Below are 56922 nucleotides of genomic sequence, written 5' to 3' on the forward strand. Positions count from 1 at the left end.
GCGGGAAACTCGACAACCGGTTCGGATCGACGCCGACGAGCGTGAGCAACTCCTCCGCCCGCTCCGTCTTCGCCCGCTTCGACATTCCCGGACGATGCGTATCGAAGATGTCGAAGATCTGCGCCTTCACACTGATCACCGGGTTCAACGAGTTCATCGCCCCCTGGAACACCATCGAGATCTTGTCCCACCGGAATGCGCGAAGTCCTTCGCCGTCCAGGCCCACGATGTCGATATCGTGACCATCCCGGTCATGGAACACGATCTCCCCACCCGTCATGAGCGCCGGAGCCTTCAACAACCGATTCATCCCATACGCCAGAGTCGTCTTCCCACACCCCGACTCCCCCGCCAACCCCAGGATCTCCCCCCGATTCAACGTCAACGACACATCCCGCACCGCCTTCACCGGCGGATCCACCTCATACTCGATCGAGACATTCCTCGCCGTCAGCACTGCCGTCTTCCCAGTCATGCGACCGCTCCCTCTCCTCCGACGCCCCGACCAGCGCGGCGCGCGCGGCGCTGCCGTCGTGCGGCCACCGGCGCCAGGCGCAGCTTCGGATTCACGATCTCGTCGATCGCGAAGTTGATCAGCGACAGGGCCGTGCCGATCAGCGCGATGATCGCGCCGGGCGGGACGAACCACCACCACGCTCCGCTGCCCACGGCCTGTCCGGTCTGGGCGTCGTTCAACACGGTGCCGAGCGTGATCGACCCGGTCGGTCCGAGACCGAGATACGACAACCCCGCCTCGCCGAGCACCGCGAAGATCACGCCGAAGATCAGTTGCGCAGCCAGCAGGGGCACGAGATTCGGGAGGATCTCCACGAAGATGACTCGCAGCGGACGCTCGCCGGCCACCACGGATGCCGCGACGTAGTCCCGGGTGCGCAGCGACCGCGCGGTGCCGCGAAGAACCACCGCAGAACCCGCCCAGCCCGTGATGCCGAGCACCAGAGCGACGAGCAGCGAACTGCGTGCCAGGTCACCGAGGCCCTCGGTGTGCTGCACGTACGCCGCGATCACCATCACGAGCGGCAGGCCGGGGATCACGAGCATGATGTTCGTCGCCAGCATCAACGTCTCATCCAGCGCTCCACCGAAGTACCCGGCGAGAACGCCGAACACCAGCGCGAGGAAGAGGGCGACCACACCCGCGACCGCCCCGACGAACAGGGAGCCCCGCGTGCCGGTCGCCACCTGCGCGAGCACGTCGAAGCCGAGCTTGGTCGTACCGAGCGGATGCTCCGGGCTCGGTGGGAGCAGCGGCTCGAAGCTCGCATCCCGTGGGTCGCCGAGCAGCAACGGCCCGATCAGCCCGAACAGCACGATCGCGCCGAGCAGGATGATGCCGGTGAGGAGCTTGCCGGAGAGACGGGGGAAACCGCCGCGCAGGCGTGCCGTCCGCGCGACGGCGACGGCGTGCGTGGACTCGGACGGGGTAACGATCAGGTCAGCCATCGCGGCGCACTCTCGGGTCGATGAAGCCATAGAGGAGGTCGATCAGGAAGTTCGCCGCCAACACGGTGAGGGTGATCACGAGGAACACTCCCTGCATGAGGGCGTAGTCGAGTCCCTGCACGGACTGGATCATCAGCTTGCCGAGGCCCGGATAGCTGAACACCTGCTCGGTGACGATCGACCCGGCCACCACGAATCCGAGCGCGATCCCGAATCCGGCGAGGCTCGGGATCGACGCGTTGCGCGCCGCATAGGCGGTGCGGATGCGCGAGGGCCGTAGCCCCTTGGCCTCGGCGGTGAGCACGTAGTCCTCCGCCATGGTCTGCACCATCATGTTGCGCATTCCGAGCAGCCATCCGCCGACCGAGGAGATCACGATCGTCGCGGCGGGTAACAGCGCGTGCACGAACGCGCTGGCGAAGAACGCCGGCGTCCATTCGGGCCCTGCCGGAAACTCGAACACGTCGTATCCGCCGATGATGGGTAGCAACCCCAACTGCACCGAGAACACCGCGACCAGCACGAGTGCGAGCCAGAAGTACGGGATCGACTGCAGGAACGTGGTGATCGGCACGAGCTGATCGACCCACGTTCCCCGGAGCCAGCCGACCCAGGCGCCGGCGATGATGCCGAGGACGAACGAGATGATGGTGGCTGCGCCGACGAGCGTCACCGTCCACGGCAGAGCCGCGGCGATGAGTTCGCCCACCGGGGCCGGGTATCGGGTCGACGAGACCCCGAGATCACCGTGCAGCAACCGGCCCCAGTAGGCGAGGTACTGATCCCACAGACTCGATCCCTTCTCTGCGCCGAGGATGGAGGTGATCGCCTTGATCGTCTCCTCGGATAGCGGCCGGCCTCCGTTCGCACGCCGGAGCTTGCCCAGCATGATCGCGGCGGGGTCGCCGGGGAGCAACCGCGGCAGCAGGAAGTTGAGGGAGATCGCGGCCCACAGCGTGATGATGTAGAACGCCACGCGGCGCATCCAGAACTTCACGAGCCTCTCCTCTCGATGGATCGATCCATGGGGCGGGCCTCTACTTCTTCACAGGACGCAGGTGCGTGAGCACGACCGCCGAGGCCGTCGACAGGTACGGCAGCGGCGCCGCGTACATGTCACTCTCACTCGGCCACCCGGTGAAGTCCGCGGTGTTGAAGAACGACTGCGAGGCGTTGAGCACCACCGGGATGTACGGCAGGTCGCGGGCGATCTCGGTCTGCACGGCGGCGTAGGCGGTCTTCTTGATGTCCTCGTCCTGCGTGGCGCCGGCCTGCTTCACCGCGTCGTCCACGACGGGATTGCTGTAGCGGGAGTAGTTCTGACCCTTGGTCGGCTCCTCGCCCACCTTCGCGCTCGCGGTGGTCGTGAAGTACTGGTCGTAGTTCGAGAACGGATCGGCCACCAGGGACTGCGTGAGCCCGTAGAGCGCGAGCTGGAACTCCCCGGTCGAGATCGGCGTCCAGTACTCGGCTTCCGAGACCGTGCGCGCGTTGACGCGGATTCCGGCTTTCGCCGCCTGGGCGCTGATGAGCTTGGCCGCGTCGTTGTAGTCGGTCCAGCCATCGGGCGAGAACAGGTCCAGCTCGATCGCCGTGCCGTCCTTGCCATAGAACCCGTCGCTGCCCTTGGTGTAGCCGGCAGCCTCGAGGATTCCCTCCGCCGTCGCCACGTCGGGCTCCTGCGGGCTGACCGCCAGAGCAGGATCGCTCAACCACTTCTCGTCGCGCGGGAGCAGTGCGAAGCTCGGCGATGCCTCACCCGAGAGCCCCGCGAACGCCTTGCTGCTGATGGAGCCGCGATCGATCGCCACGTTGAGTGCCTGACGCACGGCCGGGTCGGTCTGCGCACCGCTGCAGCCCATCGAGGCGTCGGCGCAGGTCATGATCACCGTCGGGTCCTGCTGCTGGTTCATCGTGCTGATCTTGCCGTTGGCGGTCACACCATCCGGGTTCGCGATGAACTGGCCGACCCAGTCGAGCTTGCCGGTCTTCAGCAGGTCCTCGGACGACTGGTTCGAGTCGATGCCGATGTCCTGCACCTCCTTGATCGCCGGGGCGCCATCGCGGAACAGCGGGTTCGCCTCGAGCGTGTAGGCGGCGTCGGTGAACGACTTGAGCGTGTACGGTCCCGAGCCGATGGGCTGGGGGTTCGTCTCGGTCATGTAGTCGTCGATGTCGGACCAGATGTGCTCCGGAATGATCCAGGTGGAGCCGAGGATCAGCGAGGTCGCCGTGAACTTCGCCGACGAGTACGTCACGACGACGGTCGTGTCGTCGGTCGCGTCCGCTGACACCATGTCCGGGTCGAGATTGGATCCGTAGCCGAGGCTGAACGCGACGTCCTCGGCCGTCAGGTCATCCCCGTCGCTCCACTTGAGGTCGGGCTTGATGACGATCGTGAGGACCGTGCCGTCCTCGTTGAACTCGTAGGAGTCGCCGATCATCCCGACCGGAGCATCGGCCGACAGCTGGTTGAAGAAGAACAGCGGCTCGTAGATCGCCCCGAACGTCATGTGGGTGGCGGTGTCCACGGCGAACGGGTTGAAGTTGTTCGTGATCGGGGTCATCGATCCCGACCACATGCGGAGCGGGCGATCACCCCCGGAAGAGCTGCCACCGGGCGTGCAGCCACCCAGCACCAGGGCGAGTGCGGCGGCACCGGCGACGAGAGGAAGGGTCTTCCTCCAGCGGTTGTCATGCATGGAAACCTCGTCTCAAGAGCTTCATTGCGGAAGTCGAGCAGAGCGGACGGCATCCGCTCTGAGCCGAGGTTATAGTAAAGGCTCTTTCCAGTAAAGAGGTTTCTAGTTTTTTAGCTCACGCCCCTCCGAGCCGCGGACGGCGGGGAGCGGACCGTGGCCGGATCAGTACCAGATGTCCAGCGACGGCGTCGGGAACGAGGCGAACGCACGGTCGAGCGCGTCGACGACCGGCGCGGCGGCATCGATTCGCCCGGCTCCGTGCAGGGCGGCGGCGCGCACTCCCCCGGCGTACAGGGACGAGAGCGCCGAGACGTCGAGTGTCACATCGGGAGCGTCGTCATCCACACGATCGACCGTGGCACGGCCGGTGTCGTCGACGCGGAGCAGCCAATCGCCGGCCGCGAACCCCAGCGCATCCTCGACGCGCAGCACCAGGTCGAGCGGCGCGGAGAAACGGCGCGCGGTCAGCGCCTCTGCCACATCGAGGATGCGCAGCCACCCGTGATCGTGCACCTCCTGCGTGACGCCCCGGGTATCGCGCACGAGCCACGGGAGCGGATCATCGAGCGGACGGAGGTCTGCGACGACATCATCGACGAGATCGTGCTGCAGCGCGAAACGCCAGAGGGCCGCGAGCGCCTCGGGCGTATCGGCGACCAGGAGGCGGATGTGGAGCCCGAAGCGGAAGGAACCCTCCTTCTCCACGACGGTGTAGGCGAGCACACCCTGGAGCACGCCCTCGGCGTCGAGGTAGTGCACGCCGCGGACCTTCTCGCGCTCGGTGTCGGCCGAGGCGAGACCGGCGATCCCTTCCCAGCGTGTGCTCCACCCCGGGATGCGTCCCGGTCGAGTGGCACGCGCGCGTTCGTGCACGGCGCCGATATCGGCCGCCAGCCGCTCGCGCTCGACGTACTCGAGTCGTCCTCGCGGCTCCGGGCCGGCCCAGCCCGCACGGCGCGTGTCGACGGTGAGGCGTGCGACGGGAACGGCCGATCCGAAGCCGTAGCGACCGTAGATCGTCGCTTCCGACACGGTGAGTCCGGCCACGGCGACTCCCGCGCTCACGGCCGCCCTCAGCTCTCCTTCGAGTAGGGCACGGGCGATGCCGCGACGACGATGCGTGCCAGCGACCGTCACACCGCTGATCGCCCACATGCCGATCTCGGCGCCGCCCGGGACCGTCAGGGGTGTGACCCAGGAATCGATCGTGGCCACAGGTGCGGACCCGCCGACCGCGGCTCCTTCGAAGACGCCGATGTTCCGACGGGCGCGGAGCGTCGGCAGCGACTCCTCGAGTGCGGCGCTCGAGGGCTCCGCCCCGAGGAAGCCGCGCGACATCGCTCGCTGGAACGCCGTCACCTGTGACGCATCCTGCGTGTCTATCAGGCGGTAGTCGAGGCTCTGCTCCGAGAGCCGGTCGACGGAGGTCTGGTCCGCGGGGATACCGCGTGCATCGATGAGGGCCATGAGCACAGCCTACGGTCGGGTGCGGACACTCGTCCTCCCCCGACGCGCGCTCAGTGCTGCGCTGCCTGCACCTCGCGCAGACGGGCGAACACCTGGTCGCGCAGCTCCTCCGGAGCCGTCTCCTTGCAGGCGCGGGCGATCACGTCGGTCAGCGTGGTGGCGACGAGCGCCTCATCGCGGCACGACGGGCAGTTCTCGAGATGCTCGCGGATCTCGGTGTGCTCGGTCTTGCACACCTCGTTGCGGAGGTACTCCTCCAGATCCTGACGCGCTTTGTCGCAGCCGCAGTCGCTCATTTCTTGCTCCTCGTGTCAGCCGCGGCGATGCCCCGCTCGGCGGCGTAGTCAGCCAACAGCTCCCGCAGCATCCGCCTGCCACGATGCAGGCGGCTCATCACGGTGCCGATGGGCGTCTTCATGATGTCGGCGATCTCCTGGTAGGCGAAGCCCTCGACATCGGCGAGGTACACCGCCAACCGGAAGTCCTCCGGCACCGCCTGCAGCGCATCCTTGACGACGGATGCGGGCATGCGGTCGATCGCCTCGGCCTCGGCCGAGCGGCTGTGCGACGCAGTGGTCGACTCCGCCCCACCCAGCTGCCAGTCCTCGAGCTCGTCGATCGTGCCCTGGAACGGCTCGCGCTGCCGCTTGCGATAGATGTTGATGTAGGTGTTCGTGAGAATCCGGTACAGCCACGCCTTGAGGTTGGTCCCCTGCGAGAACGTGGCCCAGGATCCGTATGCCTTGACGAACGTCTCCTGCACGAGATCGGCGGCGTCCGCCGGGTTGCGCGTCATGCGCATCGCGGCGGCGTAGAGCTGATCCATGAAGGGGATCGCCTGTTCCTCGAACTCGCGCCGAGGGTCGCCGACGGTGTCTGCGGTTACGGTGTCATCCATCACCGGCCAGTCTAGGCCGCTGAGGTCGATCGCCTCGCGCTCCAACATCGCCGGCATTCTCTCTCCTTCAGATCGGGAGCTGCGTCTTTCACGACGAAGGTCCCTGCGTTTACTAAGGTGAGAACCGATGAGCGCCAACAGGTATTCCCCCTCCCGTGTGCAGGGCGCCTATCCCGCGCCCACGACCGACGCACCCGTGCACGCCGAGCTCACGATCCCCGGCTCCAAGTCGCTGACCAACCGCGAGCTGATCATCGCGGCGATCGCCGACGGACCAGGGCGATTGATCGCGCCACTGCACTCCGACGACTCCGCACGCATGGTCGATGCCCTGCGCGCGCTGGGCGTGGGCATCGAGGAGGTCGATGCCGGCAACGAGTTCGGCCCCGACCTCGTCGTCACGCCCGCCAAGCTCACCGGCGGTTCGACCGTGGACTGCGGCCAGGCCGGCACCGTCATGCGGTTCATCGCCCCTCTCGCAGGACTCGCCCAGCACGACGTGCACCTCACGGCGCACGAGACGGCGCTGCATCGCCCAATGGGCGGACTTATCAGTGCGCTGCGCGATCTCGGCGTCGACATCGACGACGAAGGCACGTGGGCGCTCCCCTTCACGATCCGCGGACACGGTCGCATCCGTGGCGGGCGCGTCGAGATCGACGCGTCGGCATCGAGCCAGTTCGTGTCGGGACTCCTGCTCGCGGCCCCTCGCTTCGATGTCGGCCTGCACCTGGTCCACACCGGCGAGCACCTGCCCAGCCTCCCGCACATCGACATGACGATCGAGGCGCTGAGCCGCCGCGGCATCCGCATCGAGCGACCCGCCGTCGGCGAGTGGCTCGTCGAGGCGGGCGTCCCGCGCGCCAAGGAGATCGCGATCGAGCCCGATCTCTCCAACGCCGCCCCGTTCCTCGCCGCGGCTCTCGTCGCGGGCGGGTCGGTGTCCGTCACGGGGTGGCCCGCGCACTCGACGCAACCGGGCGCGCTGCTCCCCGAGATCCTCCAGGCCACCGGTGCGCACGTCGGTCGCCACGGCGGCACGCTCACCGTGCGAGCGGGCACCACGATCCGCGGACTCGATCTCGACCTCTCCGCCGCGAGCGAGCTCACCCCGACCCTCGTCGGGCTGGCCGCATTCGCGGAGTCGCCCACCACGATCCGGGGCATCGGACACATCCGCCTGCACGAGACCGACCGGATCGCCGCGCTGATCGGCAATCTCCGGGCTCTCGGCGGCGAGGCCGAGGAGCTTCCCGACGGTCTCCGCATCATCCCCCGCCCGCTGCACGGCGGGGTGTGGGCCGCGCACCACGATCACCGGATGGCCACGACCGGAGCACTCATCGGCCTGCGCGTCGCCGGCGTCGAGATCGACGACATCGGCACGACCGCGAAGACCCTCCCGGAGTTCACGATGCTCTGGGAGCGGATGCTGCGGGGCTGACGGATGAGCTGGCTCGACGACACCGACGACCTCGACGACGACTTCGACGACTTCGATGAGAGCAGCATCCGCACGCGCCCGAACCCGAAGGCGAACCGCCCGCGCACCAAGCGCCGCCCCGCCCACGAGGACGCACAGGTCGGACGGGTGCTCGGTGTGGACCGCGGCCGATACTCCGTGCTGCTCGGCGAGGACACACCAGAGGAGCGCACGATCACCACGACGCGCGCACGGGAGCTGCGGCGCACGCCGATCGTGACCGGTGATCAGGCCCGGGTGGTCGGCGACACCTCCGGCGACGAAGGCACGCTCGCACGCATCGTCGGTATCGTCGATCGCACCTCGCTGCTGCGTCGCAGCGCGGACGACACCGACCAGGTCGAACGCGTCATCGTCGCGAATGCGGATCAGATGCTCGTGGTCGTGGCGGCGGCCGACCCCGAGCCACGCGCACGCCTCGTCGATCGCTACCTCGTCGCCGCGCTGGACGCCGGAATCCGACCGCTCCTCGTGGTGACCAAGACCGACATCGCCGATCCGACCGAGTTCCTCACCCACTTCGACGGCCTCGACCTGCGGGTGTTCACCAGCGCCCAGGAGGACATGCCGATCGACGAGATCGGCGATGCGCTGGTCGGACACTCCACCGTCTTCGTCGGTCACTCCGGCGTCGGCAAGTCGACTCTCGTGAACGCCCTCGTGCCGACGGCGCAGCGCGCCACCGGACATGTGAATCAGGTCACCGGGCGGGGCCGGCACACATCGTCGTCGACGGTCTCCCTGCGCTACGAGGGAGCCCGCGGGACGGGGTGGGTGATCGATACCCCCGGAGTGCGCTCGTTCGGGCTCGGACATGTCGATCCCGCGAACATCCTGGCGGCGTTCACCGAACTCGCGACGATCGCCGAGGACTGCCCCCGCGGCTGCACCCACCTCGCCGATGCGCCGGACTGCGCCCTCATCGAGGCGGCGGAGAGCGGCGAGCTGGGCGAGACCGGTCGGGCGCGGCTGGACTCGCTGCAACGGCTGCTGCAGACGTTCGCCGACAAAGCGGAGCAGGCCCCCGGCCGTTAGGCTGAGGGTGTGACTCAGCGCCTCGAAACCGGATCAGCTGCCCCCGACTTCTCGCTTCTCGACCAGGACGGGAACACGGTCCGACTCGCAGATCTGCGCGGTCGCAAGACGGTGCTCTACTTCTACCCGGCGGCGATGACGCCGGGATGCACCACCGAGGCCTGCGACTTCCGCGACAGCATCTCCTCGCTCCAGGGCGCCGGATACCAGGTCGTGGGTGTTTCGCGGGACGAGCCGGCGACGCTGGCGAAGTTCCGCGAACGCGACGGGCTCACCTTCCCGCTCCTGAGCGACCCCGACCACTCGGTGCACTCCGCCTACGGCGCCTGGGGCGAGAAGATGAACTACGGCAAGCTCATCGAGGGCGTCATCCGCTCCACCTTCGTCCTCGACGAGGACGGCACGATCGCTCTCGCGCAATACAACGTCAAGGCCACCGGCCACGTGGCACGGCTGCGCAAGCAGCTCGGCATCGACGCCTGAGCATCCGACGACCGCAGGCTCCGCGCTGACCCGCGGCGGTCACTCCGCCTCTCGGCGCTCCCCTTCACGGCGTGCGCTCGAGATGAGCAGCGCGAACCCGATCAGCCCCGGCAGACCGACGCCGAAGGTGAACGTCCACGAGATGGGCTGCAGCGTGAGCGACGCGAGAGCGAGCGCCACGGCGAGCACCTGGAAGACGATTCCCCCGGACCGCGCCCAGGAGCGTCCGACGCGCGTGCCGATCGCGAAGGCGAACAGTGCGGCCGCCCCGATCAGGGTGAGCACGATCAGGGCGAGCGCGGTCGGGAGCGACGCGGCATCACCGGCGCTCAGGCCGACCAGTTCGATCACGGCGAAGACGAGGAGAGCGAGCCCCTCCAGCGCGAGCACCGCCGCCGCGGCGAGGGCCAGTCCGGGTGCGCGCACGGTGTCTCCTGAGGGTTGAAGCGTGAAGAAAACCCTTGATTTCATGGTTTTCATGTAACAGAATAGAGAAAGTCATGTGCTCCCACAGCGGCGTGGGGCGAGCATTCACACTCGCATCACTATTCGCGGGCATCCGTCCGCATCTCAAAAGGGTAGCCGAACCCGAACGGCCGCTCGAATCCGAGAGGTCGCTTCGCGGCATCTCTTGAAAATCCACACCGAGGAGCCCCCATGGACTGGCGCGACAAAGCCGCCTGCCTGACTGTCGACCCCGAGCTTTTCTTCCCCGTGGGGAACACCGGTCCAGCCGTCGATCAGATCGAGAAGGCGAAGACCGTCTGCGCCACCTGCACGGTCACGGAGATCTGCCTGCAGTACGCCCTCGAGACCAGCCAGGACTCGGGCGTCTGGGGCGGCCTCTCCGAAGACGAGCGCCGCGCCCTGAAGCGTCGCGCCGCACGCGCCCGCCGCGCCTCCTGAACAACCGGAAGCGGCCTGAGAGTCTCTCTCAGGCCGCTTCCGTGCGCCCGGGCGTCTGAGCCCGCGCAATCAGCGCTCGAGCCAGCGCAGCGGAATGTCGATGACCACCTCGGTGCCCTCGCCCTCACTGCCGTGCCATTCGATCGTTCCGCCGAGTTCACCCTGGATGAGCGTGCGGATGATCTGTGTGCCGAGGCCCTGACCGATCCGTCCCTCGGGCAGACCGAGACCGGTGTCGTGCACCGTCACGCGCAGGTTCTCCTCCGTGCGCTTGGCGTCGATCGTCACGGCGCCCTCCTGTCCCGCGAGCCCGTGCTCCACCGCGTTCGTGACGACCTCCGTGAGCGCGAGGGCGAGTGGTGTCGCGTACTCGCTCGGCAGCACGCCGAAGCGGCCCGTCGACTGCGTGCGCGCGCGCGTGTTCGGCGCCGAGGCGACCTCGGCGACGAGCTTCAGCACGCGATGGAAGACCTCGTCGAAGTCGACCTTCTGTGTCAGCCCCTGCGCGAGCGTGTCGTGCACCACGGCGATCGCGTCCACACGGCGCATGGCCTGCGTGAGGGCGTCACGGGCCTCATCCGAATGCGTGCGGCGGGCCTGGATGCGCAGGAGCGATGCCACAGTCTGCAGGTTGTTCTTCACCCGATGGTGGATCTCACGGATCGTGGCATCCTTCGTGATGAGTTCCTGCTCCTGATGGCGCAGTTCGGACACGTCGCGGCAGAGCACGATCGCACCGATGCGCGTGCCGTGATCCTTCAACGGGATGGCGCGCAGCGACACCGTGACGCCGCGTGCCTCGATGTCGGTGCGCCAGGGCGCGCGTCCGGTGACGACGACCGGCAGCGACTCGTCGACCTGCCGGGAGGGCGGGACGAGCCGCGTGGTGACCTCGGCGAGCGACTCCCCCTCGAGTTCGTCGTCGAAGCCCATGCGGTTGAAGGCCGACAGCGCGTTGGGGCTGGCGAACGTGGTGATCCCGTCGACATCGATGCGGATCAGACCGTCCGAGGCGCGCGGAGCGCCCCGCCGCGGAGACGTCGGCGCCGACAGATCGGGGAAGCTGCCGTCCGCGATCATGCGGAACAGGTCGTTCGCGCACTCGTCGAACGTGATCTGCTGACGCGAGGGCGTGCGTACCTCCCCGAGATTGGTGTGCCGGGTGACGACGCCGATCACGGTCGCCGGAGCGTCGGCGCCGCGGCGCATGCTCACGATCGGCACGGCGCGCACCCGCGTCGGCGTCTCCTCGAACCAGTCCGGCGAAGAGGAGTCGACGATCTCCGCCGACTCGAAGGCGCCCTGCACCTGGGTGCGCCACTGCGGTCGCACCCGCTCCCCGACGATGTCACGGTAGAACAGGGTCGCCGCGCCGCTCGGCCGCGCGTGGGCGACCGCGATGAAGGAACCGTCGTCGGTCTGGATCCAGATGACGATATCCGCCGAGGCGAGGTCTGCGAGGAGCTGTCCGTCACCGGCGAGGCGGTGGAGCCATTCGACATCGCTGTCGGTCAGAAGGCCCTGGGTCTGGGCGAGATCGCTGAGGGTTGACACCTGACCAGCCTACGGTCAGATGTGTCAGAGGATGGCCAGCGACGTCGCGCGCCAGCGGCGGTCGATCCCGTCCAGGCGGATGGCGACCGCGCGCGTGCGTCCGGGACCCGCCACCACGATGACCGCTTCGATCACGCCGTCGGTCGGCTCTGTGACCCGCAGCGCCCTGATCTCGAATGTCGGACGCGCCGGCGGCACCCCTCGCGCGCTTCGCGCCCGCGCCGACAGATTCGCACGGGTGACCAGGCTGCGGAAGGCGTCCTCGCTGACCCAGCGGGCGAGCTGATCGACCTCGCGGACTCCGGCGAGCACTTCGAGCACACCGTGGGTGAGGCTGCGAAGCAACGGCGCGGGATCCGGGAGCGCGCTGGTCGATGTCGGCTGGGGTGCGAAGTACTCGTGCGGCGTCATGTCCAACTCTCGGTCGAGGGCGGTTGCGAGTCGTCAGTACAGCACCGCCCGCACCGCCTCGGAGCGACGTCGACGGAAGAATGTGGATAACTCGTACGTCGCCTCTGCGGCGTCGCCTACGCTCTGTCGGATGCACTGGGACCGTCTGTTCGAAGACCTCGAGGGGCAGCTGGCGTCGGAATGGGAAGCCGAGCGCGCCATGCTCGATGCCGAGTCCGAGCGGCTCCGCATCTCACGGCTCGACCTGCGGATGCGACTGCGCATGCTCGTCGACGCCGGGTCGGACGCCACGATCGATCTCCTGCATGGGCCGCGGCTCCCGGTCACCCTGCAGACGCTCGGAGCCGACTGGCTCGCCGTCAGCTCACGAGGCACCGGCGACGCCCGAACGGCGATGTCGTCGTTGATCCTTCCCCTCCACGCGATCGCGGGGATCTCCACCGACCACGGCATGATCCTGGCGAGTCTCGACGAGCCCACCGCTGCGGATCCCTCCCTACGAGAGCGGATGACAATCGGCTTCGTGCTGCGTGACCTGGCGCGGCGGCGGATCCCCGTGCAGGTCACCACTCGACCGGGCGACGATCTCCACGGCACGATCGACCGTGCGGCGGCGGATCACCTGGACCTCGCGCTGCACGATCCCGGCGAGGCTCGACTGGCCGGCGCGGTACGCGGATTCCGCATGGTCCCGTTCTCCGCGATCGTCGCGGTGAGGACTTCGGGCGATCAGATGCCGTGAGCCGAGGAGGTTCCCCATACCTCGGGGAAGCTCGCCGTCTGGGACTGCCGCCACAATGCCATCCGACGGGAGATCTCGGATTCCTCGGCGAGGTAGCCGTCGAGGCTGGCCTCTTCCACGCGCCAACGCGGTGGCGACCCGAGGTGTGCCCCGCTGAGCCTTCCCTCGTGCAGGAGGGCGATCACCTCATCGACGCCGATGCTCAGCAGTTCCGCCACCTGCGCCGGAGCGAGAAATCGCGGTGCACGTGCGGAGCGGGCTGTCATGACCCCATTCTCGCCCACCCGCCCGGCCGGGCACGCCGCGGACTCCGGCTGTGGATAACTCGCGTGCCGACGAGGCGATTTCTGTGACGATGGCGCCATGGCTTCCCTCTCCCGTCCTCGGCGCGCCTTCTGGGGCGACGTCCGCTTCCTCGTCGGCATCGCGCTGGTTGCGCTGTCCATCACCGGCGTCTGGCTGATCATCACCGCATCCGATGATGCGACTCCCCTGCTCCGCGCCACCCGGACGATCACCCAAGGTGAGGTGCTCACGTCGGGCGACTTCCAGGTGGTCGAGGTGGGCATGGGCGGGCTGGCCGACGATTACGTCGCTCCCGACGATCTGCACCCCGGCCAGGTCGCGGGCCGCACCCTCCCGAAGGGCGAGATCGTGCCGACCTCCGCCGTGACCGACGCCGACCATCTCCGCAGCACCACGATCGTCATCGACTGCAGCACGGGGATCCCCGAGGGCGTCGAGGCGGGCACCGTCGTCGAAGTCTGGCAGGCGCCGCTCCTCGACGACGGACGGTCGTACGACGCCCCGCGCATCCTCGTCGCCGATGTCACGGTCCACGAGGTACTGGAGCCGGAAGGCATGCTCGCCGAATCCGACTCCCGGCTCGAAGTCGTGATCGACAGCGCCGACGTCGCCGACGTGCTCGCCGCGGTCACGAGCGGCGCCGCGCTCTCGGTGATTCCGGTGGGGGCGGGGTCGTGAGCTCGGTCGTCGTCGCGCTGCCGCAGCCACGCGGGAGCGCGCTGGCTGCAGAGCTCGAGCTCGAAGGGGTCGACGTCGCCGCGATCCTCACCCCGAACCCGTCCATCGATGCACTCCCCGACGGGGTCGAGGCGATCGTCGTCCCCGCCACCCGCGCCGTCCTGACGAGCGCGCTGATCGCGATGTGCGATCGAGCAGGTGTGCGTATCCTCCCCCTCGGCGGAGCCGACAGCCGTGTGATCGGGAGGCTCGGGCTCTGCTCTCCCCTGCATGCGGACGCCGCCGGCTGGGAGGTGGCCGCCGCACTGTCCGCGGAGGCCACGACGGCGTCCGAACCACCGGCGTTCGCTCCCTCTCGTGTGATCGCCGTCTGGGGACCTCACGGCGCTCCTGGGCGGTCCACGGTCGCGATCCAACTGGCGGTGGAGCTCGCCCGTCGGGGACGCAGTGTCGGCGTGATCGACGCCGATACGGTCGCACCGGCACTGGCACTGCTGCTGGGACTGAGCGACGATGCGCCGGGGGTCGCCGCCGCGTGCCGCCGTGCAGAGCGCGGTGCCCTCGACACCGCGGAGCTGACCAGGCTGGCGACGACGCTGCGCACCGGTGGTGGCGACATCGACGTGCTCGCAGGGATCAATCGCCCGAGTCGCTGGCCCGAGCTCGCATCAGATCGCCTCCGGACCACCCTCCGCACCAGTCGTGAATGGGTCGAGGAAACGGTCGTCGACGTCGCTGCCGCCTTCGACGCCGATGACGAGGTCACGTTCGACCTTGCCGGTCCGCGGCGCCACGCGGCCACCTCGACGACTCTGAGCGAGGCCGACCTGATCGTGGCCGTCGCCGCCGCGGATCCCCTCGGCATCAGCAGGTTTCTCCGTGATCACGCAGAGCTGCGGCGTCTCACCGCGCCGACACCGGTGGCCGTCGTCGTCAATCAGGTCAGACCCGGTCCGCTCGGCATCGACGCGCGGGGACAGGTGCGCAGGACGCTCGAACGGTTCGCCGGCATCACCGACGTCACCTTCGTTCCCCACGACCAGCGCGCGGCGGATGCCGCCTTGCTGCACGCACGGCCGATGACCGACGTGGCACCGCGTTCGGCCTTCGTGGCGGGTGTGCGACGGCTCGCCGCCACGCTGTCACCCGCCGAGACCGTCACTGCCGGTAGCTCGCGAGGAAGTTCCCCAGTCGTTCGACGGCTTCGCTCAGCACTCGGGGCTCGGGGAGCGTGACGAGTCGGAAATGATCGGGGGTCGCCCAGTTGAATCCGGTCCCCTGCACCACCAGGATGTGCTCCGACACCAGGAGGTCGTACACGAAACGGGCATCGTCCCTGATCTCGTGCACGTCGGGGTCGAGCCGCGGGAACGCGTAGAGCGCACCTTGGGGCTTGACGCACGAGACCCCGGGAATCGACTCGAGCCCTTCCCAGGCGATGTCCCGCTGCTCGTGCAGGCGTCCGCTCGGAGCGATGAGCGCGTCGATCGACTGCACTCCGGAGAGAGCGGCCTGCACCGCATGCTGCGCCGGCACGTTCGGGCAGAGCCGCGTCGACGCGAGCAGGGTGATGCCTTCGATGAAGCCCTTGGCGTGATCCTGCGGTCCGGTGATGACCATCCATCCCGACCGGTACCCGGCGACGCGGTAGGTCTTGGACAGACCGTTGAACGTCAGACACAGCAGGTCGGGTGCGAGTGTCGCCGTCGGGATGTGCACGGCGCCGTCGAACAGGATGCGGTCGTAGATCTCATCCGACAGCAGCAGCAACTGGTGCTCCCGCGCGATCTGGACGAGGCCTTCGAGGATCTCGCGTGAGTAGACCACGCCCGTGGGGTTGTTCGGGTTGATGATGACCAGGGCTTTGGTGCGCGGCGTGATCTTTGAGCGGATGTCCTCGAGATCGGGCTGCCACTCGTCGTCCTCGTCGCAGAGGTAGTGCACGGGGGTGCCCCCGGCGAGACTCGTCATGGCCGTCCACAGCGGGTAGTCCGGCGCGGGGATGAGCACCTCGTCGCCCTCGTCGAGAAGGGCCTGCATCGTCATGGTGATGAGCTCGGAGACACCGTTGCCGAGGTAGACGTCGTCCGGATCGAAACGCGGGAAGCCGTCGATCTGCTCATAGCGGCTCACGACGGCGCGTCGGGCGGAGATGATGCCCTTGCTGTCGCTGTAGCCGTGGGCCGTGGGCAGCGCCGCGAGCATGTCATGCACGATCTGGTGAGGCGCATCGAAACCGAAGATCGCCGGGTTCCCGGTGTTCAGCTTGAGGATCTTGTGACCCTCCGCCTCCAGCCGCGCCGCCTCGACGAGGGCGTTTCCGCGGATCTCGTACAGGACGTTCTTGAGCTTCGACGACTGGTCGAAGTGGCGCGTGGGGGTCATCGACCAAGCCTACAGGGACGAAAGGAGGGCCAATCCACCCGGACTGGCCCTCCTTCTCGGCGATGCGCTACTTCTTCTTCTTGCTCTGCGCCCGACGCTGCTCACGGTTGCCCGCGGCAGGCGCCGGAGCCTCCGTGCGCTGTCCGAACGCGCCGCGAGGGGCTTCTTCGGGCTCGGCCTGCGGCGCCTGGGCACGTGCTGCCGCTTGGCGCAGACGATCCGTCGCGGCCTGCTGCACCTGGCCGCGATCGTTGCGGACCTCGACCTCGCCGGCGTCGTTCGCGGCGGAGTACTCCAGCCGCTGCTCTCCGCCGCTGGTGGCGAGTCCCTTGGCCTCGACCTCGGCAGCGTCGGAGTCGCCTGCGCGGCGCACCTCGACCTCGAGGTTGTAGAGGTAGCCGACGGACTCCTCCTTGATCTGGCCCATCATCGACTGGAACATCGCGTAGCCCTCGCGCTGGTACTCGATGAGCGGGTCGCGCTGTGCCATCGCACGCAGACCGATGCCGTCCTTGAGGTAGTCCATCTCGTACAGGTGGTCGCGCCAGCGGCGGTCGAGCACCTGAAGCACCACGCGACGCTCGAGCTCACGGGTCGCGGCCTCGCCGAGCGACTCCTCACGCGTCTCGTAGGCGATCTTGGCGTCCGACAGGAGCTCGCGCGTGAGCCCCTCGGCCGTGATCCCGCCCTTGCGGTCGGCGGCCTCGGAAACGACCTCGTCGATCGTGACGCTGACGGGGTAGAGCGTCTTGAGCTCCGTCCAGAGCGCGTCGAAGTCCCAGCTCTCGTTGTGGCCCTCGCCGGTGTGGTCGCGCACTACGCCGCTGATGGCGTCCTCGATGAAGTGCTGCACACGGTCGGCGATGTCGTCGCCCTGGAGGATGTGGCGGCGGTCGGCGTAGATCGCCTCGCGCTGACGGTTCAGGACGTCGTCGTACTTGAGGACGTTCTTGCGCATCTCAGCGTTGCGCGCCTCGACCTGCGACTGGGCGCTGCGGATGGCACGGGAGACGAGACCGGACTCGATCGGCACGTCGTCCGGGAAGTTGGTGCGGGCGAGGATGGCCTCGGCCGCACCCGACTGGAACAGACGCATCAGGTCGTCGGTGAGGCTCAGGTAGAAGCGGCTCTCACCGGGGTCGCCCTGACGTCCGGAGCGACCGCGCAGCTGGTTGTCGATGCGGCGGGACTCGTGGCGCTCGGTGCCGAGCACGTAGAGGCCACCGGCCTCGATGACCTTCTCGGCCTCCTCCGAGACGACGCCCTTCATCGACTCGTAGGTCTCGTCCCAGGCGATCTCGTACTCCTCGGGCGTCTCGACCGGGTCGAGTCCCTTGCCCTTGAGCTCCTGGACCGCGAGGAACTCGGCGTTTCCGCCGAGCATGATGTCGGTGCCTCGTCCGGCCATGTTCGTGGCGACCGTGACGGCCCCCAGTCGACCGGCGCGAGCGACGATCTCCGCCTCGCGCGCATGGTTCTTGGCGTTGAGGACCTCGTGCTTGACGCCCTTCTTCGCGAGCAGACGCGACAGGTACTCGCTCTTCTCGACGCTCACCGTTCCGACCAGCACCGGCTGGCCCGAGGAGTGGCGCTCGGCGATGTCCTCGACGACCTGCGCGAACTTCGCCGTCTCGTTCTTGTAGACGAGGTCGGCCTGGTCCTTGCGGATCATCGGCTTGTTCGTCGGGATCGGGATCACGCCGAGCTTGTACGTCGACATGAACTCCGCCGCCTCGGTCTCGGCCGTACCGGTCATGCCGGCGAGCTTGTCGTAGAGGCGGAAGTAGTTCTGCAGGGTGACGGTGGCGAGGGTCTGGTTCTCGGCCTTGACCGGAACGCCTTCCTTGGCCTCGATCGCCTGGTGGATGCCCTCGTTGTAGCGGCGGCCGACCAGGATGCGACCGGTGTGCTCATCGACGATCATGACCTCGTCGTTCATGACGACGTAGTCGGTGTCCTTCTTGAACAGCGCGAGCGCCTTGATCGAGTTGTTGAGGAACGAGATCAGCGGCGTGTTCGCGGACTCGTACAGGTTGTCGATGCCGAGGTAGTCCTCGACCTTCTCGATACCCGGCTCGAGCACGCCGACGGTGCGCTTCTTCTCGTCGACTTCGTAGTCCTCGCCGACCTCGAGGGTGCGGGCGATCTTCGCGAACTCGGCGAACCAGCGGTTGGCCTCCCCCGACGACGGGCCGGAGATGATGAGCGGGGTGCGGGCCTCGTCGATGAGGATCGAGTCGACCTCGTCGACGATCGCGAAGAAGTGCTCGCGCTGCACGAGGTCTTCCTTGCGCCACGCCATGTTGTCGCGCAGATAGTCGAAGCCGAACTCGTTGTTCGTGCCGTAGGTGATGTCGGCGGCGTACTGCTCGCGGCGCACGGCCGGCGTCTGCCCGGAGACGATGATGCCGGTGGTCATACCGAGAGCGCGGAACACGCGCCCCATGAGCTCTGCCTGGTAGCTCGCGAGGAAGTCGTTGACCGTGATGACGTGGACGCCCTTGCCCGCGATCGCGTTCAGATAGGCGGGAAGCGTCGCGACGAGCGTCTTTCCCTCACCGGTCTTCATCTCGGCGATGTTGCCGAGGTGGAGGGCGGCACCACCCATGATCTGCACGTCGTAGGCGCGCATGCCGAGGGTGCGCTTGGCCGCTTCACGGACCGCCGCGAAAGCCTCCGGCATCAGCTGGTCGAGGGTCTCGCCCTTCTCGAAGCGCGCACGCAGTTCGGCGGTCTCGTTGCGCAGCTCGTCGTCGGTGAGCTTGGAGATGTCCTCTTCCAGCGCTCCCACTGCCTTGACGACCTGATTCAGGCGGCGGATGACCCGCCCCTCGCCAGCGCGCAGCAGCTTCTCAAGAGGATTGGCCACGGATGTCATCTCCCTGTCAGTGGGTAAATCGCCGGTCGTCGGTGAACCCGACGCCAGGCATACTTTGCCATGTTACCGGCCTGTGACCTGCACGTCGCCTGCACGACCAGCCGGACTCCACCCAGGTTCCCATTGCCGGGTATGTATATGCTGGTAACGTTCTAGATTCTACGTCGCCAGGAGATTCATGTCGGTCCGCCAGAGCCTGCTCGCCATCCTCGATCAGGGCCGGTGCTACGGGTATCAGCTCCGCCACGAGTTCGATCGGCGCACCGGCTCGACCTGGCCGTTGAACGTGGGGCAGATCTACAACACACTGGAGCGCCTGGAGCGCGATGGCCTCGTCACGCGGGGCGAAGCCGACGACCAGGGCCACGTCTACTGGGAGATCACGCCGGCCGGATCCGCAGAGGTCGCGCAGTGGCTCGCAGTCCCCGTCGTGCGCAGTCCCTCGACGCGTGACGAACTGGCGGTCAAGCTGGCGATCGCCGCGACCCTCCCCGGCGTCGATGTCGCTGCAGTGATCCAGACCCAGCGGACGGCGTCGCTCGGACAGCTGCAAACCCTGCAGCGCGCGAAGTACGCGGGAGGCGAGGCCGACGGCCCGGAGGAGTTCGCGTGGTCGCTCGTCGTGGACTCCATGATCTTCGCCGCCGAGGCCGAGGTGCGCTGGCTCGACCACACCGAGCAGCGGCTCCTGCTGCGTCCCGAGCGCGCCATGTCCCTGGAGCTCGCCGTGGACCGCCCGAAGCGCGGCCGCCCCGCGAAGGTGCTCGCGCACGAGACGGAAGGCGCGCTCGAACCGTGATCGGGGAGACCGTCATCCGCCTGTCTGGTGTGTCTCGGGAGTATCGGAACGGGCCGTCGTCCGTCTCGGTCCTGTCCGAGGTGGACCTCGACGTCGCCCGCGGCGAACTCGTCGCCGTCATGGGTGCGTCCGGGTCCGGCAAGTCGACACTGCTGGCGATCGCCGGCGGGTTGGCGATGCCCACCTCGGGCGAAGTCACGGTGGACGGCGCACGGCTCACGGATATGAGCGCTTCGGACCTGGCGCGGCTGCGACGACGGTCGGTCGGGTTCGTGTTCCAGGATTTCAACCTCATCCCGTCGCTCACCGCGATCGAGAATGTGACGCTGCCGCTCGAGCTCGAGGGTTTCTCACCTCGGGTGGCGCGCCTCGCGGGCAGGGCCGCGATGGAGGCGGTCGGCGTGGCAGACGTCGAAGGAACGTACCCGGACGACCTGTCCGGTGGTCAGCAGCAGCGCATCGCGATCGCCCGCGCCGTGGTCGGCGACCGCCGACTCATCCTCGCCGATGAGCCCACGGGCGCACTCGACTCGGTCGCCGGAGAGCTCGTGCTGCGCGTGCTGCGCGAGCGTGTCGACGCCGGCGCAGCCGGCATCCTCGTGACGCACGAGGCCCGGCACGCCGCCTTCGCCGACCGGATCGTCTTCCTCCGCGACGGGAGGATCGTCGACGAGACTCGTCGCGACCGAGTCGAAGAGCTACTGGGCGATCCGGCGTCGTGAACCTCCTCTTCCGCTGGCGCACGAGCGCACGACTCGCGCTGCGCCAACTGCGGCGTACGCCACTCGCGGCCGTCCTGATCAGCGCCCTGATCATGCTTCCCGTCGCCGGAATGACCGCTTTCGCGATCGTCGGGTCGAGCATGATCCCGAATAGCGAGGAGCGGGTCGCTGTCGCACTCGGACACATGCAGGCGTGGATCGGCATAGGCGGATCCACGCAGCCGGACATCGTGCAGGGCTCCACCGATCCGGATGGGGACGGCTACCTCCTGACCGCTCCGTCGTCGCCGACCAGTCGAACTCTCGCCGACCCGACGTCCGTGCTGCCGGCCGGAACCGAGACGCTGCGCATCGTGCAATCGGATGTGCGCGTGCAGACCCCGAGCGGCACCACCGGCATGCGTGCGTGGAGCGGGAACACGTGGGATTCCCGGTTCGCCGGCCGCTTCGACAAGATCGAGGGCACGGTGCCGTCCGGCGACCACGAGGCGATGGCGACGCCGGCCGCACTGGACCGACTCCGCATCGGGATCGGCGACACCATCGTCCTTCCGGATACCGGGGGCACCTACACGGTGGTGGGCACGATGTCGGCGGCTCCGCTGGCCGCCGACGTTCCCGCGCTCTTCGTCCCTCCGAGTACCGACCTCCCCGGGAAGGCACGCTGGTACCTCCCCGCGCACGCGCTCGCATGGGACGACATCCAAGCTCTGAATGAACAGGGCGTGGCGGCATACTCGCGCCAGGTCGCCCTCGATCCACCCGCTCAGAGCGAGGCGGGCTCTTTCGGTCTGGAGCCGACCGAATCCGCCGAATCGGCCGCACTCGGGATGGGGTTGGCCGCCGGAGGTCTGTTCTCGGGGTATGTGCTCCTGATGCTCGCGGGCGCCGCGTTCGCCGTTTCGACCCGCCGTCAGCAGAGGTCCCTGGCGGTCGCTTCGAGCATCGGCGCATCGCCGAGAGACGTGCGTCTCGTGGTGCTGCTGCAGGGGACGATGCTGGGCGTCGTCGGCGCCCTCGCCGGCCTCGCCCTCGGCGTGGGCGCAGCCGCGTTGACCATGTCGGTCGCCGACGACGGATCGGCCACTCGATTCTGGGGCTTCCACCTGCCGTGGCACGTTCTCGCGGCGATCCTCCTCCTCACCGTGCTGGTCGGCACCGCATCAGCCACACGCCCGGCACGCACCGTGTCGCGGGACGTGCTCTCCACGTTGCGCGGGGCCCGCCGCACGGAGGCCGCCCGTCCATCCCGGCCCTGGTGGGGATGGTGCGTGCTGCTCCTGGGGGCAGCTCTCACCCTCGGCGCGACCATCGTGGTTCGCAATGCCACCATTTCGGGGGATTTCGCAGACAGTCGCACGCAGACCCTGCTCTCCGGCGCCATCATCGTGGGGCCGGTCCTCATCCAGCTCGGGTTCATCCTGTCCGGTCGATGGATCCTCGCACTCGTGACGCGCGGCGTCGCGCGTGCGGGCACATCCGCACGGATCGCCGCGCGCGACGCGTCCGCCAACTCCCCTCGGATCGTTCCGGCATTCGCCGCGATCGCGGCGACCGTGTTCATCGCGGTCTTCGCGGTCGGTCAAGTCGTGATGCAGAACGAAGACACGATCCGCAGCTGGGGCTACGTCGCTCCCGTGGACAGCCTCGACATGGCGCTCATCCCTGCGATGGACCAGCTGGAGGCACCGGGAGAATCGGACGTCGCCCAGGCATCCGCCGAGGCGCTGGAGGCGGCACAGCAGATCGCGCAGAACGTCGATGCGGTCGACAGCGCGGTCGTCGCCCAGCAGACGCGCTACTGGCCCCCAGCCCAGTCACCGGCGCCTGTGGATTCGGACATCGTCATCGCTCTCATCCCCACGCACCAGCTTCGCGACCCCGACCCCACGCTCCCCGCGATCCGCGGCGCCCAGGACCGAGGCAATCCGATCTCGGTGATCACGGCGGACGATCTCGACACGGCACTCGGCGTGCACCTGACGGCGGGGCAACTCGACGCCTACCGTCACGGGGCCGCGATCGTGACCGATCCCCGATTCGTCACCGACGACACCATCACGCTGGGCGCCTGGAGCCCGCAGGATGCCGCGGACGGGAGCATGCCCGACAACTACACGGCGGACGCGGACGCGTACTACCCGCGCACCGCGCCACAATGGAAGAAGACGATCGCGGCAGTCATGGTCGATGCACCCCTGCAACGCGTCGCCATCGCCCTCTCCCCCTCGAGCGCGGACGATCTCGGGATCGTCGCGCTTCCCACCGACCTGATCGTGTCTTTCGACGGCCCCGCCGATGTCGAGACCCGCGACCGCGTGACCCGACATGCGCAGGACCTCAGCGGGTCGACCTGGACCATCGCACCGAGGTTCGAAGACGGTCCACCGGACGGCACGTTCTGGGTCCTCCCCGTGCTGACCGCTGTGGTCATCCTGGCGCTCGGCACCGCTGGTATCGCGCTGAGCCTCGCGCGGATCGAGCGAAGGCCGGACGACGCGACGCTGAGCGCCGTCGGCGCCGGCAGAGGGCTCCGACGCAGGATCAGCATGTGGCAGGGACTGCTCATCGCTGGACTCGGCACTCTCATCGGCACGCTGTCAGGAGTGCTGCCCTCGATCGGCTTCGGTGCCGAGAGCGGGAACTCATTGTCGGTGTCGAACATTCCCTGGGCGCTGTTCGCCGGGCTCACAGTCGCACTCCCGCTCCTCGTGGCGTTCGTCAGCTGGCTGGTGCCGCCGCGGAGAGTCGAGTCGACACGCCGCACCGCGATCACCTGATGCGCCCAGAGCGAAAGCCCGTGCTCCCGGGGTCGATGCCCAGCCACCGCACCTGCCCGGGAAACTAGGATCGGTTCATGGCTGGATTTTGGGGCAGACGCAAACGCGAACAGGAAGAACTCGCCGCACAGGACGCCGATCTGGCTCGTCGCGCGGAGCAGGCCCTGGTCGGCGCGGACGAGCGGATCCGCACGACGTCGGATGAGCTGGCCTTCGCCGAGGCCGAGCTCGGCGAGTCGCTCACGGCAGATCTGCGCAAAGCGCTCTCGGCCGTGCGCACCCACCTGCGCGAGGCGTTCCAGCTCCACCAGCTGAACCACGACGAGATCCCCGATACCGTCGAGGAACTGCGCACCCGAAACGCGCGCATCCTGCAGCTGTGCGACTGGGCGCAGGACCTGCTCGATGAGAAGACCTCGGTCCTCGCGGAATCCGTCGCCAAGGTGCGCCGTGCGCCGGCGGTCGTCGCCCAGGTACGCGCAGATGCGGCAGCCCTCAGCGCCCGCATCCCGCAGACCAACGAGACGGTCGCGCGACTCTCCGCCCGGTACGCCGACTCCGCCATGCACCAGATCACGGCCAGTGCCGCCGAGGCCGAGCAGCTCATCAGCTTCGCGACGCACAGCGCGGACGTGTCGGAGCGCCGCAGGGCGGCCAAGCAGAACGAAGAGGCGAACGTCGCGCTCGAGACCGCGACCGAGGCGACTCGACGCGCGTCCGCACTGCTCGACGCGGTGGAAGACTTCGAGATCGAGGCCCTGCGCGCGGAGTCCACGCTCGCCGAGGTCGTGGCCGACTCCCGCGGTGACCTGATCGCGGCCCGCACCGCCCCCGCCGTGCCCGCCGTCGCCGAGGCGGTCGCCGCGCTCCAGGCCGCGCTGGCTGCGCTGACGCCTGCCGGCACGCCCAACGACCCGTTCGCCGAGCTCTCTCAGCTGCGCGACGCCAATTCCGCGCTCGACGAGGCGATCGCCAAGGCCCGACACCGCGCCGAGAACCCGCTCCCGAGCATCGCCCAGGTGCAGCACGCCATCGACGACGCGGACCGGCAGCTGGGCGTGGCCCGCGGCCTCATCTCCGGGCACCGTGGGTGGATCGGCGCCGACGCCCGCACCCGGCTCGCGGAGGCGGAGCGACTCCGGGTCGATCTGACCGATCTTCTTCCCGCGGAGGACACCCGCGAGGCGGCACTTCTTCAGGCACGCCGGGTTGCACACCTCGCATCCGAGGCGCTGCAGCTCGCCCAGCGCGACATCGACTCCTCGCGCCCGCAGGACCAGGACTGGGGCGGCGGGGGCGGGTGGGGCGGCGGCCCCCGACGCGGCGGAGGCGGTGGCGACCTCGCTTCCGGCATCCTCGGCGGCCTCGTGATCGGCAGCATCCTCGACGGCATCTTCGACTGACCGCGGCCGACGCGTGACGCCAGAGCGGCCCGACCCCTTCCGGGATCGGGCCGCTCTGGTGTTGGTTTCAGGAGGCCAGTGCCTCCGCCGGCGGAGCCTGAGTGCTCAGGGCGATCACGCCGTAGTCCCACCCCTTGCGTCGGTAGACGACGCTCGGGTGGTCGGTGCGGACGTCGACGAACAGGAAGAAGTCGTGTCCGACCAGTTCCATCCGGTCGACGGCCTCCTCCACGGTCATCCACTCGGCGTCGAAGCTCTTGGTGCGGATCACGACCGGAGAGTACGCCTCCTCCTCGCTCTGCTGCACGGGGACGCTCCCGGTGGCGACAGCGTGGAGCACGTCGACCGACGCCGGCTGCACGTCGATGCCCTCGAGCGCACCGCTCTCCTTCTCGAAGTGTGCGCCGCGGGGGTGCTGTCGACCGTCGACCCGCTTCTCCTTCGCGCGCCGGAGCTGCTCGGACATCTTGTCGACGGCGAGGTCGAGGGCGACGAACTTGTCCCCGTCGGTGGCCTCCGCGCGGACGACGGGGCCCTTCCCCACCAGCGTCAGCTCGACGGTCTCATCGGGGACTCGACCGTTGCGATACACACGATGGGTGACTTTCACATCCAGCCGTTGCGCTCGGGCGGCAAACGTCTGGATCTTGGCGATCTTCTCTTCGACAACGGTTCGGAAGCGATCGGTGATACCCACTCCGACGCCAACGATGCTTGTTTCCATTGCTGCCTCCTTGTCCCGGTCCTCCCGGCCAAGGGCGGACCGTGGTCGCCTTGTGTCCCCCCACCGTAGTCCGCCCGCCGACGGAAGTCACGGGCTCTTCTCCCTGTGTCGCCAGTGCGTTCCCGATGAGGTTCATCCGAATCCGGTTCGATGCGGCGTGGCGGCGAGCGCGACAGCCCCCATGACGCGGAAACCGGCCTGCGTGAGCGCGCGCGCCGCTTCGTCGATAGTCGCCCCGGTGGTCACGACGTCGTCGACGATCACCGCCTCGGCGCCGTCTCCGGCCCTGCGCGCACGCATGGCGTCGCGCACGTTCTCGGCACGGGCGCGGGCACCGAGGCCGCGCTGGTCGACGAGTCCGCCCGCGAGGGCGAGCACGCGCTGAGGTTCGAGGCCCGTCCGGCGGATCAGCAGGTCCGGAACCCGGTAGCCGCGACGCCGGAACGCGCGCCTCGAGGTGGGGACCGGGATGATCCAGGTCGCCGCGGTCGCCATCGGCACCAGTACCGGAGCAAGCGCCGCAGCCAACGGACCGGCGAGCATGGTCTCACCCTCTCCCTTGAGGCGACGGATGCACCGTGCGCTCACTCCTTCGAAAGACAGGGCTGCCCGATACGGCAGCCCCCGCGGAGTCACGCCGTCCTGCCTCCGCGGCGCCAGTTCCGCGCGGCAGCGTGTGCAGAGCAGGCTTCCCGGCTCGTCGCACCCTGCGCACGTGGCAGCGAGCAGGAGCGCCATCATCTCGGCGCCGATGAGCTTCAGATCACGTGTTGTCCGCACACAGCGATTGTTCCGTCGCGTCACCGTCCGAGCAGGCGACGCTCATCGAATCCGTGGGGACGCGAGACCGACCGACCGCGGTGCAGGGAAGATCACTCCCCCGCACGGGTCGCGAGCACGGCGACGCCCGAGGCGACCTCGCGCCACGCCGAACCCGCGTGCGCGAACAGCTCCCCGTTCGCCCCGAGGAGGCGAACACCGGGGATGGTTCTCGCGCCCGCGGCGGAGATCGAGTCGCTCGGCGCGGCCTCGGCCGTGCCGGGTCCGCCGACCGTCTGCGTCAGGACGCTCGGGCTCGTCGGATCGGACAGGACCACCAGCTTGTCGACACCCACCCAGGACAGCCCGATCGCCGGCGCGGCGAGCTGCGTCAGCTGCTTGATGTCGCCCAGCTCGATCGGAACGTTGGCGGCGTCACGGACCACGGCGGCCACGACCACCCAGGTCTGCTTGCCCACGGTCACGACAGCAGCGACTCTGGCACCGTCTGCGGCGACGCGAAGATCGGAGATCGCGGACGCCGTGGGCCAGGCGTTGCTGATCTGGTGCGGCGCTGCATCGCTTCCCGAGGCCTGGAGTGCGGAAGGATCCCCTCCCGGCACGGACCACGTGTAGCCGTAGGGATCGAGGGACGGCTCGATGAGACCGGGCCTCGCATCCAGCTCGCTGAGGCTGCGTTCACCGACCAGGTACACATGCTGATCGGCCAGCTTCACGGCGGCATGCGAATCGTCGCCGGCGACGTCGATCGAGACGATGGGCTGGGGGATTCCGGCGATCGCGGTGCTGATGCCCGCGATCGGCGAGATCTCGTCGCCGACGATGCGACCGAACGCGCCGTCCTGCAGCACCAGGGTGCCGACGCTCGAAGACGGTTCGACGACATCCACGACGCCGGCGTCGAGGGCGCGACCGTCGACGGTGAAACGCACCTGCGTCACGGCGATGCCCGCCGCCTTGAGCGTCGCCTGCAGCTGGGTGCGCATACGCGACAGCGTGATCTCGTCCAACCCGAGCGCCGGACGTGTGAGCGCGACCTCCGCCACCTGACCGACGATCGGGACCGCATCCTGCGCCAGCTGCACGTCGGTGGGGAACGCGGTCTGCACCGCAGGATCGAGCCACTCGCTGGGGGCTCCGCCGATCAGCATCTGCGTCACGGTCGTCGCGGGACTCTGCCTGCGCGGGAACCACCGCACATCCGGCACCAGCCGCGTCCAGCTGAGGTCGAAGTACTGCAGCTGGTACCCCTCGAACACGCTCGTGAACCGGGGCTCGTCGATCACGATCCCGTCCGGCGCCTGCGTGATCCGCCACTCGCCGTTTCCCATGCGCTGCACGGTGAACGGGACGGGCGAGGCCCCGAGTGCCTCCGCGTAGGCACCGGTCTCGTCGACGCTCGCGACCAGATCGAGGAGCACCTGCACCTCGGCGGTGTCCGCCGTGTCGACCTCCTCGCTCGGCACCGACGACGTGATGGTCCGGGAATCGGTTCCGACGTCGATCGACACTCCGACCGCAGGACGCCAGCTCCGCTGCAGCGGCGGCGCCAGGAACTCGCGCGCGGTGTCCCAGTTGTCCGAAGTCGTGATCCCGGCCTCCAGGAAGCCCTCCACGATCTCCTCCGGCCCCGCACCGGCGACCGGCCCGGAAGCGACCGGGAGGAAACTCACATCCTGCGGGGACTCGCCGAGCTTCAATCCGACGGCGACACCGCCACTGGTCGGCAGGCCGGCGCAGGCGGGAAGGAGAAGTGCGGCGAGCGCCAGCGCGACACCGCGCAGCAGGGTGGTCGAACGCGTGCGACTCATGATCGGTCCTCCTCGCCGAGCACCTCGGCCTGCAGGTCGGCCAGCGAGATGGGCTGCGTCGCGTCTCCGAGCTCTGCGAACGGCTCCTGGGGTTCGACCGGAATCGGACTCGGACCGTCCAGCTCGCCATCGTGACGGGGAATCGTGAGCACGAAGTTCGACCCGACGCCGAGCTCCGACCAGACGGCGAGCGTGCCGCCGTGAAGCGTGGCATCCCCCAACGCGATCGAGAGCCCGAGGCCCGTCCCGCCGATGGTGCGCTGACGCGAAGGGTCCGCACGCCAGAACCGGTCGAACACCCGCTCCGCGTCCGCCGGTTCCATGCCGAGTCCGAAGTCGCGCACGCCCGCCGCGACCGCGTGCTGATTGCTGTCGACGGTGATGACGACGGGGCGTCCCTCGCCGTGCTCGATCGCATTGCCGATCAGGTTGCGCAGCACGCGCCGCACCCGCCGCGGATCCAGGTCCACGGGCGAGTATCCCCCGGGTGCGACGAGACGGAGCTCCGTGCCACGGCCGTCGGCGAGCGGCTGCATCTGCTCGATGATGTCCTCTGCGAGGTGGGCGAGACTCGTCGCCTCCAGTTCGAGCTGCACGGAACCCGCGTCGTAGCGACTGATCTCGAGCAGATCGGACAGCAGCGTCTCGAACCGCTGCACCTGGGTGTGCAGGAGCTCGGCCGTGCGGGCGGTCGTCGGATCGAACTCCGCCCGTTGATCGTTGAGCATGTCCGCCGCGAGTCGGATGGTCGTCAGCGGTGTCCGCAGCTCGTGCGACACATCCGACACGAACCGCTGCTGCACCATGGACAGCTCGCCGAGCTCCTTGATCTGCGACTCGATGCTGTCGGCCATCGCGTTGAACGAGCGCCCGAGAACGGCGAGCTCGTCCTCGCCGTGCACCTCCAGCCGCACTTCGAGGTCTCCCGCCGCGAGCCGCGCGCTCGTCTCGGCCGCCTGCACGATCGGGGTCGACACCGTGCGCAGCACGATCCACGAGATCGCGGCGACGATGGCCACGAGACCTATGCCGGCGATCCACAGCGTGCGCTGCACGAACAGGAGGGTCTGATCAGCGTCGCCCAGGTCATAGGCGAAGTAGATCTCGAACGGACCGGCCTCGGGAACCTGGAGCTGCTGCCCCACGACGATGCCGGGCACCACGCCACCGTCTTCCACGGGGAGCGCGACGGACTGCCAGGCCTGTCGGTCATCGAGCTCGACGACACGGGCGCGAAGCTCCGGGCTCAGCAGATTCGCCGTCAGCCCACCGGCGGTGAACCCGTTGAGACGGACACCGTCCGAGGACGAATCGATCTTGAACCCGGCGAGCTGATCGGTGCTCGACGTGCGCGCCAACGTATCCCTGATGCCGTTCCAGAGCGTGGTGAGCGCTGCCGGGTCGTCCCCCACCTCGGCCACGTCCAGGATGCGCTGCGCCTGATCGACGGCGCGCTGCGCGTCTTCGAGCGCGACCGTCTTGCGGGAGAGGAACAGATCGTTCTGGATCGCGAGCGCCATCGTCACGCACGTGATGAGGATCGCGAGCGATGTCGCGACGAGGGTGATCGTGAGCGTGCGGAACCGCAGCGAACGGCGCCACAGCGAAGAGAGCATGGCAGGCCAGCCACGCCAGTCGCGCAGGACAGCGACCGTCGCAGTGGTCGCTGTCGTCGCGGCCATCGTGCTCCTAGCCCACGCTCCCGGCGCGGTAGCCCACGCCACGCACCGTCATGACGATCTTCGGGTTGTCCGGATCCAGCTCGACCTTCGCGCGCAGGCGCTGCACGTGCACGTTGACCAGGCGCGTGTCCGCCTTGTAGTGGTAGCCCCAGACCTGCTCGAGGAGCATCTCGCGCGAGAACACCTGCTGCGGCTTCGAGGCGAGTGCGACCAGCAGCTGGAACTCCAGAGGGGTGAGCGCGATCGGCGCCGTGCCCCGACGCACCTCATGCGCATCGACATCGACGGTCAGATCGCCCACCCGCAGCTGCTCGCTGGTGGCCTGCGGGGTCGGACGGAGCCTCGTCCGGATGCGCGCGACGAGCTCCTTCGGGTTGAACGGCTTGACCATGTAGTCGTCCGCACCGACTTCGAGCCCGCGGACCACATCGGCGGTGTCGCTGCGCGCGGTGAGCATGATGATCGGAACGCCGGACTCGGCGCGGATACGGGTGCAGATCTCGATGCCGTCCATGCCGGGGAGCATGAGATCGAGCAGCACGAGATCCGGCCGCTGCGTGCGCCATTCATCGACGGCCCGCGCACCGTCTGCGCAGAACACCGGCTCGAAGCCCTCCGTGCGCAGCACGATCCCGATCATCTCGGCGAGCGCGGTGTCGTCGTCGACCACGAGAATGCGTGAGGTCATAACAGTTACCTTATGGCACCGAGTCCCGCCGACCCCAGGTCTGCGCTCCACGTGCCGGATATGACACGATGGGAGCGCGCGAGGAGGGGAGTGCCCGTGAGTGGCCAGACATGGACGCCTGCACCGAAGAAGGGGATCATCCCTCTTCATCCGTTGACGTTCGGGATGCTGCTGGGCAAGGCCTTCGCCGCCCTCCGACACAACCCGAAGGTGTTGTTCGGCTTCGCCGTCGGCATCCAGTTCGTCGTCGTGATCATCACGGCGCTCCTGATGGGCCTCGTGTTCTTCACGACGTTCTCACGCGTGATGACGCTCTCGCCGTCATCGCCGGACTATGAGGCCGTGGTGGCCGGGACGTTCGCGATCAACCTGATCGCCGGGCTCGTCGTCGGACTCGCCTCCGTCGCCTTCACCGCGATGATGCAGGGCGTCGTCGCGGCCGAGGTCGGCTACGCCGCGGTCGGCGTGAAGGCGTCTTTGCGGATGCTGTGGCGGCGGATGGCCCCCGCGTTCTGGCGCCTCGTCGGCTTCTCCGCCCTCGCCCTCGTGGCGGTGTTCGTGCTGTTCGCGATCGTCGGGGTGATCCTCGTCGGCCTCGTCGCGGGCGGGGGCGGCAGCGGCGAGCTCATCGGCGTCGCCGTGCTCGTCGTGTTCCTGTTCGGCCTGGGCTGCATCCCGCTCGGACTCTGGCTCGTCACGAAGCTGCTCCTCGTCCCCTCGATCCTCGTCCTCGAGCACGCCCGTCTGCGCGACGCCATCGTGCGCTCCTGGCGCCTGACACGGGGGCGCTTCTGGGTGGCGCTGGGTGTGACCGTGCTGATCTACGTGATGATGTGGGTCGCCGCGCAGGTCGTGAGCGTCCCCTTCGCCCTCTTCAGCTCGCTGCTGTTCCCGGTGATCGCTCCCACCGGATCCGACGACCCGGCCGCGATCATCGGTTTCCTCGTGACGACGCTGGCCTCGCAGATCGTGCTGCTGGTCATCCAGGCGATCACCCTCGTCGTGCAGAGCACCGGCTCCGCTCTCATCTACCTCGACTGCCGCATGCGCTACGAAGGACTGGATCAGACACTCATCGCCTATGTGGAGCGTCGCGACCTCGGCTGGACGGACGAGCAGCAGGACGACCCGTTCCGCGTCGACCCCGCTCGCGCCGTCACATCCGCGCCCCCGCCCCGGCAGGTACCCGAGTACGTGATGGCGACGCAGGGCTACGCCTACCCGCAGTACGGTGCGCCGTCGCCCGCCGGGCAGCAGTATCCCCCGCAGCAGCCGTACCAGGGACAGGCATACCCGCAGGCCTATCCGGCGCAGCCGTATCCGCCCCAGCCGTACCCCGGGCAGGCATACCCCGCGCAGCCGTATCCCGCGCATGCCGCTCCCGTGCAGGGCGCCGCCTCTCCGCAACCGGCACCGTCGACGGCTCAGCCCACCGCGGCGTTCCCGCCGCCTCCGCCCCCAGCCACGACATCTCGGGCCGTGCCCCCGTCTGCTCCTGCTCCCGACGGCGGATGGTCTGCCCCCGGCGCCGATGACCCGGCATGATCCGACGGTTCGACGATCTGTTCGTCCCTGACGGGGACGAGGCCCGCCGCTGGGCCGAGGAGGAGCTCGCGAAGCCCCGATATGCCGAAGCGAAGCCGACGTGGTTCGACCTCCTGGCCCGTGACATCGCACGATTCCTCGGAGACCTCTTCTCGGCCCAGAACGGCGGAAACGTCGGCCCGATCGCCCTCATCGTCGTCAGCGCGATCATCGTGGCGGCACTCGTGGTGGCACTCATCGTCTGGGGACGGCCACGTCGCTCGCGCGCGATCCGGCGGGCCGGGGCCGGCCTGCTCGGGGCGACCGACGATCGCAGCGCCGCCCAGCTGCGGTCCGACGCCGACCGCGCGGCTCGCGACGGCGATTGGGACACGGCGACCGTGTTGCGGTACCGCGCCCTCGCGCGGAGCCTGCTGGAGCGCGACCTGATCGACCCCGCCCCCGGCGCCACTGCACAGTCGATCGCCCGCGAGGCGAGCACGGTGTTCCCGGACGAGGCGGCGTCGACGCGCCGTGCCGCGACCGCGTTCGACGACGTCCGCTACCTCGGTCATGCAGCGACGGAGGGCAGCTACCGGGAGCTCGCGGACACCGATGAGCGACTGCGGACGCGTCATCCCGAGGCGGTGCCGGCGTGACCCTGATCGACGAAGGGACTCCCCTCCCCTCCACGGCCGAGCGCCCCCCGAGCCGCCTCAAGCCCGTGATCGGCTGGCTGGTCGTCGTCGCGCTCGTCATCGGGCTCGCCTTCGTGGCCATGGCCGTCGCCGCGAACGCACCCGGCCAGTACCGCGCCCTGGATCCCGAGGCCCCGAACAGCGCCGGCACGCTCGCGCTCGCGGAGATCCTGCGAGACCAGGGCGTCGACGTCATGATCGAGCGGTCGCGGGACGAGGCACGCGCGGCGATCGACGATCGCACCACGCTCGTCATGCCGAATCCGGCCACGTTGACGGATGACGCGCTGGAGGCATTGATGGAGCCTGCCTCGCGTATCGTCTTCCTGTCCACGAGCACGCATCTGCTCGGCGTCCTCGGGATCGGCGCGAACGCCTCGATCCCGCTGTCGACGGTCGGTCCGGAATGCGCGGTCCCCGAGTTCGCCGACGTGGGAGAGATCCAGCCCGACCGGCTGTTCACCCCCGCGGACGGGGTCGAGGCGTGCTTCGGCAGCGCCGATGGTGCCGCCGTCCTCGTCGACGACGACCGGAACGGCGCGCACGTCTCGGTCGTCGAGGGAGCGCGGCTGTTCAGCAACGAGTACCTCGCCGAGAACGGCAACGCGGCCCTCGCGCTCGCTCTGCTCGGACAGACGGACCGCGTGGTCTGGTACGTGCCCTCGTTGGCCGACTCCGATATCGAAGCGCAGCCCGTGGACACCCTCGGCAGCCTCACTCCTCCGTGGGTCACGCCCGCGATCCTCCTGCTGCTGCTGGCGGGCATCGCGACCGCGATCTGGCGCGGCCAGCGCTTCGGTCCGCTCGTCGCCGAGACGCTCCCGGTGACCGTGCGCACCTCCGAGACCATGCACGGCCGAGCGCGCCTGACGGCGAAGGCCGCGGATGCTCCACACGCCGGGCTGGCGCTCCGCGAGAGCGCTCAACGTCGCCTCGCCCGCCGGCTCGGTCTCGCCGTGCATGCCGGGGCGGACGAGGTCGCCGACGCCGCCTCCGATCGCCTGCGCATCCCCCGCGGCACCCTGCAGACGCTGTTGTCCGGGCCGCTGCCCGCCGACGATGCCGCCCTGATCGACCTCGCCCGGCGCCTCGACGAGCTCGAGGTCGCCGTGGACGAGAGCGTCCGCACCGCGAAGGGCGATCGATGACCGCCCACACAGAACCGTCCACCATCCCAGAGAAGCCGAGGGAATCACGTGACCGTTGAGAACCATCCCACCGACGACGCGGCGCTTCGTCAGGCCATGCACCGCGTGCGCACCGAGGTCGACAAGGCGGTCGTCGGCCAGGCCGGCACCGTCACCGGACTCCTGGTGGCGCTGCTCGCGCGGGGGCATGTACTGCTGGAAGGCGTGCCCGGGGTCGCGAAGACCCTGGTGGTCCGCTCGTTCGCCCGAGCACTCGGCCTCGACACGAAGCGCGTGCAGTTCACACCGGACCTGATGCCCGGCGATGTCACCGGGTCGCTCGTGTACGACGCACGCACGGGCGAATTCGACTTCCGCGCGGGCCCGGTGTTCACGAACATCCTCCTCGCGGACGAGATCAACCGCACACCTCCGAAGACGCAGGCGGCACTGCTCGAGGCGATGGAGGAGCGCCAGGTCTCCGCCGACGGGGTGAGCCGTCCGCTCCCCGACCCCTTCCTCGTCGCTGCGACCCAGAACCCGATCGAGCACGAGGGCACGTATTCGCTGCCCGAGGCGCAGCTCGACCGCTTCCTCATGAAGCTCGTCGTCGGGATGCCCGAGCGCGATGCCGAAGTGTCAGTGCTGCGTCGCCACGCCGAGGGTTTCTCGCCGCGCGAGCTGACGGGCGTCGAGGCCGTGGTCACCGTGGACGAGATCCGCGCGGCCCAGCAGGCGGCGGCCGCGGTCAAGGTGACCGACGACGTGCTCGGGTACGTCGTCGACCTCGCGCGCGCGACCCGCCAATCCCCCTCGGTCGAACTCGGTGCGAGCCCGCGCGCCTCGACCGGTCTGCTCGCCGCGGCGAAGGCCTGGGCGTGGCTCAACGCGTCGACGGCGGTCACGCCCGACCACGTGCAGACGATGCTGGTGCCCGTGTGGCGTCACCGCCTCCAGCTCCGTCCGGACGCGCAGATGGAGGGCGTCTCGGCCGATGCCGTGCTCACCTCGGTCGTGCAGCAGACCAGGGTGCCGATCTAGGTGTTCGTCACCGGTCGCCTCGCCGTCGCCCTCGCCCTCGGCGTCATCCCGCTCGTGCTCGCCGGGCTCGCGGGCTATCCGGCGTACCCGGTGCTCGGCGCGTGGATCGGGCTGTGCCTGCTGCTGGTGGCTGTCGACATCGCTCTCGCCGCCAGTCCCCGCACGGTGACGGTGAGCCGCAGGGTGCCGACGCGAGCACGCCTGGGCGAGCAGGTGCCGGTGAGCGTCGCCGTGCACAACCACGGCGGCAGGACGTTGCGCGCCGTGCTCCGCGACGCGTGGCAGCCCACCGCGGGCGCCCCCGCGGAGCGGCGGGAACTCGAAGTCTCCCCCGGCGAGCGCGGCCGCGTGTCCATTCCACTCCTCCCCCGCCGTCGCGGGGAGCTGGTGAGCGAGTTCGTGATGATCCGCTCACGCGGCCCGCTCGGCATCGCCGGCAGACAGGCACGCCATTCCGTCCGTGGAGCGATCCGCGTGCTCCCCGCGTTCTCGTCCCGCAAGCACCTCCCGTCGCGCCTGGCTCGGCTGCGCGAGCTGGACGGAAACACCAGCATCCAGGTGCGCGGCCAGGGCACCGAATTCGATTCGCTCCGCGAGTACGTCCGCGGCGACGACGTGCGCTCGATCGACTGGCGCGCGACGGCGCGCGCCGGCACGACGATGCTGCGGACGTGGCGGCCGGAGCGCGACCGTCACGTGGTCATCATCATCGACACCGGACGCACGTCAGCGGCGCGGGTCGGCGACGGCACGCGCGTCGACGCCTCCCTCGAAGCAGCACTCCTGCTCGCCGCTCTCGCCTCGCGCGCCGGCGATCACGTGCACCTCCTGATGTACGACCGCGTGGTGCGTGGCCGCGTCACCGGAGTGGATGGTGCCGCGCTGCTGCCCGCGCTGACGGATGCCATGGCTCCGGTGCACGGGCGGCTGGTCGACACGGATTGGAGCGGGGCGTTCGCGGCCGTGCGCACGCTCACCACGCGGCCCTCGCTGATCGTCGCGCTGACCGCGCAGGACGCCGCCGAGTCCGCTCGCGGATTCCTCGGCGCCTTCCCGAACGCCTCCCGTGCGACCACCGTGCTGGTCGGTTCCGTCACCGACGACGGGATCACCGCACTCGCACGACGGCGCGGCTCGCGGGAAGAGGTGTACCTCGCGGCGGCGGCCGAGCGGACCCTGCGCGATGCGGAGACCGTCGCCGATGCGATCCGCCGCGCAGGTGGCGAGGCGATCGCCGCCGACCCGGAAGCGCTTCCCCCTCGCATCGCCGACCGCTACCTCGAGCTGAAGGCCGCCGGTCGGCTCTGAGCCCGCCCCGCGGGTCCGGTCAGCGAGCGATCACGCGCACGTCCGTCAGCCGGCGACGAGTCGCGGCGTGCCGGCCTCGTACTCCACGAGGTCACCGGTCTCGCCTTGGCGGCGTGCGCGCCCGCCGACCACGAGCATGTAGATCAGGAACACCGCCAGCGCGGCGGCGCCGATGCCGATCTTCACCGGCCAGGGCAACGCCCAGCCGGTCACGAAGCCCTCGACCAGTCCGGCGAGGAACAGCGCGAACACGAGCCCGATCGCGACCGTCGCCAAAGCTCTGCCCTCTTCCGCCAGCGCCTCGCCACGCGAGCGGTGCCCTGGCGCGACCCACGCCCAGAAGACGTGCAGGCCGGCGGCCGCAGCGACGAAGATGCACGTCATCTCGAGCATGCCGTGCGGGAGGATGTAGAGCACCATGACGTCGGCCTTGTCGTGCGCCGCCATGACGGCACCGGCCGTGCCGAGTCCCATCGCGTTCTGCACGAGCATGTAGACCGGCCAGATGCCGGTGACGCCGAACAGCACGCACTGCATGGCGATCCAGGCGTTGTTGGTCCACACCATGCCCATGAAGTCGGCGGCCGAGTTCTCGGTGTAGTACCCCGTGAAGCTCTCGTCCGCATACTGCTGGAGCGCGGCCGGTGAGCCGAGCGTCGCCACGAGCGCCGGGTCACTCGCGATCCAGGCGGCCGTGCCGACCGCTACGGCGATGAACGAGACCGCGATCACCAGAGTCGTCCAGCGCAGACGGTAGAGCGCAGCCGGGAGCTGCAGGCGGAAGAACCGCCCGATCTGGGTGAGGATGCTGTCGGAGGCGCCGGTGAGACGGAGCCGCGCACGGACCAGGATCGTGGACAGATACGCACCCTGCGGAGAGTCGCCGACAGAGGTCTTCAGATCGGCGAGGTCGGCCGATGCGGCACGGTAGCGGACGATCAGCTCGTCCACGCCGTCGCCGTCGAGCCGGGCGCGGCTGAGCTGGTCCAACCGCTCCCATTCGGCGCGGCGTGCATCAGTCAGCGCATCGGCATCCACCTGATTTACTGTACTCATGTCCGTCCCGATCGACGTCTCCGACGAGGTGCTCTCCGGAGAAGCCGTCGCGCTCGATGTGCAGCCGGTCGGCTTCCTGCTCCGGGCACTCGGCGCCGCGATCGACATGCTGCTCGGATACGCGGTCTTCCTCCTCTGGTTGTTCCTCTCGCTCTGGCTCACGGGTGCAGGCGTGCTCAACGACGCGACCAGCCGCATCCTCCTGGTCGCCTCGCTCGTGGTCAGCTTCGTCGTGCTGCCGATCGCCGTGGAGGTCGCGCTGAAGGGGCGCAGTCTCGGCAAGCTCGCCGTCGGAGGGCGGATCGTGCGCGTGGACGGCGGTGCGACCGGGTTCCGACATGCATTCATCCGCGCGCTCTTGGGTGTGCTCGAGATCTACATGACCTTCGGCGGACTCGCCGTGCTCGTCGGCGCGTTCAACGCACGGTCGCAGCGGCTCGGAGACCTGGTCGCGGGCACCTACAGTCAGCGTGTGCGCACCCCTGCGCTCGTGTCGCATGAGCCGATGCTCCCTCCGGCGCTCGCGGGGTGGGCGCAGATCGCCGATGTGGCGCGCCTGCCCGACCGACTCGCGCGCCGCATCGCGCAGTTCCTGCAGACCGCGCCGCTGATGGTGCCGGCCGCACGGGCGCGCGTCGCCCACGACCTGCTGACGGAGGCTTCGCCGTTCGTCTCCCCGCTGCCTCCAGTGCCCGCGGAGCAGGTGCTGGTCGGCATCTCGGTGCTCCGCCGGGAGCGCGAGCGCCGGGCGCTGGAGAGCGCCGACCGTCGGGCCGAACGACTCACCGGTCGGCGACTCGGTCTCTGACTCGGCCCCGACGGGCGCGCGGGTCAGTAGCGGTAGTGGTCGAGCTTGTACGGCCCGTCGACCGGAACGCCGATGTAACTCGCCTGCGCGTCGCTGAGCGTCGTGAGCTGCACGCCCAATGCGTCGAGGTGGAGACGCGCGACTTTCTCGTCCAGCACTTTGGGGAGCACGTGCACCCCCGTCGGGTATGCCTCGATGTTCGTGAACAGTTCGAGCTGCGCTAGCACCTGATTGGTGAACGACGCGCTCATCACGAACGAAGGGTGACCCGTGGCGTTGCCGAGGTTCATCAGGCGCCCCTCGCTGAGCACCAGGACGCTGCGTCCGCTCGGCAGCCGCCACTCGTGCACCTGGGGCTTGATCTCGACCTTCTCCGCACCGTCCAGTGCCTCGAGGCCGGCCATGTCGATCTCGTTGTCGAAGTGGCCCACGTTCGCGACGATCGCGAGGTGCTTCAGTGCCAGCAGGTGCTCGGTCGTGACCACATCGCGATTGCCCGTTCCGGTCACGACGATGTCGACCTCGCCCGCGACGTCGAGCAGGCGCGCCACCTGGAACCCGTCCATCGCGGCCTGCAGCGCGCAGATCGGGTCGACCTCGCTCACGATCACCCGCGCGCCCTGACCACGCAGCGCCTCCGCCGCCCCCTTGCCGACATCGCCGTAGCCGCAGACGAAGGCGACCTTGCCGCCGATCAGCACGTCGGTGGCGCGGTTGAGGCCGTCGGGAAGCGAGTGGCGGATGCCGTACTTGTTGTCGAACTTGCTCTTGGTGACGGAGTCGTTCACGTTGATCGCGGGGAAGAGCAGTTCTCCCGCGGCGGCGAGCTCGTAGAGGCGATGCACGCCCGTCGTGGTCTCCTCTGTGACGCCGATCAGACCCGCGGCGACCTTCGTCCAGCGATCGGGCGCTGCGGCGAGTGAGGAACGCAGCAGCTTGAGGATGATCGTGTACTCGTGCGCATCCTCCGCGGTCGCGGCGGGGACGGCCCCGGCCCTCTCGAACTCCACCCCCTTGTGCACGAGCAGCGTCGCATCGCCGCCGTCGTCGAGGATGAGGTTCGGCCCGTCGAAACCCGACGACGACCAGTCGAAGATGCGGTCGGTGCACGCCCAGTACTCGTCGAGCGTCTCGCCCTTCCACGCGAACACGGGGACACCTGCGGGGGCATCGACCGTGCCGGTGGGGCCAACGACGACCGCAGCGGCGGCCTCGTCTTGCGTGGAGAAGATGTTGCAGCTGGCCCACCGCACCTGTGCGCCGAGCGCGACGAGCGTCTCGATCAGCACCGCGGTCTGCACGGTCATGTGCAGCGAACCCGCGATCCTCGCACCCCTGAGCGGCTGAGCGGGGCCGAACTCCGCCCGCAGCGCCATGAGCCCCGGCATCTCGTTCTCCGCGAGCCGCAGCTGGTGACGGCCGGCTTCGGCGAGAGACAGGTCGGCGACGCGGTACTCGAGCTCAGACATGCCCACATTGTTCCACCCTGTCGCGGCCTGTGGGCATGTCAGAAGCGGATCGCGTCGATCACCTTCACCCGCAGCGCGACGAGAGCCGGGATGAAGCCGGACACGGCCCCGACGATCACCGAGGCGACGAGTCCGACGAGTGCGGCCCGCATCGGGAACGGCGGGATGTCCTGGATCCCGTAGAACAACGAGGTGACGACCCACTCGGACCGCAGCACGGCCACGACGATCGCGATGCCGATGACGCCCGCGACGGTGGTGGCGACCAGACTCTCCAGGAACACGGAGAAGAACACCCGACCGGAACTCGCACCGAACGCGCGTCGGACGCCGATCTCGCGGACCCGCTGGCGCATCGCGACGAGCTGGATGTTGATCAGACTGAGCGCGCCGAGAGCGAGGATCATCGCAGCGATACCGCCCGTGATCATCTCGAACGTGGCCTGCGCGTCCAGCGCCCCCGGCTGCGCGGCCCAGTCCGAGCGACTCACCGACACCGTCTGCCCCTCCGGCAGCCCGGCGCGCAGGTCCATCGCCAGCACCGGAGCGATCTGGTCGACCTGCCCGGTGCCCATCCAGATCTCGTACTGCGTCCAGGCGTCCTGCGGCAGGGCATCGACGCGAGAACGGTAGGCGTCGTAGAGCAGGTCGACGCGCAGTTCCTCGTCGCCCATCCCCTGTCGCGGCGTGATGCCGATCACCTGGTAGGTGCCCCCGGCGGGACCGCTGAGCGTGAGCGTCGGATGCTGCTGCAGGGGCACACGACCGGTGCGCTCCCAGAGCGCTTCACTAATCACCGCCGGTGGCGCCATCGCCTCCCCGTCGGTATCCACGAACCAACGTCCCTCGAGCAGCTGCGCGCGGTGGATCTCCGCGTAGGCGGGGTCCATCAGTCGTGCCGACAGCGGCGTGATCCCCTCCGGGAGCTGCACGTCCAGCATCAGCCCCTGGGCGATGCGCGCCGTGTGGCTGAAGCCGAAGCGCTCCGACACGCGGCCGAACCGTTCGTCGAACTCGTCGGCGTCGACCGGCGTGCCGTCGTCGCTGCTGACGGACACGACGACAGTGGCTGCACGTCCACCCCAGCGGTCGGACTGCTCGGCCTGGTACTGACGCTGATACTCGGAGATCGCGACCACCGCGGTCAGCGCACCGACCGAGACGGCGATGCCGATCAGGCTGAGCAGCACACGCAGCTTGTGCACCCGGATCTCCGCCCACGCGTCGGAGAGCGCGCCGAGGAACCCCGTCACGGGATGACCTCCGTCGGTGTGGGACCTGCGGGTGACGATGGGACAAGCGACGACGGGACCGAGGCCGCGAGGGTCGACGCCTCGAACGCGCGGCTGAGGTCCGCGGCCTCGAGGCGTCCGGCATCCAGGCGGTAGTGTCGGCGCGCGCGAGCCGCGACGTGCAGGTCGTGCGTGATCGTGACCAGGGCGGCCTCCGTCTCGGTCGCCACTTCGTCGAGGAGCGACATGACGGAGGCCCCCGTGTCGATGTCGAGGGCACCGGTCGGCTCGTCCGCGAGGATCAGCACGGGCTTGCGCACGAGGGCGCGGGCGATCGCCACCCGCTGCTGCTCGCCGCCCGAGAGCTTGTCGGCGATCTGGTCCACGCGGTGACCGAGGCCGACGCGCTCCAGCATGTCCGCCGCGATCTGACGACGGTTCCAGAACATCCGGCCCCTGGCGTGACCGAGCGGCATCATCACGTTGTCGATCGCCGTGCGACCGGGCAGGAGGTTGAACTGCTGGAAGACGAAGCCGACGTTGTCGCCCCGCAGCCGGTCCAGCCGCCCGGACCGCATCCGCCGCACCTCGCGCCCTTCGAACGAGACCGTTCCCGATGTCGGTGCGTCCAGCATCCCGAGGATGTTGAGCAGAGTCGACTTGCCCGACCCGGATCGGCCGACGATCGAGACATGATCACCGGCTCCCACCTCGAGGGTGATGCCGCGGAGGATCTCGAGCCGGGAGTCGTCGGCCAGGAGGACGCTCTTGGAGACATCCTCGAGAGCGACGAGGCTCACCAGCTCATCCCGCTGTCACACTGCTCCACGCCCGGCGACACCTCGTAGCAGAACTCCTCGACGGGGGCGACGAATCCGGGGACGAATTGACGGATGCTCTCGCCCTCGGCGAGACCGTCGACGACCTCGACCATCACACCGTCGTTGACGCCGAGCGTCACGGCGCGCTCCTCCGGGTCGGAGCCGTCACCGGCGTCGACCCACACGTTGCCGGTACCCGCGCCGCCCTTGACGGCGGTGACCGGGATCACGAGCGCGTCGTCGACCTGACCGAGGGCGAGGTCCATGGTGGCGGGGAGTCCGGCGAACACGGTCTGGTCGGCCGGGATCGCGCAGCGCACGCTCGCCGTGCCTTCGGTGCTGACCTGCACGCCCACGCCGGTGCAGGCGAACGGCGCCGGCCCCCCGGAGATGGTCACGGTCGCCTCGGTCGGCGCGTTCACCAGCCGATAGAGCTGCACCGGATCGACTGTGGCGAGCAGGTGATACCGCGCGGGCGTCAACTTGTAGGTCTCGGTGCCGACGGTGGTCGGCTGCCCCTTGACGAGGGCGAGCTCGGACACGTCGCCGGCTTCGGGCGCCACGACGTCGATGTCCTTGCGCGGCTCCTCCTGGCGCACCGTGAACAGCTTCTGTCCCGCGGCCACGGCCGCCCCCTCGCCCACGTGCACGGCGATGACGGTGCCGTTGAGTTCGCTGCGCACGGCGTAGCTGTCGTCACGCGCGACGTTCCCGCTCAGCGACAGTGCGTTCACGATCGATCCGCGCTCCACCGCGACCACCGGATCGGTGACCCCGGCCTCCGGCATCACCATGCTCTCCGCACGGTCGGGGAAGAAGGCGATCTTCACGAGCGCAGCGGCGCACGCACCGAAGATCAGGACGAGAAGCAGGGGGAAGATCCAGCGACGCCAGACGATCACGAGTGCCTTTCCGGCCGCGCCGCCCTGGCACGCCTGCGGTCAGCGTATACAGACACCGAGATATCGACACGCGAGAGGCACCGCGTGTCGAGCAAAGCCGATCAGGCGCGCAGAGCCTCGTGGCGGACGACGAGCCAGCCCGCAGGAACCGAGAGTCGATCCGCATGCGGTGAGCACAGATCGTGTGCCTGGGGGTCGTTGGCCGCACCGAGCGGACCGAGGGCAGCCATCTGGTCGCCGTAGTCGTAGGTGAGCGTGGCGACGGCTTCTCGCGCGCAGCCGACCTTCGAGCAGAGTCTTCCGTCCATCCCCGCCAGCGTACGACCGGCGATGGCCGGCGGCTCGGATGCCGCGCCGCAGACACGGGCACCGCCTAGACTTTCGTCATGCCTCGTCGCCGTGCCGCTCATGCCTCCGCCGCTCCTCGGCGCGGGGCCCGGCACGGACGACACGGTCGGCTCGGTCGCAGCGAGGTCGTGCGCCCGCCGCTCGCCCCCCTCGACGGGCGACTCGACAGATTCGACCTGACCGTGGGCACCGCGGTGGAGTTCCTCCGCGGCACCTGGCCGGAGCTGCAGGACGTGAGGTTCGAGATCGGTGCGATCCCGGGCTTCGACGCGACCGACGACGTTCCGCGCTGGTACCTGGACCGGGAGAACCAGCGCATCGTGCTGTTCCGCCTCCCGATCGAGCGCCTCCTGCCCCCGGGCCACGACGACGCCGCGCACCGGAAGATGGCGATCGAGAGCGCGGTCTTCCGAGCCGCCGCCGAATACGTGGGCCGCGAGCCCTGGGACCTCGGGCACGACCACTGAACCGAGCGACCTGCTCGCCGCCCGTCAGGGATAGACCGTGATGGCCTTCTCCGTTGCGGCACTGGCCTGCACCGGCATCACGGCGAGCGCTCCGGGTGAGGTCATCGTCACCGCCGCGTGCACGGGAGCCGTCGTGCTCAACCGATAGGTCGCCCTGGCCTCGACCGCGATGCTGCGGGTCTCCCCCGCCGCGATCACGAGCTCCTGCGGCTGTCGCCCGTCGACCGCTTCGATGGTCACGGTCGCCTCCGCGTTCGAGGTGTTCGCCACCTGCAACCGTGCATCCGGTCCCGCCGGTACGGCGAACAACGCCTCGGTGGCGATCTCCGGCGCGGGCGTCACCCACGCGAAGTCGGAGTCGAGTCCGAAACCGTCCTGCTGTCGCGCTGCGGCGACGACCGGGGCGTCCGCCTCGACCTCGACCGTGTACTGGCCGGGGGCCAGGCCGGTCAGCGACACCTGAGTGGGCAGCGCGGCGGTGAGCGGAACCGTGAACTCGTCGGCGGTCGCGGTCTCGCCTTCCGCGTACACGCGCACCTTGGCGGTGGCGTCGGCTCCCGGTGAGAGCAGTCGCAGCACGGTCATCTCGGCATCGCCACCGGAGGGGGCGAACGCCTGCACCCCGGTGAGGACGGAGTTCTGCTGCGGACCCGCGATGCTGTCCTGCAGGTCGATGCCCGCGGGATCGAGCACCCGCACGAGAGAGGACTGGAGCGATGCGCGGACCGGCGCGCCGACCGCATTCACCTTGACGACAGGGGCGTCATGACCGCTGGCGACCGACGTGAGAGGGAGCGCGATCTGGGTCTGGCTCGGGACGACGACGGTTCGCGTGCTCCGGGTGGTGCCGTAGACCGACAGCGTCACGGTCGACGGCACGTGCGCGGCGTTGGTGAGGATCACCAGATCCTCGGTTCCGGTGTCGATGCTGCCGCCGACGAGCCAGGACTCCAGGCGAGGCGCACCACAGGGAAGCGCCGCGAAGCCCGCGAGGTCATCCGCGGCGACCGTGACGGACTCCGCTCCGGCGATCAGCGGGGCCGAGCGTCCGTCGACCGCGCCGGTGAGCACCGGCACCTGACCGGCACCCTCGAGGTCCGGTGCCGCCAGTCCCTGCGAGGAGGGGTCTCCGGATACTCCCCCGATGGTCCGGTTCGGCGAAGCCGCCGACTGCATGTCGAGCGGGGCGGACGAGTCGCGTCCGAGCGCACGCAGGTCACCGTTGCAGACGAGGATGCTGTCGCCGGGAAGGGGGGTGACCTCCACCTGCGCGGGCTCGTGTGCGATGACCGGCCAGGGCGCATGCACGGCGGTCACGACGCCGAGCACGCAGGCGGCCGCGACAGCGACGCCGGTGACGACGCGGGCGCTGGTCGCCACGACGCGGAACGTGCGTGTGCCACTCATCGGTTCTCCTCCGCGGTCGGCCGCGCGAAACGGTCTTCGTCGGTCCCCGGGGACTCCTCGTCTGACGACTCCGCGATCGGCGCCAGCGGCTCGTCCGTCAGCGCCGCCTGATCCTGGGGTTCTTCGATCGTGCCGACAGGTTGGTCGGCGAGCGGCTCGCGGTCTTCGGCGTGCCGCGGGAGGACGAGCGGCTCCTCGGGCACCCGGCCGACGATGCGCGACTGCGCGCGTGCAGCCCGACGAGAAGCGCGTGTGGGGATCGACAGCAGGAGCGCGGCGAGCACGGCGAGCAGCTGCAGCGTGACCACGAGGCGAGCGGTCCCCTGTTGGGCCGGGGTGAGCGTCGGGGGTTCCGCCGCGGCGGTCTCCAAGCGCCAGAGAACGCCGCGGTCGGTGTCTCCGGCGTGCGTCAGGCCCGCGCGCTGGTCGATCGAGGTGATCGCCTCGGTGCGGAGCGTGCGTGCCCGGTCGCCCTCTCCCCCGGCGACCTGCGCGACCAGCACGTAGCCGATGCCTTCGGCGGCGAGCTCACCCGGCGCGTCGAAGTCGCGCGAGGAGAGCAGATCGACGGCGAGCCCGGTGATGTCGGCTCCCTGCGGCTCGACGGCCGTCGAGATCATGGTCGATTGCGATCCGAGCGTCTCGCTGGCGCCCCACGCCACCTCCACCGCGAGCCCGCCGTCGTTCTGAGGGGTGAGCACGAGGGTCGCGACGGGGCGGTCGCCTGCGGCCTGAGCGGCGACGTACGCGGGAAGGGTGGAGACGGGGCCGTCCGTGAGCACGGAGCGTCCGCCGTGGAGCGCCGTGAGTGCCGGAACCGCGCAGACGGCCAGAGCCACTGCGGCGACCGTCGCCGCGACGGCACGCATGCGCGGGAGCGTGATGGCCGTGTCGAGGGTGACCAGCGCCGCACCGACGAGACCGATCCACGCCAGGCTGAGTCCGGCGCCCGGCCAGATCGCGACCGGCGTTCCCTGCGTGAAGCTGACCGAGATGCCGACAGCGAGGAAGGCGGTCGCGAAACCCGAGAGCGCGACCACGAGCAGCGTGATGCCGGCCCGCCATCGCGGGGCCACCGCAGCGCCCAGGGCGAGCAGGGCGATCGGAGCGCACAGGAGCCCCACCCACGGCGCGATGCCCACCGGCACGAACGCGAGCCAGCCGGCGAGATCGGCGGTGGGGAAACCCGTCGCGAGCGCCAGTCTTCCCGACGCGTCCGCCGCGGCTTGCGGCCCGGCCCAGATCATCCCGGGATCGCCCAGGAGCGCCAAGGGCGTGCCGTGCGTGAGCTGCCAGTACACGAGCGGCGCGAACAGGGCGATCGTCGGCACCGGCAGCCACAGCAGGCGGCCGGCCCCGCGGAACTGCGCGGTACCGAGCACGATGCCGAGCGCGATCACCCAGAGCAGCGCAAGCGCGGGTGCGAGCGAAGGAGCGCAGGCCGCCACCGCGGCGAGCAGCAGCGACGCGCTTCCGGCGGCCCCCCACGACCGGTGCGCGACGACCGCGCTGTGGAAGAGCCAGGGCAGCAGCAGGTGCACCAGTACGGCGGCCGGACGCCCCTCGACGAGAGCCGTGAGGAAAGTCGGCGCGAGCGCCCAGACGACTCCGGCGAAGATCCGCAGTCCGTTCCGATCGGTCACGCGCGTCGCGGCGAACCATCCGCCCAGAACCGCGAGCGGGAGGGCCAGCAGCCACAGGAGCACCATCGCGAACGACGGCCCCGCGGGCCACAGCGAGCCGAGCACGGCGACAACGGCGGCGAACGGATCGGCCGGGCCGACGAGTTCGACGGCGACGCCGCGGATTCCCCAGGCCGCGTCGCTCCAGAGAGCCGCGACCGTCTGCCGGAGCGGGAGCAGCGCTCCCCCGCCCAGTGCCGGCCACGCCAACAGCGATGTGAACGAGGCGATGCTCACGACCAGAGCTCCGAGGACGGCCCACGCGCCTCCTCCCGAGAAGAAGTGCAGCTCGCTGACCGCGCCGCCCTCGCTGCCGTGTCCGTCGTCCAACCGCTGTCGCAGGTCGGATGCGGTGACGCGCAGCGGCGCGATGCTCGCCCAGCTGGAGTTGCGGAAGGCGCGGATGCGGGCGCGGGATCGCGCGATTGCGCCGAAGCGGAACATCTCGGCGAGGGCAGCACCCCATTCGGGGAGCACGGCCTCCGGGCGTTTGCCGATGAGGTGCGTCACCGAACGCCAGAGGGCGAGTGGAAGGAGCGTGAGCCAGTGCAGCGGGACGACGCCCGCGGGCGCGTATGCCATCCGCCGGTGCAGCTGCGCGAGGCGAGTGACGTAGGCGCGCCGTGACCTCCCGGTCGGCAGCGCTGCGGGGCCACCGGGCGCCGCGGAGATGCGCGCGCTCGGGGCGAGCACGACGCGGCCACCGCCCAGACGAGCGCGCACGCCGAGGTCGAGGCCTTCGTCGGCGCCGGCGAGCGCCGGGTCCGGCCGCAGGTGCTCGCGGACCTCGCCGCGGATGAGGATGCCGCGCACATCGGAACCGAGTGCATCGTCGTTGCGATCGTGCTGCCCCTGGTCGAGTTCGCCTGCGGCGAGTTCGACCGAACGCCCGAGCTTGGTCATGCTGACGCCGAGGGAGACGATCTCGCGGTCGTTGTCGGTGGCGACGAGCTTCGGGGCGATGATCGCCGCGGAGGGTGAGCGCTCCAGGGTGCCCCGCAGACGCTCCAGGGCACGCGGGTGCGGGGCCGTGTCCTGGGCGAGCAGCCAGATCGCGGTGCCGTCGAGCACACGCGGGCGGGCGAGCTCGACCGCTTCGGCGAACGACGTCGTGCCGCGCGCTTCGATGATTCCCTCGACGGACTGCGCGACGGTCTCGCTCTCACGGACCGATGACGCATCGCCGCACATCACGAGCGTCACCGCCGCGGGGGGCGCGGTCTGCGCGCGGATCGCGTCGAGAGTGCGGAGGAGCTGCGCGCGGGAAGACGATCCGGGGCGCGCGACGATGATGGCGTGAACTCGGGCTGGCATGACGTCGTCAGCCTATGCGCGCGATGGTCCGCGCTGGAGCAGTGGGCGCGGCGCGCCCGCGAAGCCGTACGGCTCGGTGCGCTCAGCTCGCGCGGCGCTTGAGCTTGCGGCGCTCGCGCTCGGAGAGTCCGCCCCAGATGCCGAAGCGCTCATCGTTGTTGAGCGCGTACTCGAGGCATTCCCCGCGGACGTCGCAGGACGTGCAGATGCGCTTGGCGTCCCGCGTGGACCCGCCCTTCTCGGGGAAGAAGGCTTCCGGGTCCGTCTGAGAGCAGAGCGCGTCGCTCTGCCAGGAGAGAGCACTGTCGTCCTCGGTGTCGGGTCGCCGGACTCCGGGAACGCCGAGGTTGACCGGGTCGACGAACCAGTTCTCTGGCACATCGGAACGGTATCCCGTCATCTCGCCCTCCAAACCCTTCAAATCCGCCCCCCTGGCGGGCCGTGCTCATGACTAATTACACCCGTGTCATTCGCTCCGGTCAAGTCGCGGATCGTAAACCCTCAAGCGACTCTTTAAGGTTCTTGGAGACGTCTCGGCGTGTCGCGAGGCGTATCGACAGACCGCAGGTCAGCGACCGGGACCGGCGAGGAATGCCTCTCCGGAACCCGAGATCGTGAGGGCCGTCTCGTCGGCATCGGCGAAAGCGACCGTTCCCACCGCGAGGGCGACCTCCTCGCCTGCGGTCGAGGTGACGGTCACACCCCCAGCGGTCGCCAGCACCATCGTCGGCCCGGAGAGTTCCCGTGTGACGGGCGCGCCGCCGACCGTGATCCGTTCCAGGGCGAAGTCCGGTACCGGTACCGGGTAGTGCGTGATCGCGCCGTCGCTCGCGGGACGCAGGATCGGCACCTCTCCCGGCGCGGTGTCCAGGATCGCGAGCAGTTCAGGCACGTCGATGCGCTTGGGGGTGAGGCCGCCGCGCAGCACGTTGTCGCTCGCCGCCATGATCTCCACCCCCAGTCCTGCGAGGTACGCGTGGAGCAGCCCGGCGCGCAGGAACACGCCCTCTCCGCGCCGCAGCACAACGTGGTTCATCAGCAGCGCGACCACGACACCAGGGTCGCCCGGGTTGTTCTCCGCGACGCCGGTGATGGCTCGCAGCGTCGCTCCCCATTCGCCCGTGTCGGGGCGTGCCGCTGCCGCTGTCACCGCGGCGATGACGTCGTCGACCTCGGCCTGCGCCTGCCCTCCGAGCAGCCAGCCGATCACGTCTCGCAGCGCGTCGCCGTCCGCACCCAGTCGCGCCCTCAGCTGCACCACGCCGTCCGTGTCCTCCACGGTCTCGAGCAGCGAGAGCGTGTCGGCGACCGGCCGCAGTCCGCTCAGCGACTCGAAGCGATCGCTGAGGGCGACGATCAGCTCAGGCTTGTGGTTGTCATCGCGGTAGTTGCGCTGCGGGTCGTCGGCGGCGAGTCCACTCTCGCGGGCCCAGCCTGCCTGCGCCTGCGCGATCGTCGGATGCACCTGGATCGAGAGCGGCCGACCCGCGGCGAGCAGTTTGAGCAGGTAAGGGAGCGTGCCGCCGGTGACCTGGTCGAGAGTGCCCCCGCCTGCGACGTCGGCGGGGTCGCCGGGGTGGTCGCCGAACCAGACCTCGGCCTCCGGCGCGCCGGACGGCGAGCGCCCCTCGAGGCCGGCGAGGAGGGAGTCCGATCCCCAGGCGTAGTCGCGGGGCGTGTTGGTGAGGGTGAGCAGCATGCCCCCAGCGTAGAGCCGGGCTCGGCCATTCAGCGACGCGCGACGCACGGCGCGGTAGCCTGAACGCGATGGCCCAGTACACGAAGCATCCGGTCGCCGCTCCGCCCACCGCGCCGGAGCGCGAATCGACGGGGCATCTGATGCTGCGCGGGTACGTCATCCTCGTGCTGTTCGTCACCTTCGCCCACACGGCCGTGTACAACCTCCTGGGGCAGGACGGTGCCGCGATCACACTGGCCGTGTTCACGCTCGCGACGCTCGGCATGGGCATCCCGATGCTCGCCCGCAACCGCCCGCAGCCCTTCCGCTGGCGGCGCCTGCCCTGGACCGCGCTCGGCTACACGACCCTCGCGCTCGTCTCTGTGGCGTGGTCGCAGTGGCGCGGGCCGACGCTCATCACCTGGGTGCTGCTCGCGGCCGTCACGGTGAACGGCCTCTTCATCGCCCATGTGCTGACCTGGAACGAGATCGTCCGGGCGCTGTCGTCGGCCTTCAAATGGATCCTCGGTCTCTCGCTGGCGCTCGAACTGTGGGTCTCGCTCGTGCTGCACGGCCCGCTGCTGCCGAACTTCGTCACGCTGCCCGACGGGAAGATCGACCCGCAGTGGTACTGGGTGCGCGACAACCTGTTCGACGGGGGCCGCATCCAGGGCATCGTCGGCAACGCGAACCTCCTGGCGATCATCTCGCTGTTCGCGCTCATCACGTTCGGCGTGCTGTTCGCCGCGCGCTCGCGCTGGCGCACGACCCTCGCACTGTGGATGCTGCTCGCCGCATACTTCCTGCTGCGCACCGCGTCGGCCACCGCGTTCGTGTGCGCCGCCGCCGTCGCCGTCGTGCTGGTCGTCGCCCTGCTGATGCGACGTGCCCGCACCCCCGGCACCCGCACCCGCATCTACGTGATCGCGATCGGCGGCACCGCGGTCGTCGCTCTCGCCGTGTGGCTGCTCCGCGCCCCGCTGCTCGCACTTCTCGGCCGCACCTCCGACCTCACCGGCCGTTCGGACAAGATCTGGAGCAAGGTGCTGGAGCGAGCCGGTGAGCACCCGATCTTCGGCAACGGGTTCTCCAGTCCGTGGATCCCCACGGATCCGGCGTTCGACCACTGGATCGTCGACCACGGCATCACCGTCTTCCACGCCCACAACATGTGGCTGGACGTGCTGCTGCAGCTCGGCGTCGTCGGCGTGATCCTGATGGCGGTCGCGTACGGCACGCTGTTGTGGCGCTCGTGGTTCTTCGCCGTGGACCGGCCACGGTGGGATCTCGACGCCGCACGCCCGTACTCGCCGTTGACTCTGCTGCCCAGCCTGTTCACGATCGTCCTGCTCGTGCAGGGCTTCTCGGAATCGACGCCCATCATGCTGTGGGGCTGGATGCTCGTGGTGCTGCTGTCGTTCAAGCTCAAGTCCGTACCGCTGGTCGGCGTCGGTGAACGCGACCTTCTTTTCGAACGCGGCGCGCGCCAGCGGCGGGTGCCGTGACCTCGCCTCGCCTCCCGGCACGGCTGCTCGGTTCCGTCGAGCTGGCGCGCGCCTTCACGATCACCGCCCTCACCGCCGTCTTCGGCTCGTTCGCGATCGAGCGGATGACCTCGACCGTCACGCTCGCCACCATCATCGCGGTGCTGTGCCTGCTGGGCGCAGCGATCCTGTGGGTGCGCCGCGACGAGCTCTCCCTGCTGCGCATCGCCCCCTCCACCGTGCTGGCGTTCCTCGCCTGGGCGCTGGCCAGCGTGTTCTGGACCACGGATCGCTCAGACACCCTGTTCGGCTGGATGGCGCTGTTCGGGTACGCGTTCCTGGCGATCACGATCGGCCACATCCGTGACACGCTGCAGACCGTGCGGGCGATCGGGGACACGCTGCGCGCGCTCCTCGCCGTGTCACTCGGGGTGGAGATCCTCTCCGGCATCCTGCTGGACATCCCGTTCACGTTCCTCGGCATTCAGGGTGACCTCGCCGTCGGCGGTCCGATCCAAGGGCTGTTCGGAAGCCGCAACATGCTCGGTTTCGTCGCGGTGATCGCGCTCATCACGTTCGTGATCGAGTGGCGCACCGCGTCGGTGCACACCCCGCTCGCCGTGGTCTCGATCGGCCTGGCGACAGCCATGTCGTTCCTGTCCGCGTCGCCGACGGTGATCGTCCTCGCCGCCGCCGTCGGCATCGTGACGATCGCGCTCACGATCGTGCGACATACGGAGCCCGAGCGGCGGAATCTCGTGCAATGGCTCCTCGGGATCGTGGTGGCGCTGGCACTCACGGCGGCGTTTGCGCTGCGCCATCAGATCATCGCGTTGCTCGACGCCGGGTCGGACTTCTCGATCCGCGGCTCGCTGTGGAACACGATCCTCGATTTCGTCGCTCTGAAGCCGGTGCAGGGCTGGGGGTGGTTCGGTGGCTGGGCACGCGGCGAGTACCCCTTCACCTACATCAACTTCCAACTCGACGACCACCACCAGAGCGCTCTGAACGCATTCTTCGACGTGCTGCTCCAGCTCGGAACGGCCGGTCTGGTCCTTTTCCTGCTGCTCGGTGGCGTCGCGCTCATCCGCTCCTGGCTCGTGGCCAGTGTGCGCCGCTCCGTCGTCTACGCATGGACGCCCATCATCCTGGTGACGCTCGCCGTCGACTCGATGTTCGAGAGCTTCACGCTCGTCGGGGCGGGCTGGTTCATGCTCGTGCTGTGCGCGCTGCGCGCCGGGCAATCGCGCTCGTGGCGGGAGAACATCGATGCCGCGCACACCGGAGCGATCCCGACGCTGCGGCCGCAGGAGTAGCCGACCGCGCGCCTCAGCGCAGCGTGGGGAGCTTCTCTGCCCACGCGATCGCGTCGCGTACGCCGTCGTCCACGGAACGTTCCGTCCGCCATCCCAGCTCGGTCGCCGCGCGGTCGACCAGGGCGTAGGCACCCGCCTGGTCGCCGGGGCGACGGTCGGAGTCGATCACGGTCAGCGTCGCACCGGTCACCCGCTCGAAGGCGGCCACCAGTTCGCGGACCGTCACGCCGTCCCCCGTTCCGATGTTGATCACCCGATACGGTTCGCGGTGCGTGGCGACCTCGTCGAACCGCTGCACGGCGGCGACGTGCGCGAGCGCGAGATCCCAGACGTGGATGTAGTCGCGCAGGCCGGATCCGTCTCGGGTGGGCCAGTCGGTACCCGTGACCGAGAACGCCTCTCCCGCAGCGTGCGCCTGCATGATCTTGCCGAGAGCGTGCGTGGGCATCGGCTTCTGCAATCCCGTCCGCAGCTGCGGATCGGCGCCGATCGGATTGAAGTAACGGAGGGCGATCGCGCGGAGCTCACCACCCGCCGCCGCATCGTGCAGGATCTGTTCGACCATCGCCTTCGACGTCGCGTAGGGGCTCGACGGCGCGAGCGGGCTGTCCTCGTCCACGCCCTCGCCCGCCTCGCCCGCGTAGACGGCAGCCGAAGAGCTGAACACGATCCGAGAGATGCCCGCGGCGCGCAGGCGCTGCAGCAGGGTGATCGTCTTGCCGACGTTCGTGTCGTAGTAGCCGAGCGGATCGATGACGCTCTCCGAGACCACGATGCGCGCGGCGCAGTGCACCACCGCATCGATGTCCGGGTGGTCGGCGATCAGCCGGTCGAGGATCGCCGCGTCCGCGATGTCGCCGACATAGAGCTCGCGTCCCGCGCCGAACGCCCGGAGTCCCGTGGAGAGGTCGTCGAGGAGCACGACCTCGATCCCGGCCTCGATACACGCGGTAGCGACGGTGGACCCGATGTACCCGGCGCCGCCGGTGATCAATACCTTCATCGGGGTCAGTCTAACCGCCGCACCTCCGCGCCCCTGGTGAGCCTCTCCGCTGATCCCGAGGCGGCGGACGGTAGGCTACTCACTGCTCGTCATGTCCCGCTTCGTCTCCGATGAAGGCCCGCGGCGACGATGCCCACGATCCCCAGAACTGGCAATTGATCTCCGAGGAGAAGGTATGACCGCGGCGCCCGCTGCATTCGATCCGAAGGCGGCGACGATCGTCGTCGTCACCTTCAACCGGTCTCATCTGCTCACCGGCTTGCTCAACAGCATCACCGCGATGGACCCGAAGCCCGGACGTGTCGTGATCATCGACAACGCCTCCTCCGATGACACGACCGAGGTCGTCGAGTCGTTCCGTGACAGCATCGGCACCGAGATCGTCTACCGCCGGCTGGAGACGAACACGGGCGGCTCCGGCGGCTTCAGCGAGGGCATGCGCACCGCGTACGAGCTCGGCGCGGAGTGGATCTGGATGATGGACGACGACGTCGAGGTGCTCCCCGAGGGACTCGCGAAGATGGGCAAGTGGGCCCCGCGCTTCCGGAGCATCCAGGGCCGCCGCTACGACTACGACGGCAGCGAGTTCTACTGGCAGTACCGCATCGCGGAGCGCATGGGAATCCCGATCCCGTTCGCGCCTTCCGGCTTCGACGCGTCCGGGTTCAAGGAGATGAACAGCGGCTGCTTCGAGGGCATGTTCATCCACCGTTCGATCGTGCAGCAGATCGGCCTGCCCGATCCGCGCTTCTTCATCTACTGGGACGACCAGATGTACGGCTGGCTCGCGTCGCGCAAGACGACCGCCGTCATCGTGGACGAGTTCGTGCTGCGACGCACTCGCGAGATCAAACAGTGGGACATGGGCGTGCGTCACATGAACGCCTCCAGCAACGCCTACCGCTTCTACATCATGCGCAACCGCGCGTACATCAAGCACTACTACCGCGAGCACGACAACTACAACCCGGTCCTGTTCGGCCTGGGCACGACGATGACGTTCGCCAAGGAGCTCATCCGGCTCGTGTTCGTCGAGCGCACTATGCGCGGGACGAGCAACCTGTTCCGAGGCCTCAAGGAAGGCGGCAAGATCCGCCGCGACCGTTCCTGGCAGCCGATGGCACCGCTGGAGGCGAACTGATGAGCGAGCAGCAGCCCGAACTGCGCTGGGCGCCCATGGAGCCGAAGCCGAAGCGCACCGGTCGCGTCTGGCTCATCATCGGGCTCGTGGTCGCTGCCCTGGCCGTCATCGGGGCGCTTCTCTTCTTCCTCCTGCCGCGCAGCGACGCACCCGAAACGGGCGCGAACGGCACGCCTAGCCCGTCGACGAGTGCCTCTCCCGCGCCCACGACCACGCCCGATCTGCCCTCCACTCCGGCGACCACGCCCCCCGCGCCCGCCGATCCCACGCTCGACGCCTTCCGCGCGCAGGTGGGCGGGTGGCTCACCGACGCCCCGCGCGGCCTTGACCTCATCGCCTCCGTGGGCTCGGATGATGCGCTGCAGGTCGTCGACACCCTGGAGCAGGATGCACGACGCCTCTCTGATGCGCAGCCGCCCGCATCGATCGACACGAAGTGGCGCGAGGGTGTGGACGCCTACGCGCAGCGACTCACGGAGCTGCGCTCGGCGATCCTGGCGGAGACCAAGACCGCCGGTGCCGTCGACGCTGCTCGGAGCGCCGTGCAGAGCCTGCAGGGAATCGTCGGGCTCTGAGCCGAACGATGGCGCGCGGACGATGCGCCCTCAGGCGTTGTAGTCGGCGTTGTACCGGTCGAGGACATCGGCGATCGGTGCGTCGAGCACGAGCCCACCCCGATCGAGGTACAGGCCCCGCGTGCAGAACCGTCGGAGGTCGCGCTCGTTGTGGCTCACGAAGAACAGCGTGCGTCCCTCGGCGAGCAGCTCATCGATGCGCGTGTAGCACTTCTCGCGGAACGCCTTGTCCCCCACGGCGAGCACCTCGTCGACCAACAGGATCGGCTCATCGAGCTGCGACACGACGGAGAAGGCGAGACGCACCTTCATCCCGTTGGAGAGGTGCTTGTAGGGCGTGTCCTCGAACCCGGCGAGTTCGGCGAACTCGATGATGCCGTCGTAGCGTCGCGAGACCTCGTCGCGGGACATTCCGTGCAGGCCCGCGGTCAGCCGGACGTTCTCTCGCACGGTGAGGTCGCCGACGAACCCACCGGTGATCTCGATGAGCGGGGCGACGCCGCCGTTGACCGACACCGTGCCCTCGTCCGGCAGCAGCACCTTGGCGACCAGGCGGAGCAGAGTCGACTTCCCCTGGCCGTTGCGCCCGACGACGCCGATCGACTCTCCCTGCTGGACGGAGAACGACACGTTGCGGAGCGCCCAGAACTCCCCCGGCCGAGAACGCCGAGACGCCCCCGCGAAGAGATCCTTGAAGCTCCGGCTCCCCCGCCTGTTCCGGCGGAAGTGCACGCCCAGACCCTGCACATCGATTGCCGCGGTCATCACAGCTCCTTCAGCACGGGTCGCTCCAGGCTCCGGAACGTCCACACGCCCAGTCCGAGGATCACGAGGCTCATCACGACGCTGATCGTCAACGTGAACGGGTTCCACTGATCCGGGAAGAACGGCATGCGGTACAGCATCATGATGCCCGCGAGCGGGTTGAATGCCCCGAGGGTCTGGAAGATCCCGGGCAGGTCCGTGACGTTGTAGATGATCGGCGTCGCGTAGAACATCGCCCGCAGGATGAGCGCCGTCGTGCGCTCGAGGTCGACGAACAGGACGCAGAGCGGGGCGATCAGCAGACCCAGACCGACCAGCAGGATCGTCTGCAGGATCATCGCCACCGGCATCCACAGGATGCCCCACCCGACGTGCACCGTCCTGCCCGGATCGAGCTCCACGAACAGGTTGACCACGATGAACAGCACGAGCACCGGGAGGGAGAACAGGTATTCCATCCCCTTGCTCAGCACGATGCGGTTCACCCAGATCGAGCGTGGGATCGCGGTCGACCGGACGAGCCTGGCGTCCTTCTTGAAAGCACGGGTGAAGTCCGAGACCGAGGAGTTGAACCAGACCCACGGCAGCAGCGCACTGATGAGGAAGATGATGTACGGCTCCTCGCCGACATCGCGATTGAAGACCTGCGTGAAGACGAACCAGTAGATCCCACTCATCACGAGCGGATCGAGCACCGACCACAGATAGCCGAGGAGGCTGGTCGAGTATCGGACTTTCAGGTCACGAGCCGACAGCAGCCACAACGAATGCAGATATCGCCGGGGCGTCCCGGGCGCCCCGACAGCAGCGTGACTCACGAGTCGAGTCTACGAGAGAGTCCCGTTCTGCTCGGACAGCGCGCGGACCATAGACTCGTACTTCAACCGACAGGACCTTCATGACCTCCACACCAGGCGTTCCCCTAAATGACCTCTCCCGCGGTTTGACGCGCGATCGAGCGGCGATGCTCGACGC

54 protein-coding genes (1 of these 54 only partly in view) are annotated in these 56922 nt (G+C 69.1%); 23 read left to right on the plus strand and 31 right to left on the minus strand.

The annotated features are described in order from the left end of the window. From WFM69_RS14300 to WFM69_RS14330, 7 genes are all read right to left on the minus strand, one after another. On the minus strand, positions 1 to 475 hold a 475-nt coding region (locus WFM69_RS14300), incomplete at its 3' end, for an ATP-binding cassette domain-containing protein (protein ID WP_337005785.1). Beyond that, a complete protein-coding gene (locus WFM69_RS14305; RefSeq protein WP_337005787.1) occupies positions 472 to 1464 on the minus strand; it encodes an ABC transporter permease in 993 nt (330 codons plus the stop codon). The genes WFM69_RS14305 and WFM69_RS14300, both read right to left, overlap by 4 nt. Next, positions 1457 to 2461 (minus strand): ABC transporter permease, encoded by a 1005-nt coding sequence (locus tag WFM69_RS14310; protein WP_337005789.1) that lies wholly within the window; start codon positions 2459 to 2461, stop codon positions 1457 to 1459. Before WFM69_RS14310 ends, WFM69_RS14305 begins: the two co-directional genes overlap by 8 nt. A 40-nt stretch (positions 2462 to 2501) precedes the next feature. Then, complete coding sequence (locus tag WFM69_RS14315; RefSeq protein WP_337005791.1) at positions 2502 to 4166, minus strand: ABC transporter substrate-binding protein; 1665 nt, start codon at positions 4164 to 4166, stop codon at positions 2502 to 2504. A 162-nt stretch (positions 4167 to 4328) separates the two neighbouring features. Further along, on the minus strand, positions 4329 to 5633 hold the full coding sequence (locus WFM69_RS14320; RefSeq protein WP_337005793.1) for a GNAT family N-acetyltransferase: 1305 nt from the start codon (positions 5631 to 5633) through the stop codon (positions 4329 to 4331). Between the two features lie 50 nt (positions 5634 to 5683). Next, positions 5684 to 5929, minus strand: coding sequence for a zf-HC2 domain-containing protein (locus WFM69_RS14325; RefSeq protein WP_337005795.1), 246 nt, complete (start codon positions 5927 to 5929; stop codon positions 5684 to 5686). After that, positions 5926 to 6588 (minus strand): sigma-70 family RNA polymerase sigma factor, encoded by a 663-nt coding sequence (locus tag WFM69_RS14330; protein ID WP_442928386.1) that lies wholly within the window; start codon positions 6586 to 6588, stop codon positions 5926 to 5928. Before WFM69_RS14330 ends, WFM69_RS14325 begins: the two co-directional genes overlap by 4 nt. Before the next feature lie 70 nt (positions 6589 to 6658). Between WFM69_RS14330 and aroA the strand changes: the two genes are divergently transcribed. Genes aroA through bcp form a run of 3 tightly spaced genes read left to right on the plus strand, consistent with a single transcriptional unit; the run spans position 6659 to position 9532 of the window. After that, positions 6659 to 7975 carry a 3-phosphoshikimate 1-carboxyvinyltransferase gene (gene aroA / locus WFM69_RS14335; protein WP_337005799.1) on the plus strand — a complete coding sequence of 439 codons (1317 nt, stop codon included), beginning with the start codon at positions 6659 to 6661 and terminating at the stop codon, positions 7973 to 7975. A 3-nt stretch (positions 7976 to 7978) separates the two neighbouring features. Continuing rightward, positions 7979 to 9049, plus strand: a complete 1071-nt coding sequence (gene rsgA, locus WFM69_RS14340; RefSeq protein ID WP_337005801.1) for a ribosome small subunit-dependent GTPase A — start codon at positions 7979 to 7981, stop codon at positions 9047 to 9049. A gap of 9 nt (positions 9050 to 9058) precedes the next feature. Continuing rightward, positions 9059 to 9532 (plus strand): thioredoxin-dependent thiol peroxidase, encoded by a 474-nt coding sequence (gene bcp / locus WFM69_RS14345; RefSeq protein ID WP_337005803.1) that lies wholly within the window; start codon positions 9059 to 9061, stop codon positions 9530 to 9532. 39 nt (positions 9533 to 9571) lie between these two features. Here the strand turns inward: bcp and WFM69_RS14350 are convergent, their stop codons facing one another. Further along, positions 9572 to 9958 carry a hypothetical protein gene (locus tag WFM69_RS14350; protein ID WP_337005805.1) on the minus strand — a complete coding sequence of 129 codons (387 nt, stop codon included), beginning with the start codon at positions 9956 to 9958 and terminating at the stop codon, positions 9572 to 9574. Between the two features lie 231 nt (positions 9959 to 10189). On the opposite strand from WFM69_RS14350, the gene WFM69_RS14355 reads away from it, so the two are divergent. After that, the gene (locus tag WFM69_RS14355; protein ID WP_017203224.1) at positions 10190 to 10438 is read left to right on the plus strand and encodes a WhiB family transcriptional regulator; all 249 of its coding nucleotides are present in this window, start codon (positions 10190 to 10192) and stop codon (positions 10436 to 10438) included. A gap of 69 nt (positions 10439 to 10507) precedes the next feature. Here WFM69_RS14355 and WFM69_RS14360 read toward each other — a convergent pair whose 3' ends face one another. Continuing rightward, complete coding sequence (locus tag WFM69_RS14360) at positions 10508 to 11992, minus strand: sensor histidine kinase (protein ID WP_337005807.1); 1485 nt, start codon at positions 11990 to 11992, stop codon at positions 10508 to 10510. 24 nt (positions 11993 to 12016) lie between these two features. Beyond that, the gene (locus WFM69_RS14365; protein WP_337005809.1) at positions 12017 to 12403 is read right to left on the minus strand and encodes an Rv3235 family protein; all 387 of its coding nucleotides are present in this window, start codon (positions 12401 to 12403) and stop codon (positions 12017 to 12019) included. 130 nt (positions 12404 to 12533) lie between these two features. On the opposite strand from WFM69_RS14365, the gene WFM69_RS14370 reads away from it, so the two are divergent. Next, positions 12534 to 13145 (plus strand): hypothetical protein, encoded by a 612-nt coding sequence (locus tag WFM69_RS14370; protein WP_337005812.1) that lies wholly within the window; start codon positions 12534 to 12536, stop codon positions 13143 to 13145. Here WFM69_RS14370 and WFM69_RS14375 read toward each other — a convergent pair. Then, entirely contained in the window at positions 13133 to 13411 is a 279-nt protein-coding gene (locus WFM69_RS14375) for a helix-turn-helix domain-containing protein (RefSeq protein ID WP_337005814.1), read from the minus strand. The two genes, WFM69_RS14370 and WFM69_RS14375, sit on opposite strands and share 13 nt — an antisense overlap. Before the next feature lie 97 nt (positions 13412 to 13508). On the opposite strand from WFM69_RS14375, the gene WFM69_RS14380 reads away from it, so the two are divergent. Together WFM69_RS14380 and WFM69_RS14385 are read left to right on the plus strand one after the other, a co-directional pair. After that, positions 13509 to 14129, plus strand: coding sequence for an SAF domain-containing protein (locus tag WFM69_RS14380; protein ID WP_337005816.1), 621 nt, complete (start codon positions 13509 to 13511; stop codon positions 14127 to 14129). After that, positions 14126 to 15364 (plus strand): AAA family ATPase, encoded by a 1239-nt coding sequence (locus tag WFM69_RS14385; RefSeq protein ID WP_337005817.1) that lies wholly within the window; start codon positions 14126 to 14128, stop codon positions 15362 to 15364. Before WFM69_RS14380 ends, WFM69_RS14385 begins: the two co-directional genes overlap by 4 nt. Here the strand turns inward: WFM69_RS14385 and WFM69_RS14390 are convergent. Together WFM69_RS14390 and secA are read right to left on the minus strand one after the other, a co-directional pair. Then, complete coding sequence (locus WFM69_RS14390) at positions 15288 to 16514, minus strand: pyridoxal phosphate-dependent aminotransferase (protein ID WP_337005819.1); 1227 nt, start codon at positions 16512 to 16514, stop codon at positions 15288 to 15290. The genes WFM69_RS14385 and WFM69_RS14390 overlap by 77 nt on opposite strands. 67 nt (positions 16515 to 16581) lie before the next feature. After that, positions 16582 to 19383 (minus strand): preprotein translocase subunit SecA, encoded by a 2802-nt coding sequence (gene secA, locus WFM69_RS14395; protein ID WP_337005821.1) that lies wholly within the window; start codon positions 19381 to 19383, stop codon positions 16582 to 16584. 187 nt (positions 19384 to 19570) lie between these two features. On the opposite strand from secA, the gene WFM69_RS14400 reads away from it, so the two are divergent. From WFM69_RS14400 to WFM69_RS14415, 4 genes are all read left to right on the plus strand, one after another. Further along, the gene (locus WFM69_RS14400; RefSeq protein ID WP_337005823.1) at positions 19571 to 20191 is read left to right on the plus strand and encodes a PadR family transcriptional regulator; all 621 of its coding nucleotides are present in this window, start codon (positions 19571 to 19573) and stop codon (positions 20189 to 20191) included. After that, complete coding sequence (locus WFM69_RS14405) at positions 20191 to 20913, plus strand: ABC transporter ATP-binding protein (protein ID WP_337006044.1); 723 nt, start codon at positions 20191 to 20193, stop codon at positions 20911 to 20913. The genes WFM69_RS14400 and WFM69_RS14405 overlap by 1 nt, the downstream gene beginning before the upstream one ends. Next, a complete protein-coding gene (locus WFM69_RS14410; RefSeq protein ID WP_337005825.1) occupies positions 20910 to 23693 on the plus strand; it encodes an ABC transporter permease in 2784 nt (927 codons plus the stop codon). Before WFM69_RS14405 ends, WFM69_RS14410 begins: the two co-directional genes overlap by 4 nt. A 77-nt stretch (positions 23694 to 23770) precedes the next feature. Continuing rightward, entirely contained in the window at positions 23771 to 25096 is a 1326-nt protein-coding gene (locus WFM69_RS14415; RefSeq protein WP_337005827.1) for a hypothetical protein, read from the plus strand. Positions 25097 to 25163: 67 nt separating this feature from the next. On the opposite strand, the gene hpf is transcribed toward WFM69_RS14415, so the two are convergent. The 5 genes from hpf to mtrA form a co-directional block, all read right to left on the minus strand. Then, a complete protein-coding gene (hpf, locus tag WFM69_RS14420) occupies positions 25164 to 25820 on the minus strand; it encodes a ribosome hibernation-promoting factor, HPF/YfiA family (RefSeq protein ID WP_337005829.1) in 657 nt (218 codons plus the stop codon). A gap of 132 nt (positions 25821 to 25952) precedes the next feature. Continuing rightward, positions 25953 to 26600 (minus strand): ComF family protein, encoded by a 648-nt coding sequence (locus WFM69_RS14425; protein WP_337005831.1) that lies wholly within the window; start codon positions 26598 to 26600, stop codon positions 25953 to 25955. 92 nt (positions 26601 to 26692) lie between these two features. Then, on the minus strand, positions 26693 to 28411 hold the full coding sequence (locus WFM69_RS14430) for an LpqB family beta-propeller domain-containing protein (RefSeq protein WP_337005833.1): 1719 nt from the start codon (positions 28409 to 28411) through the stop codon (positions 26693 to 26695). Beyond that, a complete protein-coding gene (gene mtrB / locus WFM69_RS14435) occupies positions 28408 to 30093 on the minus strand; it encodes an MtrAB system histidine kinase MtrB (RefSeq protein ID WP_337005835.1) in 1686 nt (561 codons plus the stop codon). The genes WFM69_RS14430 and mtrB overlap by 4 nt, the downstream gene beginning before the upstream one ends. A gap of 7 nt (positions 30094 to 30100) precedes the next feature. Further along, complete coding sequence (gene mtrA, locus WFM69_RS14440; protein WP_017831103.1) at positions 30101 to 30781, minus strand: MtrAB system response regulator MtrA; 681 nt, start codon at positions 30779 to 30781, stop codon at positions 30101 to 30103. Between the two features lie 96 nt (positions 30782 to 30877). On the opposite strand from mtrA, the gene WFM69_RS14445 reads away from it, so the two are divergent. The 5 genes from WFM69_RS14445 (at position 30878) to WFM69_RS14465 (ending at position 36479) form a co-directional block, all read left to right on the plus strand. Further along, complete coding sequence (locus WFM69_RS14445; RefSeq protein ID WP_337005837.1) at positions 30878 to 32326, plus strand: hypothetical protein; 1449 nt, start codon at positions 30878 to 30880, stop codon at positions 32324 to 32326. Further along, the gene (locus WFM69_RS14450) at positions 32323 to 32964 is read left to right on the plus strand and encodes a DUF4129 domain-containing protein (RefSeq protein ID WP_337005839.1); all 642 of its coding nucleotides are present in this window, start codon (positions 32323 to 32325) and stop codon (positions 32962 to 32964) included. Before WFM69_RS14445 ends, WFM69_RS14450 begins: the two co-directional genes overlap by 4 nt. After that, positions 32961 to 34151, plus strand: coding sequence for a DUF4350 domain-containing protein (locus WFM69_RS14455; protein ID WP_337005841.1), 1191 nt, complete (start codon positions 32961 to 32963; stop codon positions 34149 to 34151). Before WFM69_RS14450 ends, WFM69_RS14455 begins: the two co-directional genes overlap by 4 nt. A 96-nt stretch (positions 34152 to 34247) precedes the next feature. Further along, positions 34248 to 35171 carry an AAA family ATPase gene (locus WFM69_RS14460; protein ID WP_337006045.1) on the plus strand — a complete coding sequence of 308 codons (924 nt, stop codon included), beginning with the start codon at positions 34248 to 34250 and terminating at the stop codon, positions 35169 to 35171. Then, positions 35172 to 36479 carry a DUF58 domain-containing protein gene (locus tag WFM69_RS14465; RefSeq protein WP_337005843.1) on the plus strand — a complete coding sequence of 436 codons (1308 nt, stop codon included), beginning with the start codon at positions 35172 to 35174 and terminating at the stop codon, positions 36477 to 36479. Positions 36480 to 36524: 45 nt separating this feature from the next. On the opposite strand, the gene WFM69_RS14470 is transcribed toward WFM69_RS14465, so the two are convergent. Next, a complete protein-coding gene (locus tag WFM69_RS14470; RefSeq protein ID WP_337006047.1) occupies positions 36525 to 37517 on the minus strand; it encodes a stage II sporulation protein M in 993 nt (330 codons plus the stop codon). Positions 37518 to 37533: 16 nt separating this feature from the next. On the opposite strand from WFM69_RS14470, the gene WFM69_RS14475 reads away from it, so the two are divergent. After that, complete coding sequence (locus tag WFM69_RS14475) at positions 37534 to 38343, plus strand: RDD family protein (RefSeq protein ID WP_337005845.1); 810 nt, start codon at positions 37534 to 37536, stop codon at positions 38341 to 38343. A gap of 23 nt (positions 38344 to 38366) precedes the next feature. Here the strand turns inward: WFM69_RS14475 and ahcY are convergent, their stop codons facing one another. From ahcY to WFM69_RS14500, 5 genes are all read right to left on the minus strand, one after another. Next, on the minus strand, positions 38367 to 39812 hold the full coding sequence (gene ahcY, locus WFM69_RS14480) for an adenosylhomocysteinase (protein WP_337005847.1): 1446 nt from the start codon (positions 39810 to 39812) through the stop codon (positions 38367 to 38369). Positions 39813 to 39850: 38 nt separating this feature from the next. Next, positions 39851 to 41065, minus strand: coding sequence for an ABC transporter permease (locus WFM69_RS14485; protein ID WP_337005849.1), 1215 nt, complete (start codon positions 41063 to 41065; stop codon positions 39851 to 39853). Further along, positions 41062 to 41844 carry an ABC transporter ATP-binding protein gene (locus WFM69_RS14490; RefSeq protein WP_337005851.1) on the minus strand — a complete coding sequence of 261 codons (783 nt, stop codon included), beginning with the start codon at positions 41842 to 41844 and terminating at the stop codon, positions 41062 to 41064. Before WFM69_RS14490 ends, WFM69_RS14485 begins: the two co-directional genes overlap by 4 nt. Beyond that, positions 41841 to 42767 carry an efflux RND transporter periplasmic adaptor subunit gene (locus tag WFM69_RS14495; protein ID WP_337005853.1) on the minus strand — a complete coding sequence of 309 codons (927 nt, stop codon included), beginning with the start codon at positions 42765 to 42767 and terminating at the stop codon, positions 41841 to 41843. The genes WFM69_RS14490 and WFM69_RS14495 overlap by 4 nt, the downstream gene beginning before the upstream one ends. A gap of 101 nt (positions 42768 to 42868) precedes the next feature. Further along, positions 42869 to 43075 carry a DUF3499 family protein gene (locus WFM69_RS14500; RefSeq protein ID WP_021199833.1) on the minus strand — a complete coding sequence of 69 codons (207 nt, stop codon included), beginning with the start codon at positions 43073 to 43075 and terminating at the stop codon, positions 42869 to 42871. A gap of 78 nt (positions 43076 to 43153) precedes the next feature. On the opposite strand from WFM69_RS14500, the gene WFM69_RS14505 reads away from it, so the two are divergent. Further along, entirely contained in the window at positions 43154 to 43582 is a 429-nt protein-coding gene (locus WFM69_RS14505) for a hypothetical protein (protein WP_337005855.1), read from the plus strand. 24 nt (positions 43583 to 43606) lie between these two features. Here WFM69_RS14505 and WFM69_RS14510 read toward each other — a convergent pair whose 3' ends face one another. From WFM69_RS14510 to manA, 4 genes are all read right to left on the minus strand, one after another. Continuing rightward, the gene (locus tag WFM69_RS14510) at positions 43607 to 44989 is read right to left on the minus strand and encodes a DUF5719 family protein (protein ID WP_337005857.1); all 1383 of its coding nucleotides are present in this window, start codon (positions 44987 to 44989) and stop codon (positions 43607 to 43609) included. After that, complete coding sequence (locus WFM69_RS14515) at positions 44986 to 47985, minus strand: glycosyltransferase (RefSeq protein WP_337005859.1); 3000 nt, start codon at positions 47983 to 47985, stop codon at positions 44986 to 44988. Before WFM69_RS14515 ends, WFM69_RS14510 begins: the two co-directional genes overlap by 4 nt. An 82-nt stretch (positions 47986 to 48067) precedes the next feature. Continuing rightward, positions 48068 to 48385 (minus strand): WhiB family transcriptional regulator, encoded by a 318-nt coding sequence (locus tag WFM69_RS14520; RefSeq protein ID WP_337005861.1) that lies wholly within the window; start codon positions 48383 to 48385, stop codon positions 48068 to 48070. A 168-nt stretch (positions 48386 to 48553) separates the two neighbouring features. After that, the gene (gene manA / locus WFM69_RS14525; RefSeq protein ID WP_337005863.1) at positions 48554 to 49684 is read right to left on the minus strand and encodes a mannose-6-phosphate isomerase, class I; all 1131 of its coding nucleotides are present in this window, start codon (positions 49682 to 49684) and stop codon (positions 48554 to 48556) included. Between the two features lie 68 nt (positions 49685 to 49752). Between manA and WFM69_RS14530 the strand changes: the two genes are divergently transcribed. Then, positions 49753 to 51168, plus strand: a complete 1416-nt coding sequence (locus tag WFM69_RS14530) for an O-antigen ligase family protein (protein ID WP_337005865.1) — start codon at positions 49753 to 49755, stop codon at positions 51166 to 51168. Beyond that, positions 51165 to 52463: an O-antigen ligase family protein gene (locus tag WFM69_RS14535; RefSeq protein ID WP_337005867.1), complete on the plus strand. Its 1299-nt coding sequence runs from the start codon at positions 51165 to 51167 to the stop codon at positions 52461 to 52463. The genes WFM69_RS14530 and WFM69_RS14535 overlap by 4 nt, the downstream gene beginning before the upstream one ends. A 13-nt stretch (positions 52464 to 52476) precedes the next feature. On the opposite strand, the gene galE is transcribed toward WFM69_RS14535, so the two are convergent. Next, positions 52477 to 53466 carry a UDP-glucose 4-epimerase GalE gene (gene galE, locus WFM69_RS14540; protein WP_337005869.1) on the minus strand — a complete coding sequence of 330 codons (990 nt, stop codon included), beginning with the start codon at positions 53464 to 53466 and terminating at the stop codon, positions 52477 to 52479. Between the two features lie 175 nt (positions 53467 to 53641). On the opposite strand from galE, the gene WFM69_RS14545 reads away from it, so the two are divergent. Together WFM69_RS14545 and WFM69_RS14550 are read left to right on the plus strand one after the other, a co-directional pair. Beyond that, complete coding sequence (locus WFM69_RS14545; protein WP_337005871.1) at positions 53642 to 54607, plus strand: glycosyltransferase family 2 protein; 966 nt, start codon at positions 53642 to 53644, stop codon at positions 54605 to 54607. Next, positions 54607 to 55182 carry a hypothetical protein gene (locus WFM69_RS14550; protein WP_337005873.1) on the plus strand — a complete coding sequence of 192 codons (576 nt, stop codon included), beginning with the start codon at positions 54607 to 54609 and terminating at the stop codon, positions 55180 to 55182. The genes WFM69_RS14545 and WFM69_RS14550 overlap by 1 nt, the downstream gene beginning before the upstream one ends. 30 nt (positions 55183 to 55212) lie before the next feature. On the opposite strand, the gene WFM69_RS14555 is transcribed toward WFM69_RS14550, so the two are convergent. Both WFM69_RS14555 and WFM69_RS14560 read right to left on the minus strand, forming a co-directional pair. Then, a complete protein-coding gene (locus WFM69_RS14555; RefSeq protein WP_337005875.1) occupies positions 55213 to 55947 on the minus strand; it encodes an ABC transporter ATP-binding protein in 735 nt (244 codons plus the stop codon). Further along, complete coding sequence (locus WFM69_RS14560; RefSeq protein ID WP_337005877.1) at positions 55947 to 56765, minus strand: ABC transporter permease; 819 nt, start codon at positions 56763 to 56765, stop codon at positions 55947 to 55949. Before WFM69_RS14560 ends, WFM69_RS14555 begins: the two co-directional genes overlap by 1 nt. Before the next feature lie 80 nt (positions 56766 to 56845). Between WFM69_RS14560 and WFM69_RS14565 the strand changes: the two genes are divergently transcribed. After that, positions 56846 to 56922 carry the start of a DegT/DnrJ/EryC1/StrS family aminotransferase gene (locus WFM69_RS14565; protein ID WP_337005880.1) on the plus strand. The gene runs 1039 nt beyond the window's last position, so 77 of the gene's 1116 nt are visible here — the first part of the coding sequence; it begins with the start codon at positions 56846 to 56848; the stop codon falls past the right edge of the window.

The sequence above is a fragment of the Microbacterium sp. LB12 genome, assembly GCF_037150835.1.
GTDB lineage: Bacteria > Actinomycetota > Actinomycetes > Actinomycetales > Microbacteriaceae > Microbacterium.

Excerpts from the sequence above, each read along its gene's own strand:
- WFM69_RS14305 (WP_337005787.1), bottom strand. The coding sequence starts at position 1,464 with ATGGCTGACCTGATCGTTACCCCGTCCGAGTCCACGCACGCCGTCGCC.
- WFM69_RS14315 (WP_337005791.1), bottom strand. The coding sequence starts at position 4,166 with ATGCATGACAACCGCTGGAGGAAGACCCTTCCTCTCGTCGCCGGTGCC.
- WFM69_RS14320 (WP_337005793.1), bottom strand. The coding sequence starts at position 5,633 with ATGGCCCTCATCGATGCACGCGGTATCCCCGCGGACCAGACCTCCGTC.
- WFM69_RS14325 (WP_337005795.1), bottom strand. The coding sequence starts at position 5,929 with ATGAGCGACTGCGGCTGCGACAAAGCGCGTCAGGATCTGGAGGAGTAC.
- WFM69_RS14330 (WP_442928386.1), bottom strand. The coding sequence starts at position 6,588 with ATGCCGGCGATGTTGGAGCGCGAGGCGATCGACCTCAGCGGCCTAGAC.
- aroA (WP_337005799.1), top strand. The coding sequence starts at position 6,659 with ATGAGCGCCAACAGGTATTCCCCCTCCCGTGTGCAGGGCGCCTATCCC.
- rsgA (WP_337005801.1), top strand. The coding sequence starts at position 7,979 with ATGAGCTGGCTCGACGACACCGACGACCTCGACGACGACTTCGACGAC.
- WFM69_RS14355 (WP_017203224.1), top strand. The coding sequence starts at position 10,190 with ATGGACTGGCGCGACAAAGCCGCCTGCCTGACTGTCGACCCCGAGCTT.
- WFM69_RS14365 (WP_337005809.1), bottom strand. The coding sequence starts at position 12,403 with ATGACGCCGCACGAGTACTTCGCACCCCAGCCGACATCGACCAGCGCG.
- WFM69_RS14370 (WP_337005812.1), top strand. The coding sequence starts at position 12,534 with ATGCACTGGGACCGTCTGTTCGAAGACCTCGAGGGGCAGCTGGCGTCG.
- WFM69_RS14375 (WP_337005814.1), bottom strand. The coding sequence starts at position 13,411 with ATGACAGCCCGCTCCGCACGTGCACCGCGATTTCTCGCTCCGGCGCAG.
- WFM69_RS14380 (WP_337005816.1), top strand. The coding sequence starts at position 13,509 with ATGGCTTCCCTCTCCCGTCCTCGGCGCGCCTTCTGGGGCGACGTCCGC.
- WFM69_RS14390 (WP_337005819.1), bottom strand. The coding sequence starts at position 16,514 with ATGACCCCCACGCGCCACTTCGACCAGTCGTCGAAGCTCAAGAACGTC.
- WFM69_RS14400 (WP_337005823.1), top strand. The coding sequence starts at position 19,571 with ATGTCGGTCCGCCAGAGCCTGCTCGCCATCCTCGATCAGGGCCGGTGC.
- WFM69_RS14415 (WP_337005827.1), top strand. The coding sequence starts at position 23,771 with ATGGCTGGATTTTGGGGCAGACGCAAACGCGAACAGGAAGAACTCGCC.
- hpf (WP_337005829.1), bottom strand. The coding sequence starts at position 25,820 with ATGGAAACAAGCATCGTTGGCGTCGGAGTGGGTATCACCGATCGCTTC.
- WFM69_RS14430 (WP_337005833.1), bottom strand. The coding sequence starts at position 28,411 with ATGAGTCGCACGCGTTCGACCACCCTGCTGCGCGGTGTCGCGCTGGCG.
- mtrB (WP_337005835.1), bottom strand. The coding sequence starts at position 30,093 with ATGGCCGCGACGACAGCGACCACTGCGACGGTCGCTGTCCTGCGCGAC.
- mtrA (WP_017831103.1), bottom strand. The coding sequence starts at position 30,781 with ATGACCTCACGCATTCTCGTGGTCGACGACGACACCGCGCTCGCCGAG.
- WFM69_RS14450 (WP_337005839.1), top strand. The coding sequence starts at position 32,323 with ATGATCCGACGGTTCGACGATCTGTTCGTCCCTGACGGGGACGAGGCC.
- WFM69_RS14460 (WP_337006045.1), top strand. The coding sequence starts at position 34,248 with ATGCACCGCGTGCGCACCGAGGTCGACAAGGCGGTCGTCGGCCAGGCC.
- WFM69_RS14475 (WP_337005845.1), top strand. The coding sequence starts at position 37,534 with ATGTCCGTCCCGATCGACGTCTCCGACGAGGTGCTCTCCGGAGAAGCC.
- ahcY (WP_337005847.1), bottom strand. The coding sequence starts at position 39,812 with ATGTCTGAGCTCGAGTACCGCGTCGCCGACCTGTCTCTCGCCGAAGCC.
- WFM69_RS14500 (WP_021199833.1), bottom strand. The coding sequence starts at position 43,075 with ATGGACGGAAGACTCTGCTCGAAGGTCGGCTGCGCGCGAGAAGCCGTC.
- WFM69_RS14505 (WP_337005855.1), top strand. The coding sequence starts at position 43,154 with ATGCCTCGTCGCCGTGCCGCTCATGCCTCCGCCGCTCCTCGGCGCGGG.
- WFM69_RS14510 (WP_337005857.1), bottom strand. The coding sequence starts at position 44,989 with ATGAGTGGCACACGCACGTTCCGCGTCGTGGCGACCAGCGCCCGCGTC.
- WFM69_RS14515 (WP_337005859.1), bottom strand. The coding sequence starts at position 47,985 with ATGCCAGCCCGAGTTCACGCCATCATCGTCGCGCGCCCCGGATCGTCT.
- WFM69_RS14520 (WP_337005861.1), bottom strand. The coding sequence starts at position 48,385 with ATGACGGGATACCGTTCCGATGTGCCAGAGAACTGGTTCGTCGACCCG.
- manA (WP_337005863.1), bottom strand. The coding sequence starts at position 49,684 with ATGCTGCTCACCCTCACCAACACGCCCCGCGACTACGCCTGGGGATCG.
- WFM69_RS14530 (WP_337005865.1), top strand. The coding sequence starts at position 49,753 with ATGGCCCAGTACACGAAGCATCCGGTCGCCGCTCCGCCCACCGCGCCG.
- galE (WP_337005869.1), bottom strand. The coding sequence starts at position 53,466 with ATGAAGGTATTGATCACCGGCGGCGCCGGGTACATCGGGTCCACCGTC.
- WFM69_RS14545 (WP_337005871.1), top strand. The coding sequence starts at position 53,642 with ATGACCGCGGCGCCCGCTGCATTCGATCCGAAGGCGGCGACGATCGTC.
- WFM69_RS14550 (WP_337005873.1), top strand. The coding sequence starts at position 54,607 with ATGAGCGAGCAGCAGCCCGAACTGCGCTGGGCGCCCATGGAGCCGAAG.
- WFM69_RS14555 (WP_337005875.1), bottom strand. The coding sequence starts at position 55,947 with ATGACCGCGGCAATCGATGTGCAGGGTCTGGGCGTGCACTTCCGCCGG.